Annotated in this window: 53 protein-coding genes; 19 read left to right on the top strand and 34 right to left on the bottom strand. The window is 69.6% G+C overall.

Features of this window, described 5'->3' with window-relative positions:
* Positions 1-112: 112 nt before the first annotated feature.
* Both AAHM41_RS10505 and AAHM41_RS10510 read left to right on the top strand, forming a co-directional pair.
* Positions 113-985, top strand: coding sequence for a diacylglycerol/lipid kinase family protein (locus AAHM41_RS10505; protein ID WP_342236482.1), 873 nt, complete (start codon positions 113-115; stop codon positions 983-985).
* Entirely contained in the window at positions 982-1,821 is an 840-nt protein-coding gene (locus AAHM41_RS10510; RefSeq protein ID WP_342236483.1) for an inositol monophosphatase family protein, read from the top strand. Before AAHM41_RS10505 ends, AAHM41_RS10510 begins: the two co-directional genes overlap by 4 nt.
* 181 nt (positions 1,822-2,002) lie before the next feature.
* Here AAHM41_RS10510 and AAHM41_RS10515 read toward each other — a convergent pair whose 3' ends face one another.
* The 4 genes from AAHM41_RS10515 to AAHM41_RS10530 all read right to left on the bottom strand — a co-directional run bounded on the left by AAHM41_RS10515 (position 2,003) and on the right by AAHM41_RS10530 (position 5,943).
* Positions 2,003-3,130: a hypothetical protein gene (locus tag AAHM41_RS10515; protein ID WP_342236484.1), complete on the bottom strand. Its 1,128-nt coding sequence runs from the start codon at positions 3,128-3,130 to the stop codon at positions 2,003-2,005.
* Between the two features lie 11 nt (positions 3,131-3,141).
* Positions 3,142-5,043, bottom strand: a complete 1,902-nt coding sequence (locus AAHM41_RS10520; RefSeq protein ID WP_342236485.1) for a S8 family serine peptidase — start codon at positions 5,041-5,043, stop codon at positions 3,142-3,144.
* A gap of 29 nt (positions 5,044-5,072) precedes the next feature.
* Positions 5,073-5,561 carry a hypothetical protein gene (locus tag AAHM41_RS10525; RefSeq protein ID WP_342236486.1) on the bottom strand — a complete coding sequence of 163 codons (489 nt, stop codon included), beginning with the start codon at positions 5,559-5,561 and terminating at the stop codon, positions 5,073-5,075.
* 70 nt (positions 5,562-5,631) lie between these two features.
* A complete protein-coding gene (locus AAHM41_RS10530; RefSeq protein ID WP_342236487.1) occupies positions 5,632-5,943 on the bottom strand; it encodes a hypothetical protein in 312 nt (103 codons plus the stop codon).
* 141 nt (positions 5,944-6,084) lie between these two features.
* Here AAHM41_RS10530 and AAHM41_RS10535 point away from each other — a divergent pair, with 141 nt between their 5' ends.
* A complete protein-coding gene (locus tag AAHM41_RS10535) occupies positions 6,085-6,795 on the top strand; it encodes a hypothetical protein (RefSeq protein WP_342236488.1) in 711 nt (236 codons plus the stop codon).
* A gap of 2 nt (positions 6,796-6,797) precedes the next feature.
* On the opposite strand, the gene AAHM41_RS10540 is transcribed toward AAHM41_RS10535, so the two are convergent.
* The 14 genes from AAHM41_RS10540 to AAHM41_RS10605 are packed head-to-tail and all read right to left on the bottom strand — an operon-like array spanning position 6,798 to position 20,482.
* Entirely contained in the window at positions 6,798-7,367 is a 570-nt protein-coding gene (locus AAHM41_RS10540; RefSeq protein WP_342236489.1) for a hypothetical protein, read from the bottom strand.
* A gap of 1 nt (position 7,368) precedes the next feature.
* Positions 7,369-8,328, bottom strand: coding sequence for a hypothetical protein (locus AAHM41_RS10545; RefSeq protein WP_342236490.1), 960 nt, complete (start codon positions 8,326-8,328; stop codon positions 7,369-7,371).
* A gap of 25 nt (positions 8,329-8,353) precedes the next feature.
* A complete protein-coding gene (locus tag AAHM41_RS10550) occupies positions 8,354-9,490 on the bottom strand; it encodes a PASTA domain-containing protein (protein WP_342236491.1) in 1,137 nt (378 codons plus the stop codon).
* Between the two features lie 51 nt (positions 9,491-9,541).
* Positions 9,542-10,693, bottom strand: coding sequence for a PASTA domain-containing protein (locus tag AAHM41_RS10555; RefSeq protein WP_342236492.1), 1,152 nt, complete (start codon positions 10,691-10,693; stop codon positions 9,542-9,544).
* 14 nt (positions 10,694-10,707) lie between these two features.
* Positions 10,708-11,268, bottom strand: coding sequence for a phage tail protein (locus AAHM41_RS10560; RefSeq protein ID WP_342236493.1), 561 nt, complete (start codon positions 11,266-11,268; stop codon positions 10,708-10,710).
* Complete coding sequence (locus tag AAHM41_RS10565) at positions 11,265-13,817, bottom strand: baseplate J/gp47 family protein (protein WP_342236494.1); 2,553 nt, start codon at positions 13,815-13,817, stop codon at positions 11,265-11,267. Before AAHM41_RS10565 ends, AAHM41_RS10560 begins: the two co-directional genes overlap by 4 nt.
* Positions 13,817-14,263, bottom strand: a complete 447-nt coding sequence (locus AAHM41_RS10570; RefSeq protein ID WP_342236495.1) for a GPW/gp25 family protein — start codon at positions 14,261-14,263, stop codon at positions 13,817-13,819. Before AAHM41_RS10570 ends, AAHM41_RS10565 begins: the two co-directional genes overlap by 1 nt.
* A gap of 8 nt (positions 14,264-14,271) precedes the next feature.
* Positions 14,272-14,616 (bottom strand): hypothetical protein, encoded by a 345-nt coding sequence (locus AAHM41_RS10575; protein ID WP_342236496.1) that lies wholly within the window; start codon positions 14,614-14,616, stop codon positions 14,272-14,274.
* Between the two features lie 3 nt (positions 14,617-14,619).
* Positions 14,620-16,122 (bottom strand): phage baseplate assembly protein V, encoded by a 1,503-nt coding sequence (locus AAHM41_RS10580; RefSeq protein WP_342236497.1) that lies wholly within the window; start codon positions 16,120-16,122, stop codon positions 14,620-14,622.
* Positions 16,119-16,895, bottom strand: coding sequence for a hypothetical protein (locus AAHM41_RS10585; RefSeq protein ID WP_342236498.1), 777 nt, complete (start codon positions 16,893-16,895; stop codon positions 16,119-16,121). The genes AAHM41_RS10580 and AAHM41_RS10585 overlap by 4 nt, the downstream gene beginning before the upstream one ends.
* Positions 16,883-18,079 (bottom strand): hypothetical protein, encoded by a 1,197-nt coding sequence (locus tag AAHM41_RS10590; protein ID WP_342236499.1) that lies wholly within the window; start codon positions 18,077-18,079, stop codon positions 16,883-16,885. The genes AAHM41_RS10585 and AAHM41_RS10590 overlap by 13 nt, the downstream gene beginning before the upstream one ends.
* Before the next feature lie 4 nt (positions 18,080-18,083).
* Entirely contained in the window at positions 18,084-18,548 is a 465-nt protein-coding gene (locus tag AAHM41_RS10595; RefSeq protein WP_342236500.1) for a phage tail protein, read from the bottom strand.
* Positions 18,549-18,573: 25 nt separating this feature from the next.
* Positions 18,574-19,806 carry a phage tail sheath family protein gene (locus AAHM41_RS10600; RefSeq protein WP_342236501.1) on the bottom strand — a complete coding sequence of 411 codons (1,233 nt, stop codon included), beginning with the start codon at positions 19,804-19,806 and terminating at the stop codon, positions 18,574-18,576.
* A gap of 1 nt (position 19,807) precedes the next feature.
* Positions 19,808-20,482: a carboxypeptidase-like regulatory domain-containing protein gene (locus AAHM41_RS10605; RefSeq protein ID WP_342236502.1), complete on the bottom strand. Its 675-nt coding sequence runs from the start codon at positions 20,480-20,482 to the stop codon at positions 19,808-19,810.
* A 464-nt stretch (positions 20,483-20,946) separates the two neighbouring features.
* Here AAHM41_RS10605 and AAHM41_RS10610 point away from each other — a divergent pair, with 464 nt between their 5' ends.
* The 7 genes from AAHM41_RS10610 (at position 20,947) to AAHM41_RS10640 (ending at position 30,000) form a co-directional block, all read left to right on the top strand.
* Positions 20,947-21,966 carry a DUF4231 domain-containing protein gene (locus AAHM41_RS10610; protein WP_342236503.1) on the top strand — a complete coding sequence of 340 codons (1,020 nt, stop codon included), beginning with the start codon at positions 20,947-20,949 and terminating at the stop codon, positions 21,964-21,966.
* A 154-nt stretch (positions 21,967-22,120) separates the two neighbouring features.
* Positions 22,121-22,630 (top strand): toll/interleukin-1 receptor domain-containing protein, encoded by a 510-nt coding sequence (locus AAHM41_RS10615; RefSeq protein WP_342236504.1) that lies wholly within the window; start codon positions 22,121-22,123, stop codon positions 22,628-22,630.
* 13 nt (positions 22,631-22,643) lie between these two features.
* Entirely contained in the window at positions 22,644-24,146 is a 1,503-nt protein-coding gene (locus AAHM41_RS10620) for a hypothetical protein (RefSeq protein WP_342236505.1), read from the top strand.
* 11 nt (positions 24,147-24,157) lie between these two features.
* Positions 24,158-27,661 (top strand): ATP-binding protein, encoded by a 3,504-nt coding sequence (locus tag AAHM41_RS10625; RefSeq protein ID WP_342236506.1) that lies wholly within the window; start codon positions 24,158-24,160, stop codon positions 27,659-27,661.
* A complete protein-coding gene (locus AAHM41_RS10630) occupies positions 27,648-27,908 on the top strand; it encodes a hypothetical protein (protein ID WP_342236507.1) in 261 nt (86 codons plus the stop codon). The genes AAHM41_RS10625 and AAHM41_RS10630 overlap by 14 nt, the downstream gene beginning before the upstream one ends.
* Positions 27,893-29,107 (top strand): cyclophane-forming radical SAM/SPASM peptide maturase GrrM/OscB, encoded by a 1,215-nt coding sequence (gene grrM, locus AAHM41_RS10635; RefSeq protein WP_342236508.1) that lies wholly within the window; start codon positions 27,893-27,895, stop codon positions 29,105-29,107. Before AAHM41_RS10630 ends, grrM begins: the two co-directional genes overlap by 16 nt.
* 95 nt (positions 29,108-29,202) lie before the next feature.
* Positions 29,203-30,000 (top strand): peptidoglycan-binding protein, encoded by a 798-nt coding sequence (locus AAHM41_RS10640; protein WP_342236509.1) that lies wholly within the window; start codon positions 29,203-29,205, stop codon positions 29,998-30,000.
* A gap of 86 nt (positions 30,001-30,086) precedes the next feature.
* Here the strand turns inward: AAHM41_RS10640 and AAHM41_RS10645 are convergent, their stop codons facing one another.
* From AAHM41_RS10645 to AAHM41_RS10660, 4 genes are all read right to left on the bottom strand, one after another.
* On the bottom strand, positions 30,087-31,259 hold the full coding sequence (locus tag AAHM41_RS10645) for a baeRF3 domain-containing protein (RefSeq protein WP_342236510.1): 1,173 nt from the start codon (positions 31,257-31,259) through the stop codon (positions 30,087-30,089).
* 33 nt (positions 31,260-31,292) lie between these two features.
* The gene (locus tag AAHM41_RS10650) at positions 31,293-31,559 is read right to left on the bottom strand and encodes a DUF2934 domain-containing protein (RefSeq protein WP_342236511.1); all 267 of its coding nucleotides are present in this window, start codon (positions 31,557-31,559) and stop codon (positions 31,293-31,295) included.
* A gap of 92 nt (positions 31,560-31,651) precedes the next feature.
* The gene (locus AAHM41_RS10655) at positions 31,652-32,068 is read right to left on the bottom strand and encodes a response regulator (RefSeq protein WP_342236512.1); all 417 of its coding nucleotides are present in this window, start codon (positions 32,066-32,068) and stop codon (positions 31,652-31,654) included.
* A 68-nt stretch (positions 32,069-32,136) separates the two neighbouring features.
* Positions 32,137-33,510 (bottom strand): PAS domain S-box protein, encoded by a 1,374-nt coding sequence (locus tag AAHM41_RS10660; protein WP_342236513.1) that lies wholly within the window; start codon positions 33,508-33,510, stop codon positions 32,137-32,139.
* A 468-nt stretch (positions 33,511-33,978) separates the two neighbouring features.
* On the opposite strand from AAHM41_RS10660, the gene AAHM41_RS10665 reads away from it, so the two are divergent.
* Positions 33,979-35,037 (top strand): helix-turn-helix domain-containing protein, encoded by a 1,059-nt coding sequence (locus AAHM41_RS10665; protein ID WP_342236514.1) that lies wholly within the window; start codon positions 33,979-33,981, stop codon positions 35,035-35,037.
* A 31-nt stretch (positions 35,038-35,068) separates the two neighbouring features.
* Here AAHM41_RS10665 and AAHM41_RS10670 read toward each other — a convergent pair whose 3' ends face one another.
* Positions 35,069-35,620 carry a DUF4142 domain-containing protein gene (locus tag AAHM41_RS10670; RefSeq protein ID WP_342236515.1) on the bottom strand — a complete coding sequence of 184 codons (552 nt, stop codon included), beginning with the start codon at positions 35,618-35,620 and terminating at the stop codon, positions 35,069-35,071.
* A 145-nt stretch (positions 35,621-35,765) separates the two neighbouring features.
* Here AAHM41_RS10670 and AAHM41_RS10675 point away from each other — a divergent pair, with 145 nt between their 5' ends.
* On the top strand, positions 35,766-35,954 hold the full coding sequence (locus AAHM41_RS10675) for a DUF3008 family protein (protein WP_342236516.1): 189 nt from the start codon (positions 35,766-35,768) through the stop codon (positions 35,952-35,954).
* 150 nt (positions 35,955-36,104) lie between these two features.
* On the opposite strand, the gene AAHM41_RS10680 is transcribed toward AAHM41_RS10675, so the two are convergent.
* Positions 36,105-36,401 carry a hypothetical protein gene (locus AAHM41_RS10680; RefSeq protein ID WP_342236517.1) on the bottom strand — a complete coding sequence of 99 codons (297 nt, stop codon included), beginning with the start codon at positions 36,399-36,401 and terminating at the stop codon, positions 36,105-36,107.
* Positions 36,402-36,710: 309 nt separating this feature from the next.
* On the bottom strand, positions 36,711-38,480 hold the full coding sequence (locus tag AAHM41_RS10685; protein WP_342236518.1) for an MFS transporter: 1,770 nt from the start codon (positions 38,478-38,480) through the stop codon (positions 36,711-36,713).
* Positions 38,481-38,744: 264 nt separating this feature from the next.
* On the opposite strand from AAHM41_RS10685, the gene AAHM41_RS10690 reads away from it, so the two are divergent.
* The 3 genes from AAHM41_RS10690 (at position 38,745) to AAHM41_RS10700 (ending at position 41,448) form a co-directional block, all read left to right on the top strand.
* Positions 38,745-39,587, top strand: a complete 843-nt coding sequence (locus tag AAHM41_RS10690) for an alpha/beta hydrolase (protein ID WP_342236519.1) — start codon at positions 38,745-38,747, stop codon at positions 39,585-39,587.
* Positions 39,584-41,122 (top strand): ABC transporter substrate-binding protein, encoded by a 1,539-nt coding sequence (locus AAHM41_RS10695; RefSeq protein WP_342236520.1) that lies wholly within the window; start codon positions 39,584-39,586, stop codon positions 41,120-41,122. Before AAHM41_RS10690 ends, AAHM41_RS10695 begins: the two co-directional genes overlap by 4 nt.
* Before the next feature lie 62 nt (positions 41,123-41,184).
* Positions 41,185-41,448 (top strand): hypothetical protein, encoded by a 264-nt coding sequence (locus tag AAHM41_RS10700; RefSeq protein ID WP_342236521.1) that lies wholly within the window; start codon positions 41,185-41,187, stop codon positions 41,446-41,448.
* Here AAHM41_RS10700 and AAHM41_RS10705 read toward each other — a convergent pair.
* The gene (locus AAHM41_RS10705; protein WP_342236522.1) at positions 41,413-41,760 is read right to left on the bottom strand and encodes a DUF3088 domain-containing protein; all 348 of its coding nucleotides are present in this window, start codon (positions 41,758-41,760) and stop codon (positions 41,413-41,415) included. The two genes, AAHM41_RS10700 and AAHM41_RS10705, sit on opposite strands and share 36 nt — an antisense overlap.
* 14 nt (positions 41,761-41,774) lie before the next feature.
* Entirely contained in the window at positions 41,775-42,227 is a 453-nt protein-coding gene (locus AAHM41_RS10710; protein WP_342236523.1) for an Lrp/AsnC family transcriptional regulator, read from the bottom strand.
* Between the two features lie 139 nt (positions 42,228-42,366).
* Between AAHM41_RS10710 and alr the strand changes: the two genes are divergently transcribed.
* Together alr and AAHM41_RS10720 are read left to right on the top strand one after the other, a co-directional pair.
* Positions 42,367-43,512 carry an alanine racemase gene (gene alr / locus AAHM41_RS10715; protein WP_342236524.1) on the top strand — a complete coding sequence of 382 codons (1,146 nt, stop codon included), beginning with the start codon at positions 42,367-42,369 and terminating at the stop codon, positions 43,510-43,512.
* Complete coding sequence (locus AAHM41_RS10720) at positions 43,509-44,837, top strand: D-amino acid dehydrogenase (protein WP_342236525.1); 1,329 nt, start codon at positions 43,509-43,511, stop codon at positions 44,835-44,837. Before alr ends, AAHM41_RS10720 begins: the two co-directional genes overlap by 4 nt.
* 13 nt (positions 44,838-44,850) lie before the next feature.
* On the opposite strand, the gene AAHM41_RS10725 is transcribed toward AAHM41_RS10720, so the two are convergent.
* From AAHM41_RS10725 to AAHM41_RS10750, 6 genes are all read right to left on the bottom strand, one after another.
* On the bottom strand, positions 44,851-46,359 hold the full coding sequence (locus tag AAHM41_RS10725) for a calcium-binding protein (RefSeq protein WP_342236526.1): 1,509 nt from the start codon (positions 46,357-46,359) through the stop codon (positions 44,851-44,853).
* Positions 46,360-46,496: 137 nt separating this feature from the next.
* Positions 46,497-46,829 carry a protealysin inhibitor emfourin gene (locus AAHM41_RS10730; protein WP_342236527.1) on the bottom strand — a complete coding sequence of 111 codons (333 nt, stop codon included), beginning with the start codon at positions 46,827-46,829 and terminating at the stop codon, positions 46,497-46,499.
* Positions 46,830-46,859: 30 nt separating this feature from the next.
* Positions 46,860-47,933, bottom strand: coding sequence for a M4 family metallopeptidase (locus AAHM41_RS10735; RefSeq protein ID WP_342236528.1), 1,074 nt, complete (start codon positions 47,931-47,933; stop codon positions 46,860-46,862).
* 328 nt (positions 47,934-48,261) lie between these two features.
* A complete protein-coding gene (locus AAHM41_RS10740) occupies positions 48,262-49,497 on the bottom strand; it encodes a hypothetical protein (protein ID WP_342236529.1) in 1,236 nt (411 codons plus the stop codon).
* Between the two features lie 116 nt (positions 49,498-49,613).
* Positions 49,614-49,766: a hypothetical protein gene (locus AAHM41_RS10745; RefSeq protein ID WP_342236530.1), complete on the bottom strand. Its 153-nt coding sequence runs from the start codon at positions 49,764-49,766 to the stop codon at positions 49,614-49,616.
* A 286-nt stretch (positions 49,767-50,052) separates the two neighbouring features.
* Positions 50,053-50,847 carry an AraC family transcriptional regulator gene (locus tag AAHM41_RS10750; RefSeq protein WP_342236531.1) on the bottom strand — a complete coding sequence of 265 codons (795 nt, stop codon included), beginning with the start codon at positions 50,845-50,847 and terminating at the stop codon, positions 50,053-50,055.
* A 71-nt stretch (positions 50,848-50,918) separates the two neighbouring features.
* Between AAHM41_RS10750 and AAHM41_RS10755 the strand changes: the two genes are divergently transcribed.
* Entirely contained in the window at positions 50,919-51,839 is a 921-nt protein-coding gene (locus AAHM41_RS10755; protein ID WP_342236532.1) for a DMT family transporter, read from the top strand.
* Positions 51,840-51,844: 5 nt separating this feature from the next.
* Here the strand turns inward: AAHM41_RS10755 and AAHM41_RS10760 are convergent, their stop codons facing one another.
* Positions 51,845-54,319: a hypothetical protein gene (locus AAHM41_RS10760; RefSeq protein WP_342236533.1), complete on the bottom strand. Its 2,475-nt coding sequence runs from the start codon at positions 54,317-54,319 to the stop codon at positions 51,845-51,847.
* A 99-nt stretch (positions 54,320-54,418) separates the two neighbouring features.
* Here AAHM41_RS10760 and AAHM41_RS10765 point away from each other — a divergent pair, with 99 nt between their 5' ends.
* A complete protein-coding gene (locus tag AAHM41_RS10765) occupies positions 54,419-54,655 on the top strand; it encodes an ester cyclase (RefSeq protein ID WP_342236534.1) in 237 nt (78 codons plus the stop codon).
* Positions 54,656-54,694: the final 39 nt, after the last annotated feature.

Raw genomic sequence — 54,694 nt, forward strand, 5'->3', positions numbered from 1 at the left:
CCCCCCCCCCCGCGGCGCCCTCTCCGCCCCCCCCCCCCGGTCCACGTCAGCGCGGCCGCACGCCGGGCCGAAGCGGACGGAACCGAAACGGCCGCGGCCGGATTGTTCGACCATGGAAGTCTCGCTGTTTCATAACCCCAAAGCCGGCGACGGCGACTGGCCGGCGGACAAGCTGGTCCGTCTGCTGGAGATGTCCGGCTTCGCCCCGACGCATGTCTCGACCCGCAGCAAGGAGCTGGAGCAGGCGCTGGAGAATCCGCACGACCTGGTGGTGATCGCCGGCGGCGACGGCGCCGTGGCCGAGATCGTGCGCGCGCTGCACGGCCGCGGCCACACCGTGGTGATCCTGCCGACCGGCAGCTCCAACAACATCGCGCGGGCGCTTGGCATCGTCGAGGAGCCGCGCCACGTCGTCGCCGGCCTGGCCAAGGCGAAGCGCACGCCGCTCCGGATCGGCGTGGTCGATGGGCCGGAATGGTCCCGCAACTTCGTCGAGGCGGTCGGCATGGGTCCTCTGGTCGCCGCGATCGAGCAAGGCGCAGCCGGCGGCAAGGAGCACGGCTCCGACCTGGTCGGAGAACGGCGGGAGGAGCTGCGCCGCATCGTCGCCGACTGCGAGCCGCTCGAGGTCAGCCTGACCGTCGACGGCAAGCAGCTGGACGAGAAGATGCTGATGCTCGAGGTCATGAACCTGCCGATGATCGGGCCGAACCTGCTGCTGGCGCCGGAAGCCGACCCCGGGGACGCGCATCTCGACGTGGCCTGGCTGCCGGCGGCGAAGCGCCGCTCGATGCTCGCTTGGCTGAGGGACCCGGAGGCCAGAGGGTCGCCGCTGTTGCGGAGGAAGGCCGAGCGGGTCGAGCTCCACCCGCAGGGCGGCAGCCTCCATGTCGACGACGAGATGGTCGAAGGCGGCGAGGCCACGCTGACCGTCCGGATCGAGCCCAAGCCGGTGATCGTCCTCACCTCGGGAGACGACGAATGAGCAGCGCGACCGACGACCTGCCCGCGGCCCAGTTGCAGCAATGGGAGGAGACGGCGATCGAGTTCGCCAGGCTCGCCGGGGCTGAGATCGTCGCCTCGCTCGGCCGGACCTTCAGCGTCCGGTACAAGACCGGGGCCGGGCAGGGGGACGATCTCTTGTTCCGCGATCCGGTCTCGGAGGTCGATCAGCGAGTGGAATCCCTGATCCGGCTGCGGCTGGCGGAGCTCTATCCCGACCACGGCATCATCGGCGAGGAGATGGAGGACCATCCGGCAAGGCCCGACAGCCCAGTCTGGGCGATCGATCCGGTCGACGGAACTACCAATTTTGTCAATGGCTTGCCGCTGTTTGCTGCGTCGATCGGCCTGCTGTATCGTGGCCGGCCGGTGATCGGCGCCGTGTGGTGCTCGACCAGCCACGCCCTGCGCTCCGGCGTCTACCACGCCTGCGGCCGCGGCCCGCTGAGCTTCGACGGGGCGAAGCTGGAGGTCGGCCCGAACCCGGCGGTACGCCGACGCCTGGCGGGAGAGCCGCGTCTCGACCCTGGCACGGTGCTGCCCTGGGAAACCCGCAAGACCGGATCGGCCGCGATCGAATGTGCCTTTGTCGCCGCGGGCCTGCTGGAGGTGGCGCGGTTCGAGCGGCCGAATGTCTGGGACGTCGCCGGCGGGCTGTGCCTGGTCACGGCCGCCGGTGGCACCGCCTTCACGCTATCGGACCAGGAGCGGGGCTGGGAGCGCTTCACCGGCTTCGGCGACGATCCCCGCAGCTGGCACGGCCAGCTCGTGATCGGACCCGAGTCCGCCGCCATCCGCCGCAAGGACGCCGCCGCATGATCCGGCCTGGATCTCTTTGTTGAAGTTTGCGCTCTAACGCGTTGATACAGCGTAGATACAATGAAATCTCGTGCGAGGTGAGCTGAGGCAAGGTCTGAGGTCATATCATATTTTCCATAATATATATTATCCGACTTACATATGACCTCGGATCCATGCCCACAAGCCGCGTCACTGTCCCCTACGGCAGTGTGATGGCCACCGACAGGTCCTGCGCCCCTCGGACCGCGAATTTGAACGCATGGCCCTCCGAGATCTCCGGCAGCAGCTGCTGCAGCCGGCCGATCGCATTGGTCAGGTGGATCGTGTAGTCCTCGCCGGGTCCGCGCGACGCGACGATGGCGCGCAGCGTGTTGTCCTCCGGGTTGCCGAAGGTGCCGTCGGCCGAGATCACGTAGTGATCCGCCGGGAAGCTCTGCAGGAACGTCTCGGTCATGTTCCGGTCGCTGCCGTGATGCGGCATCTTCAAGATGTCGACCTTCATCGGCAGCTCGACGTCGGGCATGGCGTCCTTGAGGCCCGCCACGATGTCGTCGCCGCGGGCGTCGCCCGTCAGCAGGATCTTCCGTTTGCCGATCTCGACCAGAAGCACGAGGCTCGACAGGTTCGGAACGGAATCGTCGAGGTCGTCGCGGAACAGGCCGGCCACGGCCGCCGGGCTGCCGGCCGCGTTCCGCCACGCCTTGCGCAAGGCGGCCAGGCGCGGCGCGCGCGGGCCGAGGACCGTGACCTTGGCGCCGTCGATGTCCCGGTGCCCGCTGGTCGAGGACAACACATCGTCAAAGGGCGAGTTGCCCTCGAGCTTGAGCTGCACCAGATAGTCCCGCAGCTCGCGGCCCTGGCCGATGCTGGCGAGGACGGCCAGCTCCCGATGCGACCGCAGCTTGCCCCCGGCGACGGCGAGGGTCCCTGCCCCCGCCATCGCCGCCCGGGCGCCCTGTTCCAGCCCGGCGAGGCTCGCCTGCCCCGCTTTGACCGCGTCCTCCGAGCCGACCAGATCGGCGAAGCTGTTGTGCCAGAAGCGGCGGATGTCGAGCCAGGTCGCGGCGCCGGGCCTGTTCTCCGCGATGCCGCCGATCATCTGCAGCACGCCGTTGACGTGGTCGTCATCGACATGGCTGAGCATGGCCAGGTCGACGGTGAGCGTCTCGGCGCCGCCGCGGAGTTGTCCGAGCCGTGGCTTCAGGAAATTCTTCCAGATGCCGGCCGGGCCGCCGTCGATGATCCACAGCCGCTGCTGCCTGCCCTGCTCGTAGCGCAGCAGCAGGGCGTCCCCGAACTTCGCATGCACGGCCTCAAAGACGATCATCGCCCCCTCCCCTATACCGATTGCAGCGCGCGCAGGATGTCGAGCATGCCCGCGCCCTGGAAATTGGCCTCGCGGCCGAGATCGGTGGCCGACCGGCACAGCACTTCCTTGATCCGTTCTGGATGCCCGACCAGCTCGCGGTGCCGCGCCATCAAGAGCGCCGCCGCGCCGCTGACATGGGGGGCGGCCATGCTGGTGCCGTCCATGCGCTTCGTGCCGCAATTGGGGATCGGCGCCGTCACCTTCTCCCCCGGCGCGACCAGGTCCGGCTTGCGCCGGCCGTCCCCGGTCGGCCCCCGGCTCGAGAAGTAGCTGACGCCGTAGGAATGCGGATGGCTGCGGTGGGTCGAACCGACGGTGATGACGGCGTCGGCATTGCCGGGATCGGTGATGCTGATGCCGCGATAGATGCCGAAGGGCCCGCCGCCGGAAAGCGGATCGTCGAAGCCCTGGTTGCCGGCGGCGGCGACCACGACCACCCCGTCGCCGACCAGGCGGCTGCACTCCTCGCAGATCGGGGTGCGGCCGCAGGCGTAGCTGATCACCTCGTGCTTCAGCGACAGGCTGAGATTGACGCCGTGGATCACCGGATTGTCCCGGTTCCGATTGAGATAGGCGACCACCTGCAGGGCCGACATGATGGTGAATTCGTCGCCGTTCCCGTCCTTGTCGAACACCCGGAAGTCGTAGAGGCGCAGGTCGGGGCACAGCCCGACGAGATCGAGCCCCTCGTTGTTCTCGGCCCCCGGCCAGTGCCCGGCCAGGATCCCGGCGACATGCGTGCCGTGCTCATGCGCCGGCTTCTCGTACTTCCTGGCCTGATGCGGCACGGTGATGATCGGCAGGAGCAGGTCCCAGTCGATCTCGCGGCCGCGGCAGACGCGGCGATTGAGGTCGAGCAGCTCCTCCTGTTGCGCCTTGCTGAGCTTTTTGCTGCGGCCGACGGCCGTGGTCACCTTGGCCGACTGGCGGGACGACAGCAGGTCGCGCAGGAAGGTGAAGTCGTAGGTGGCGACGATGCGCGACTGCTCGATCGGGATGTCCTGCGGCCCGGCCGGAGGCGGGTACCGCCCGCGGTCCAGGAATGCGGGGTGCTTGGCGTCGATGCCGCAGTCGATGACGGCCCAGGCCAGGCCCTGGCTGCGGATCTGGAACACGTTCTGGGCCGCGTCGCCCTTGACCGCGGCGCGGGATTCGAACAGGGCGGTGGCGGTGGTCCGGTTCAGGCTGATGTTCCAGATCTCGCCGGGCTCACCGCTCCCGGGCGCCCGGACGATGCGATCGACCAGATCGAGGAAACCCTCCAGGATCGGGCGGATGCGGTCGATGCCGTTCGCATCGGCCTGCAGCGCGTCCGCCAGTGCCGCGCGGTTCGGGTCGGTCCGCGGGATCGCGATGAAACCGGCCAGGACCACGAAGCGCAGATACTCCCAGCTCTTGGTGGTGCTCAGCAGCCGCTTCAGACTGATCCCGTCGGGGCGGTCGAGCCATTGGCGGATCGGCGCGAAGCTGGCCAGCTCGGTCGGCAGCCCGAGCCACCAGCTGGTCATCGGCACCACCACGCAGATCAGCTCGGCGAAGGTGAGCCGCACCACCACCGAGGAGCGGCTGTAGGCCAGCCGCGTCTCGTCGCGGCGGCGACGGCGGTCCGCTGCCGGCTCGTCGACGTGGTAGCTGTCGAGCCCCTGCTCCAGCATCACGGCCACGTTGCCGGCGGTGTGGCCAGCGCGGGGCGTGAGGATCAGGTCATGCCGGTCCGACGCATCGGACCGGGCATAGGCCAGCCAGACATCCGGCAGGATCGGGCTGTCCTGGGTGAAGCGCTGGTGGCCGAAGGTCCGGAAGATCAGCCGGCGCAGCGTGTCCTCGCTGATGGCCGGCGCCGGTGGGACGGGTCTGGACGGTCGCGCCATCGGTCACACCTCCGCCTGCGGGCCCGGTGTCACGCCGCGAAGGGGGCGTGGAAGGGCGGGAACAGCGGGAAGGACGTCCCCTGCTGCACCAGCATCACGACCAGGATCACCGCCGCCCACAGGGTGAGCGCGATGCCGACATCGACGACGCGGTTGATGATGACCTCCTCGTCGCCGATACCGGTGGTCACGGCCTCGAAGACCTCCCAGAGCACGGTGAGCGCCACGATCAGCCAGATCGGCACGAACCAGATGCCGAAGACGATTCCGGCGAAGCCGTGGGCGATGGTCCAGATGTCGACGGGCCGGGAATCCGTGGTCGGATCGAGCTTGGCGTCGACCAGGACCACCACGCCGGTCAGCACGGCCCAGACCAGCACGGCCGCCCAGCGCAGCCAGGGTGGTAGCGCGGTCCCGTAGGTCGAGGAGATCAGCAGAGCGCCGACCAGGACGAAGAGGGCCGCGGCCACCAACGACCACAGGGTGGGCCGGGTGCCGGCGGCAGCAGCGTCAGCCATGACAAAGCTCCTTGGAATTGGCCGTCCGCCGATGCGCCGGAGCCGTGCCCCGGCGCATCGGGCGGAACGATCAGACCACCGCGCCGATGATGATGCCGCCGACGATCGGGACGATCAGCACCACCCATTCGAGCCACGACGACGGGCTGAACTGCGCGCCGCCGATGACGGTGACCCCGCCGCTGCTGGAGCCGCTGGCCTGGACAAAGGGCTTTCCCACCACCGGCACGAAGATCAGGCCGGCGGCGGACACCAGGCAGCCGATGCCCATGCCCATGGCAGTGTTCGCCATCTTAGGCGCCCAATCGAGGACTTGCGGCAGCGGCAGAACGATTGCGAGCACGCCGATCACGGCCACGATCGCGATGAGAATCCATCTCATGATTATCTCCTTTAAAATATAGAAATCGCTATATAGTGCTATATTGAATTCTTGAATTTATATTTATTATATGATATCTGTTGATCTTGGTCAAATTATGGCGTCAACCCATTTCGATTTCAGGGATTTGAAGAGATGTCGATGCAGGCCATTGGGCTGGACCGGCTGCGCATACCATTCTTCGTCGCCGCCGCCGTCCTGCTGTTTCTGGTGATCCTGGTGGAACTGGCCTCGATCGCCGTCCTGGGGACGGCGGCTCCGGCCGGCTTCGATCCGCCGACGCCGGGGTTCGGGATCCGCTATCTCGCCATCCTCGACCTGCTGCTGGCCTATACCGTCGCGACCATGGCGCTCGGCCTGATCCTGCCGCGCGGAATCCAGGGCCGCGTCCAGGGCATCGTCGGCCTGATCCTGTCGCTGCTGGGGCTGCTGGCGGCGATCGTGCTGATCTTCCTGGCGTTGGCCGCGCTGATCCTGATGGTCACCCTGCTGCTCGCGGTCCCCTTCGGCACCATCGCCTATCTCGTCGTCTGGGGGGATTTTCCGGAGACCGCGGCGCGGATCACCCTGTCGCTGGTCATGCTGTTCAAGCTCGCCTTCTGCGTCTGCCTGGTGCTGGCGCATCAGCGCTTCCTGCAGAACAAGGGCCTCGTCATCCTCACCGCCGTCTCGCTGGGCGCCACCTGGGTGGTAGCGTTCCTGCACAGCTTCCCGCCGGGCTTCCTGGTCAGCATCGCCGACGTCATCGGCGCGCTGGTGATCGCCATCGTCGGCGCGATCTGGCTGATCCTGCTGCTGATCGGCTCGATCGTGGCGGTGGTCGCCAGCCTGCGCAGCGTGCGGGTGGGCTGACATCAGCGGAACTCCGCCGTCGCGGCGCCCGCCCCCAGCGGCCGGAAGCTCAGCTCTCCGCCTTCGGGATAGATGACGATCGACGCCTCGGCGTCGTCGGCGCCGCATCGGACTCCGCCGCCGGACCGCCGGCCCTTCTTCCAGCCGCCGGTGCAGAGGTCGCCGATCTCGGCATCGGTGAAGGTCGCGCCGGACGCGCAGAGACAGGCCTTCTGCGGACAGCTCCTCCCCTCCTCCTCCCTGCAGTCATACTCCACGGCGATGCCGCGCCCGGACGTCAGCGCCAGGCGGGCGACGCGCAGGTCCTCGTCGGCGGCGGGGGCACGGCGCTCGACCTCCGCTCCGGCATTGACCGAGACCCGCGGCGGATTCATTTCCAGCCCGGGCGCGAAGGGCGACATGACCGCGTTCATCGCCGCCGCCCAGTCCGGCGGGTCCCAGCCCTTCTCCTCCAGCGTCTCCTGATCGGAGGGCGGAGGGTTTCCGCCCTCCGGCGAGCGCAGGCTGCCGAAGGCGACCACCGCGGCGAAAGCGATGCCGACCAGGACGAGGATGACGATCAGGAGGCGCATCCTAGAAGCCCACGCTGACGATCCAGGCGAAGAAGGCGGCCAGGCCGGCGGTCACCAGCACGTTCAGGGGAATGGCCACAGGCAGCGGCCAGCACTGCCAGTCCGGGCCGGTCCGGGAGCTCTTGTTGGCGATGGTGTAGGCCATCACCTCCCAGGGGTCGTCGTAGTAGCACCAGTAGAGGATCGTATTGCCAACCGACTTGGCGATCGCTCCGACGATCAGGGCCGGCAGGAACAGCACCGCCATCCAGCCCATGTAGGAGAACCAGAAGAACGGCCCGAGGATCCGGTTCTGCCAGACATGGATGAATTCGTGGTTGTGCAGGTCCGAGCCGGGCCGGTGGTCGCCGGAGCTTGTGTGCAGCATCCGGCTCATCACCGCCCCTTGGGTGAAGGCGAAGTCCTTCTTCAGGCAGAAGCCGCTCTTGTAGCGATGCGCCGATTGGCGGCTTTCCGGTTCTCCATCGGCATGGTCGCCCCAGACGATGTTGATCAGGTGCAGGAGCACACCGTTGGTCGATCCGGCGAGCCCCCAGGTGACGTCGAGCAGGAAGGTCAGGACGCCGAATCCGAGCCAGCGCTGGATCGCCCACAGCCCGTCGTTCAACCCGACCAGGCCGCCGATCACGAGCGCGATCCAGAGCAGCCCGTCGACGCCGATGATCGGGTCGCCGAAGGCCCAGCTCACCAGGTTGATGACGCCGGGCCAGATGGTGAACAGCAGGCTGGTGACCACGACTGTGCCGTCGGTGTTGCCGCCGAGATCGAGCACCAGGCTGATGAAGGTACGGGCCAGGAACGCGCCCAGCGCCGCGGTCAGGAAGGTCTCGAGGGCGCGCAGTGCCACCGACCCGGCGCCGTCGCCTTTGACCGCCCGAATGATCGCGGCGAGGATCGCCCCGACCAGCCCGATGCCCAGAGCCACCAGAAGGGGCTCGAGGGCGAAGATCCGTGCCACCATGGAATAGGCCTCCGTATCGCAGCGACTATGGGGTGAACGGCTTGAGCACGACGCGCTCATCCGGCCGGATCGGGCCGCGCAGCCGGCAGCCGATGGCGCTGGGCGAGACGCGGATCGTCAGGTCGACCGCCGATCCCTTGGCGACCAGGGTTCCCGATGCCGGGACGACGGCGACGACCTGATCGGCCGTTCCCGCCTCGCACCGGCCGCTGATCCGGGGGGCGAGGCCGGCGGATTGCAGGCTGCTCGTGGCGGTCTGCTGCGTCGTCGGCACCGCGATGGCGGGAACGCCGATTCCGGGATCGATCGTCAGCTTCACCGTCCCGCCGCGCGCCACCTGCGCGGGCGGCATTGGATCCTGGCCGACCACGGTCTCGGGGGCCTTGCCGCCGGCCGGACCCGCGATCCGCTCGACCCTGAAGCCGTGGCTCACCCGAAGCGTGCTCTCCGCCGCCGGGAAGAGCTGGCCGACGACGTTTGGCAGCTCGGCGCCCGCGGCCACGCGCAGCGTGACCTGGCCGCCCTCCTCCAGCTTGGTGTCGGCGGCCGGGTCCTGGCCGGTGACGATGCCCGGCGCCTTGTCGCTGTCGGGGTCGTCCGTCGTCGTGCCGACGGTGAGCTTGGCTTCGGTGAGCCGCTGCTGGGCTTCGGCGAGCGGCAGATCGACCACGTTCGGGACCTTCGTTCCGCCGCCTGTGAACAGGATGATCGCCACCACCACGCCAGCGACCACGGCGACGCCGCCGCCGATGGCGGCGAAGATCCACCAGGGCAGCCCCTTCTTCGGGGCGGCGACCGGCGGGGCGGCGATGTCGAAGACGACGACCGGGCTCTCCGCGAAGTCGTTGTCCGGGTCGTTGATCGCCACCGCCCGGACCTTGAGGGAGTAGGTTCCCGCCTTGGCCGTCGGCGGCGCCTTGATCCGGACGGTGAAGGTGTGCGTGCCGCCGGCGGCGAACTGGCGCTCACTCTCGCCGTCGACGCTGAACCATTCCGCCTTGGCCTCGCCCTGCGGCTCGACCGTGACCCGGCCGGAGAGACCCTGGCCGGTCTTGTTGGTGACGGTGAAGGTGACCGCGCCGGTGCTGACGGTCTGGTTGCTCTCGGTCTCGTGCTTCAGCTGGGCCTTGGCCGGAATATCCGGGATCTCGAAACTCGGCATGACTATCCCTCTTTGCCAGTTCTGCGGTCGCCGGCCCTGGTGCCGTCGCGGCTACTGGTCGGATGGTTGGAAAATGAAGCGATCGGTGGGCGCGATGAGGACGTCAAATCTTCTGCACGGCAGGAGTGGGCTGCGAGGCAGAGCCCGGATCGTCACGGTGACCGTCGAACCCTTGGCGACGAAGATTCCCTGTTTCGGGCTGAGGTCGATGACCTGATCGCGCACTCCCGTCTGCTCGCAACGGCCGACGATGTTGACGTTGAGCCCGGCGGCTTGCAGGGCGTTGACCGCATTCTGCTGCGTCGTCGGGATGGCGATGCTGGTGGGGACGGCGACGCCGGGGTCGACGGTGAGCTTCACCGTACCTCCCAGCGCGGCACGCGCGGGCGGCAGCGGGTCCTGGCCGATCACGGTCTCGGGCGCCTTGCCGCCGGCCGGGCCGGCGATCCGCTCGGCCTTGAGGCCTCCGTTCACGCGAAGCACGCCCTCCGCCACCGTCAAGGTCTCGCCGCGCACATCCTTCACCTCCACGCCCTGCGCCACGCGCAGGGTGACCTTGTCCCCCTCGTTCACCTCGGTGTCGGCCACCGGGTCCTGGGCAGTGACGGTGCCCGGCGCCTTGTCGCTGTCGGGGTCATTCTCCTGGACGACAGTAAATTTGGCCGCGGTGAGCTGCTGCTCGGCCTCGGTGAACGGAAGGTCGACGACGTTCGGGACCTTGGTCCCGCCGCCGCCCGTGAACAGGATGACCGCCACCACCACGCCGGCGACCACGGCGACGCCGCCGCCGATCGCGGCGAAGATCCACCAGGGCAGCTTCTTCTTCGGGGCGGCGACCGGCGGGGCGGCGATGTCGAAGACGACGACCGGGCTCTCCGCGAAGTCGTTGTCCGGATCGTTGACCGCCACCGCCCGGACCTTGAGCGAATAGGTTCCCGCCGTCGCCGCCGGCGGGGTCTTGATCCGGACGGTGAAGGTGTGGGTGCCGCCTGCGGCGAACTGGCGTTCGCTCTCGCCGTCGACGCTGAACCACTCCGCCTTGGCTTCGCCCTGCGGCTCGACCGTGACCCGGCCGGACAGGCCCTGACCGGTCTTGTTGGTGACTGTGAAGGTGACCGCGCCGGTGCTGACGGTCTGGTTGTTCTCTGTTTCCTGCTTCAGCTGGGCCTTGGGCGGAATATCCGGAATCTCGAAACTCGGCATTTGACTATCCCTTTCTACTCAATATCTCCAGCCGCCGGGCGGCCCCCCTCGAATTCGACCTCGCTGGTGACGTGGGCCGGCTTCTCCGCCTCGACCACGCGGTACACGAGATCCCTCACCTCCAGCGCCGCCGGCGGGGCGCGGACCCGGAGATGGAACGGACGCGGTGCGCCCTGCTCATCCGGCGGGTTCTCCTCGATGGCGAAGCCGGGGATGCCGGTCGCCACCTCGAGGAAGCGCAGCAGCCCGTCGGAGGTGCCGCGCCAGCGGCCGAGCTCGGCCGCCTGGGCGGTCAGCTCGCGCAGCCGCCCCAGGCCGGCGGCGTAGCGCGGCGGCGCCTGAGGCCCTCCCGGCCAGTCCAGATAGCGGTCGAGGTCGAGCCAGCTCGCGAGATAGGGCACGAACCGGTCCGGGGTCCGCCGCGCATCGAAATGGCTGTCGAGACCGTCGAGCACGGCATCGGCCGGGGCGTGCATCGTCTCCATGACCACGAGCAGGGTTTCCAGCAGGCGGCCGGAACCGAGCGCTGCCCGGTAGGTCTCCGGCAGGAAGCGGGCGATCTGGTCGGCATTCACGACCCACCTCCCCCCGGATCGCCCGAGACGACGGTGATGGCGTGGCGCCCGGCGCAGTACAGCCAGTTGCGCGGCAGCGGCGCGCGGTCGTTGAACAGGGTGGCCGACACCGACACGAAGGTCCGGCCGCCATCGGCGCTGCGGCACAGCCCCACCGGCCCGCCCGCCAGCACGATCACGCCGCCATCCGCGGCGGGCGGCGTCGCGGCGACCGCCAGCACCGGATGCCACAGCCGGTCCTTGTCCCGGATCGGCAGGCCGGAGCCGAGCTTGCTGGCTTCCCAGGTCGGCGCGGCCGCGCTGTTGTCGAGGATCAGCACCCCTGCCCGGTTCGACCCCGCCAGGACCATGTTGCCGGCGAAGGCCAAGCCTTCGCAGGAACCGCCCTGCCAGCCGAGATTGACCCGCTTCCAGCCTTCCGCGTCGTCCTCGCCGGTGACCCGCAGCTCGATGCGCGCGGCGCCTTCGCCCTGCTGCCCGGCCTCGGCCGAGAGCCCGGCCCAGAGATAGTCGCGCGCGTTGTAGCGCTGGACCACCAGGACCCGGACGTCCTTGTCCTTCAGGCCGATGGAGTGAAAGGTCTCCGACAGCCCGGCGGCAGCGGACAGGAAGACGCCCCCCTTCATCCGCGCCGCGGCCGCCACCATGATCACGCCCGAGGGCGAGGTCACGGTGGTCACGGCATAGAAGCCGCGGTCGTCGACGGCGGCATCGCCGACCTTGATCGCCACGGGCCCGCTGTCGCGGCCGGGCTGGATCCGGAACAGGCCGCGCTCCGCCGCGATCAGCAGCTCGGACAGGCCGGCCCGGGTGAGCCAGACGGCGTCGGTCACGGGGAACTCGAAGGCGGCCGCGTTGCGGGTCCAGGTCTCGCCGCAGTCCCGGGAGATGTGGATGGCGCCCTGGTCCCCGCGCTGGACGCCGACCGCCAGCAGCCCCGGATGGTCGGGGTCGCGGCGGACGAAGCGCACGGTCTCGCCCGGATCGGCAAAGATGCGGGCCCAGCTGTCGCCGTCATCCAGGGTCCGGTGCAGCCCGTCCGCCGCGGCGGCGAACCAGGTCCGCGGCTGATGCGGGTCCCGCACCACGTCGATCACGTCGCGGTTCGGGGCGTCGTCGACGGCGAGGGAGATCTGGTCGGCATATTGCACGCCCGGCTCCGACAGCAGCGCCTCGTAGACGTCCGACACCCGGATCACCCGGCCGAAGGGCCGGTCGCGCAGCGGCGAGAACAGCAGGTTCAGGCGGCGGTGCAGCCGGGTCTCGACCGAGGCGGCATCCTCCTGCCGCCCGACCACGACCCGGGCGGTGACCGACACGGCACGGCCGCGGGCCCAGCCGACGACCGTCCGCACCCCCAGCGGCCGCCGTGAATCGACGATCTTCTCGACCCGTGTCCGCAGCGCCTCGACCTGATGCTGGGTCAGCACCTCCGGCGTCACCGCGTCCTGGGGCGCCGCATCGGCCTCGATCGACGGCACCAGCAGGATCTCGACCACGCCCGGATCGGCATGCCGCCACGCTTGGGCCTGGGCATAGGCCCTGGCTTGTGCGACGCCGCCGACGCTGGCGGCCAGGCGCTCGAAGTCCCGTGCAGTGACCGCGCAGCGGCTGTAGCCGAGGATCTCCGGGCCGCGCCGCATGGCGTCCTGCACCGCCTCCCCATCGGCGCCGCCGACGGCGCGCTCGGCGTTGCTGGCCGTCACGCCGTCGGGCACGTCCTTGAGCACCGTCAGGGTGCCGGCGGCGACATTGCCCGAGCGCCCTCCCCCACGGCGGTACCAGACCCGGATCTCGCGGTTGGCCGGCGGCGTCGCGGCCAGCGTCGCGGCGCCGTCCGTGCCGCCGGCGCGGGCCGGGGCGAAGACGATCCGGCCCTCGGCCCGGTCGACGACATAGGCGCAGTCCCCGGGGGCGCAATCGGCGAAGCTGTCGACCTCGGTCCAGATGCGATAGGCCTTGCCGTCGAAGGCCCGCGACGGAATGCCTTCGGCCAGCTCCTGCGGGGGCGTCTCGATGCCGACGACGAGGTCGAGATCGTCCCCCGACGGCGCGATCACCGGCGGCCGCTTCAGCCGGACGCTCTGGCCCGGCGCGCCAGACCCGAGGCCGGCCAGCTCTCCCGCCACCGGCTCGCAATGCAAAGCGGGCAGATCCAGGCTGGCCTGGCCTTCCGCCAGGGTGCCGCCGCGCGTCACCACGAATTCGACCGAACCGTCGGTGGTGGCGACCCGGGTGCCCTGCGGGATGGCGATCGCCCCCGTCGCCTTGCCGCCGCGCGCGAAGGTCAGGGTGACCGAGGCGGCGGCCGGGGCCCGCAGCTTGATGCCCATCAGGTTGAGCAGGCTGACATAGACCTTCTCGGGCACCCGGTTGAGGCGGTAGAGCAGGTTGTCGGTGAGGAAGGCGAAGGCCTCGATCAGGGTCACGCCGGGATCGCTCGGCGACCTGTCGGTCCAGGCCGGACAGGTGCGGTCGACCACCGTGAGGGCTTCGGCCACCAGCTGGCGGAAGGTGCGATCGTCGAGCTTCGGGCTGGGCAAAGGCATCAGACGACGCCTCCGTTGAGATCGACCGAGAAGGCCACCCGGCCGAGACCGTTGGTGGAGCGGACCCGGTAGTCGAGCTCGACGGTCAGCCGGGACCCGCTGTCCTCGCCCGGCTCGCCGGCGATCGAAGCGCCGGCGTCGAGGCGCAGGATGTCGATGCGGGGCTCCCAGCGCTCCAGCGCCTGGCGGATGTAGTGGATCGCCAGGCCGGCGGTGGTGGCATCGTTGGGCGCGAACATCAGGCGGTGCAGCGGGCAGCCGTAATCGGGCCGCATCACCCGCTCGCCGGGGATCGTCGTCAGCAGCAGGATGATCGACTGCCGCACCATCGCGTCGTCCGCGATCATGGCCACGCCCCCGGCCGGGGTCAGCAACGGCCCGCCGGGCGCAGGCCCGTCGCCGAGGCCGCCGCCGAGGGCCACGCCGTCGAACCGCCATCCGCGCATCGCCGGGCTCATGAATCCGCCGTCACGAAAGGCTGGCCGGGCTCGACGACCTTGTAGTTGACGATCCCGGGGGGAGAGCCGTCGGTGAGCCCGCGGACGGAGTCGAGGCAGACCGGGTCGCCTTCGACCGTCAGCAGCGTGGAATAGCCCTCGCGGACGCCGAGCGTGTTCAGGCACGGGCGCAGGCCGACGACCGGGTTGGTGTTCGGGCAATGCCGGATGTTGCGGTGCTCCGGGTCGTCGTCCACCAGCACCTGGCGATCCTCGATGCGGACCAGGGTCTGGGTCGGCTTGATACCCACCTGCCCGCCATGGTCGCAGATCAGAACGGCGTCCTCGGTCAGCCACAGCATGTTTCAGCCTTTCCTGAAGTCGATGGCGTCGGCGCGGATGGTGATCCTGCGGCCGGGCGCCTCGATGGTGAGGTCGGTGGTCGACCGCAGGACGGTGCCGTCCGGGCCGAGCTCGAGCATGTCGCCGGCGGAGGTCTCGATCCGCGCCAGCGCGCGCTCGCCGTCGAGCGTGAAGACCTGGCCGCTCGGCGAGCGGAAGGTGAAGGACCGCCGGCCCTCGCCGGCGGTGCCGGGCCATTCGCGCTCGCCGAACAGGCCGCCCATCACGATGCCGCGGGCAGGATCCCCGTCGGGGAACAGGATCAGCACGCTGTCGTCGAGCTCGGGCAGGACGGACAGGCCCTTGCCGGTCCCCGCGCCCGCGGCCAGTACCGGCAGCCAGTCGGTCTCGATGCCGGCATAGGCCGGCAGCGCCGCGCGCACCCGCGACAGCCGCTGCGGGTCGTCGACGGCGCAGATCCGGCCCAGGGTGATGGCCGGTGCGCGGGCCGGCCGGGACCGGGCCGGCGGCTCGGTCGAGAACTCGGTGACGTAGCCGCCGGCGTCATCGAAGCGGTGCGTCGCGCAGGTCACGATGCAGCGCCCGTCGACGCTGCCGCCGACCCCGTCGAGCCGCAGCGGCCGGCCGGGCCGGATGCGGGGGTCGCCCTCGGCCTCGCCCTCGACCACGACCTCGCGCGCGACCGCCCGGTCGATGTCGGCCTGGGCCAGCGCCCGCGCCTCGTCCGCATCGCCCGTCAGGCGGTTGACCAGGATGCGTTCGCCAAAGCCCTCGAAGGCGGTGAGGCCGACGCCGCGCAGCTCCATCTCGTCCTGGCGAGCCAGCGTCGCCGCCGCCGCCACACCGGCCATCCGCGACAGGTCCCAGCCTTCCGTCCGGGCACTGCGGCGCAGCGCTTCGGCGCTGGTCGTGGCGCGCACCGACAGCAGGTCGCGCCCGAGCCGGAGGTCGATCTCCTCGCCCTCCCCGGCCAGGGTGATCAGCCGCAGCGTGCCGTCGTCGAGGGTGAGGTACAGCCCGGCGTCCAGCGCCAGGTCGGCGAGAAAGTCGAAATCGCTCTGGTCGTGCTGGATCAGCCGGCTGCGGCGGGGCCCGTCGGCGGCTTCGCCCGAGGACAGGCCGAGATCGCTTGCCGCCTCGCGCAGCAGATCGGCCACCGAGGCGTCGGCCCAGCCGCGCACCCGCTGGCGCTTGCGCAGCCGGTGCAGCCGGTCATAGGCGCGGAGGCGCAGCACGCGGCCATGGCCGGCGTCGCGCTGCAGCTCGATGACGGTGATCTCGCCGTCGAACAGCGGCCGCGTGCCCGCCGACAACGCCAGCGTCATGCCGATGGCGCAGCCGTCGATCAGCTCGCCCGGCGGGTCGGCGAAGGCGAGGTCCGCCAGGCTCGGCGCGCTCAGCACCTGCCGGACGAGAACGGTGACGACGCAGCGCGCCGACTCCTCCGGCAGCGTGGTGCCGTCCAGGGTGACGCGCAGCGCGGGCGGGGCGAGCGAGATGGTCATGGCCGCCCCGTCAGGCTGCTGATCGGCGGCAGCGACAGCCGCAGCATGTCGTAGGAGCGGAGCAGGTCGTCGAGGCCGTTATATTCGGCCAGCGGACGGGCCAGGTCCGGGCTGCCGTAGCGGTCGGCGGCGATCTGGTCGAGCCGCAGCATCAGCAGGCCGTCCTGGTCGGCCGGGATCTCAAGCACGGCGTCATGCTCCCGCTCGTGCTGGTCCTCGGGCCCCTGGGTCTCGAATTGCGGCGTAACCGGCTGCCGCGGCACCGGGCGGGACTCGCTCTCCGCCACCCGCCGCAGCCGCAGGCTCAGCCAGGACCGCCCGGGGGCGCCGGCCGTGTCGAAGCGTTCCAGCCGTTCGGCCACCGCCAGCACCACGCCCAGGATGTTCCAGGACTTGCCCCAGATGAACCGGACGACCGGGGGCGCGCCGTAGCCGTCCGCCCCCTCCCCGTTCTCGGCCAGGTCCCACAGCGGCCGGGTCAGCTCGCGAACGTCCGTCGGGCCCATCGGCAGCGGCGCTGTCTGCGCAGGACCCATGCCCTGCCGGCCCTCCTGGGCGATCTCGATGTCGAACAGCAGCCGCAGGTCGATCTCGGTGGCGCCGCCGCCGGTGGCGATCAGCGGATCGTCCGACCGGGCATGGCCGGTGACGATGCCGCCGGCGCCCCGCCGCGCGCGCAGCCCGGCGACCCGGCGCAGCTCGAGATCCTCCGGGTTCAGGAGGCACGAGATGCGGTCGCCGGACGGCTCGATCAGGAAGGCTACACGCTCCACAGCCCAACCTCCTGTTCCTGCCGCAGCCGGTCGAGGCGCGGCGGGTCGACCGGGGCGTCGCCGATCCGCGCCGGCTCAGTCCAGGGCAGTGCCGGCCAGCCGGACCGCGCCGGCCGGTCGGGCCGCGCCGGATCGGCCGCCTCGACGCGGCGAAGCCGGGTCGGCTCGACCGGATGCTCGGGCCGCCGACCGGCCGGCGTCAGCGCCGCCCAGCCTTCCGGTTCCTCGGCCCGGTGATCGAAGGGCGGCCGGGCGATGACGCCATCGGTCGTCCGTTTCCCCGACGGGGCTGCGGAGACGAGGGAGAGATCCCGGTCGCCGGATCGATCGGAGACCTGCCGCGCCGGCCCCGCCCGCTTCCGGACGGGGCGGTCGGTGGCCGATGCGATGTCGGGATCGCGCCCGGACCGCTCATCGGCGATCACGAAGAGATGTGTCGGGCCGCACCGCTCGCCCTGCGGGTCGGCATTCGGTCCGGACTGACCGGGCCGCGAGCGCTGCAGGATAGTCGTCATGGCGCGAACGCTGCCGGCGATCCGCCGCGCCAGTCGTCGGAAGCCGCTGAAAGGGCGGCCCCGTTCCGGCCGCGGCAATGCCGCCCGTTCCTGCGCGCCGCTTGCCTCGATGGCGTGCGCGGTCGGCGGGGGCAACGATGGTTCGGCGGTGCCAGTCGATGGCGACGGCACCGGCTCGGGACGATTGGTCCCGATCACGGGACGAGGCCGGCGGCCGGCCGGATCCAGGACGCGGATCAGCCCCTGCGCCTTGGGGCGGATCGGCAGCGCCTCGGTCCGGTCCTGCCGTGTCGTCGGCTCCAGCCGCAGAAGTGGAGCTCGTTGCCGCTGCCTCGGGGCCGGCGCCGTCGGGTCGACGGGAGCCCGATCCGGAACCGCGCGCGGCCCAACCGGGGACGGCAGCCGGCGCGGCTCCGGCGCCGCGGCGATGTCGCGCATCCGCGGCGCCCCGGTCTCATCCGCACTGGCCAGGGCCGGCGCGCGCTCGGCGATGAAGCGGAGCCAATGCTCCGGCGCGTCCGGGAACCTCTCGGCCAAGGCCGCCAGCACCCGATCCTCGGCGGCACGGCGCCGCCGGGCCGCGCCGATCCGGCCCAGGATCAGCGCGGCGATCCGCAGCGCCCGTCGGGCGGCGTCGGCCAGGACCGTGAAGGGGCGCAGGACCGGCATCACCTCACCGCCGCTCCAGCGTGTCGTAGGCGAGCTCCATCTCCTCGATCGCCACGGTGCGGCCCATCGCGTCGAGCGGCGCGCCGCGCCAGGCGCAGGGCCAGGCATTGGTCAGGTCCCAGCGCATGCCCTCGGCGGTGCCGCTGCTGTCGAGCATGACCACCGAGGCCTGCAGCCGCGAGACGGTTCCGCGTGCCGAGGCCATCATCCAGTTCCACAGGTCGAGCGAGGATGTCAGCCCGTAGCACAGGGTCAGGTTGGCGTAGGTGAGCTGCCCGGTCATGGCGCGCACCACCTGGCCGGCGCCGGATTCGCGATAGCGGATCGGCTCGACATGGATCGCCAACCCACGGCATTCGGTGAAGCGGGCCTCCGCGATCCCCTGGATCCGGAGCAGGAAGTTGTAGTTGCGGTAGGGGTCGGTCAGCGCCCCGATGCGGGGCTGCCCCTTGGTCTGGTCGTCAGGCATGCGTCAGCTCCGAAAAGAGTTGCGGTCAGGCCGCTTCCACCGTGGTCCCGGCCTGGCTCTGGCCGATGCGGAAGACGACGAACTCGGCCGGCTTCGAGGGCGCCACGCCGATCAGCGTCACCACCTGCCCGGCGTCGACGACCTCGGGCGGGTTGGTCTCTTCGTCGCATTTGACGAAGAACGCCTCCTCGGGCGACGCACCGGTCAGCGCGCCCTGGCGGTACAGCAGCATCAGGAAGCGGCTGACATCGCGCTCGATGTCCTTCCACAGCGGGCGGTCGTTCGGCTCGAACACCACCCAGCGGGTGGCTTCGGCGATCGACTCCTCGATCATGCAGAACAGCCGCCGGACATTGACGTAGCACCAGTTGCTGGAACTCTCGGCCACCGTCCGGGCGCCCCAGACCCGCACCCCTTCGCGGGTGAAGAAGCGGATGCAGTTGACGCCGGCGGGGTTGAGCACGTCCTGCTCGGCCCGCGACAGGGTCTGGGTGACCCCGACGGCGCCGCGAACGGCGAGGTTGGCCGGAGCCTTGTGCACGCCGCGTTCGGCATCGGTGCGGGCCCACAGGCCGGCCATGTAGCCGGACGGGGCCGCCGGCACGATCTTCGCCGGGTCGAGGGCGTCGCGGACGCGCAGCCAGGGGAAATAGAAGGCGCCGTAGCCGCCATCCGACAGGCGCGGCCGCTGGCCGGCCCGCTTGTCGCGCGGGGCCGCCGGCTTCTTGCCGCCACCGCCACCCTCACCCGTGTCCGAGGCGGCGGCGGGAGGCGGCGGCGCCCCGACCTCGGCGACGCGGGTCAGGACCTCGACATCATCCACCTCGGCCGGGCCGTCGAGGATCGCCACCCGGTCCTTGGCCAGCTCGGCGGCGTCGAGCAGCGCCCCCTGCGACACCGGGTCGGTGCGGCCGGGGGCGGCGATGATCGCGATCTCGTCGATCGGCGCCAGCAGGTCCAGCCCCTGCCCTTTTCCGGCGATGGGGTCGTCTTTCTTGACGTTCACGACGTAGCAGCGCGAGCCGCCGTTGAGGAAGAAGCCGAACACGGCGTTGGCGAGATCGGTGCTGGCGTCGCCGTCGCGGCAGAATTCGCGCTGGAACTGGGACCAGTTGTTGATCGCGACCGCCTCGTTCAGGCGGGCTCCCGGATTGGGCGCGGTGCCCACGAAGCCGGCGGTCGAGGTGCCGACCGCCAGGATCGGGCGTGCGCCGGAGTCGATCTCCTCGACATAGACACCGGGACTGAGATACGGCATGTCAGACCTCCAAAGGCAGTCGGATGATGACGGGACGGCCCGGCCGCGCCTCGGCTCGCGCCGTCACGCCCCGGGCCTCGATTTCAAGCTCGATCGCATCGTCGCCCGCAGGCATCCCGGGCAGGCGGAACCGGCCCCGGGAGTCGGTGCGCGTGGTCCGGCGGAAACCCGGGGCCGAGACCTTGGCCGCGGCGAGCGGCACGTCCTCCGGCCCCCGGACCTCGCCCTCGACGGCATCGATGCCGGTCGCCCGGACGACGACGGGAAAACGCACCGGCGGGGCGCGCTCGACGGTGCGCTGCCGCGACAGGGGCAGTTGCAGGATGAAGCCGGGGGCGGCGGGAAGGCCGAGCGTCCGCAGCAGGCCGAAGGCGGACAGGTCCGTCCGGACCGTGCAGTCCGGCAGGTCGAGCGCGGCGAACAGCAACTCGGCGGCGGCGCGCTGCTCGGCGAAGGCGTCGGCGGCGCGGACCGAGACGAGATAGTCCAGCGCCACGACCGCAGGGGGATTGGCGACGCGCTGCGACGGGCGCGGCTCGAGGCCGAGCAACCGCACATCGATGCCCTCGCCGACCGTCGTGTCGGACAGGGTGCGGGAGGCGATCGCCGTGTCGGGGAGAACCGACCCGATCCACGCGACAAATCCGCGGGTCACATCATCGGCAGAATCCGGCATTCAAATCTCGAATAAAATCAGATGTGGGCAACGGTTTTTAAAAACAGGATCTTCAAAGACTCAAATTCAATGGATGTATAATGGTGCTATCGGTTGGAATAGACAACCGCCCTCACCGTATAGTGTCGGGAAGATCATCCGCAATTCACGAAATCTGTCGCGATCTTTTCGAGGTCGAAACCGCTTTGGGATGTGTCAACAATCTCGCGATACACACCCGTTGCAATTCGCTTCCTTTAAATATACACTCCAATGGTTGCATTAAATGCGATCTATGTGGCAAAATTGCGGCGAAAAACTCAATATCAAAATCACCAGTCTTCTTAGAAATTACCATAGACGACATGCAGCATCAAGGCCCAAGCCGAACGCCCTCTTTTTGATCATTGAAATCATGGCGTGCGGGTTTGGCAGTCGAAATAATTTCGGGCAATTTTGCATAATTTGTCTTTGGATATAAAACAATGGATGCATTGGCAAATGTCGCCAGTCGGGCGGCGGAATGGTCGGCCAGCGCGGACCGGCTGAAATCGGCTCTGGTGACGGCGCGGTGGAGCGTGTTCGCTCTGCTCGTCATCGGGGTCGTGACCACCTCGACCGCCGGCCAGCTGGCCGATGTCGACACCGAGCGCTCGGCCGCGGTGATCGGCGCCGTGGCGCTGGCGCTCTCGGCATTCCTGGCCGCCCGTCTGCAGTCCACCCAGCGGATGACCGCCTGGACCCGCGCCCGCGCCGCGTCCGAGGCGCTGAAGCGCCAGGCTTTCGTCTTTGCGGCCGGAGCCGCCCCCTATGACGACCCCGCCACCGCCGAGGCGTTGCTGAACCAGGAGCGGGACCGGATCGAACGGGATGCCGACGATCTCCTGATGTATCTCAAGCCCACCCGGCGTCCGGGCTCGGCCCCGCGGACCAGGCTTTCGCAGGCCGAATACCGGCAGCAGCGGATCCACGGCCAGGCCAAGGGGTTCTATCGGCCGAGGGCGGAGCGCTACGGCAGGACCGCCGATCGGCTGCGCCTGGTCGAATTCGTGCTCGCCCTCGCCGCGGCGCTGGTCGCCGCGGTGTGCGGCGCGATGCAGGTCGGCATCGAGATCGGCAGCTTCCGCTATGAGCCGATCATGCTGACGCCGCTCCTGACCACGGTCACCTCGGCCATCCTGGCCCATATCGAGGCGTCCCGTTACCAGTTCCTGACCGTCACCTACCGGGCGGCGGCGCGGCGGCTGGAGAGCGAGGACGCGCTGACGCCGCCGCAGCGCGTGGCCTCGCCCGCCGAGTGGTCCGCCTTCGTCACCCGCTGCGAGGACATCATCGCCTGCGAGAACATGTCCTGGACGGCGAAATGGACCGACACCTGGGACTGGCAGCAGCCCTCGTATAGCCAGCCCTCGTACAACCCGAGCTGGCAGCCCTCGCCCTCCCCTTCGTCGGCGATCCCGGCCGCCGCGGATTCGGACGCGATCGCCGCCAGAAAGCTCGAATAGACGCCCTGTAATCAGACGTTTCCGCATCGTGGCAGAAGTCGATCTCTTGACAACAGGGCCGGATGTGTAGTCTAATACCCTGTTTTCTATACATAAGATTTAATGATTCGTATCTTATTGGCAATTTTAAGGCAGGTTCATTGAGGGGACGCTGATGAGTGGCCCGAAGACCGTATTTTTGAGCTATGTCGCCGACACCAGGGCTTTTGTCGATGCCTTCTGCGAGCAGCTTTTCGATGTCAGCGGCCGCCTGCGCCGCGTCGACTGGCTGATCGACAACGTCACGCCGGGCAAGGACATCAACGCCGACATCGCGGAGCGGATCGCCGCCGCCGATGTGGTCATCTCGTTCATCTGCGAGAAGTATTGCCGCCGCATGGGGGCGGACGAGTTGCGGATGGCGGTCCGGCAGCGAAGCCAAAGCACCGGCCGGCCGATCATCGTGCCGATCACCCTCGGCATCGACGGCCGCGACTGGTGGCGGGCGTTCAAGAACGATGCTCCGGAAGAAACCGCGCTGCGCAATATCGCCGACAAGCCGTTCTTCAGGCCCGGCACCAACAGCTGGGTCCTGCCGGATGTCGACGGCATCCATGCGATCCACGATCTGCGGGACTGGCTGAGCCAGGCAGAGTCACCGGCGGCACAGAACACGGCCAGGTGAGAGGGGCGCGCCGATGAGCGAGCCGAAGAAAGTCTTGCTGAGCTACGTCGCGGACACGGAGACGTTCGTCGACGCGTTCTGTGCGCCGTTGTTCGACGATGGCGGGCGCCTGCGCCGCATCGAAGCCCGGATCGACGACATCCCGCCGGGCATGGACATCATCGCCGAGGTTTCGGAACGGGTTGCGTCCGCCGATGTGATCGTCTCGTTCATCTGCGAGAACTATGGCCGCCACCCGGCGGCGCATGATCTGCGGATCGCGGCCCAGCGGCGCAGCCGCAATTGCGGCGGCTGGCCGATCGTGGTGCCGATCATCCTCGGCCTCGACGGCCGCAACTGGTGGGAGAAGTTCCAGCAGGAGGTGCCGGAAGCAGCGGCGCTGCGCAACATCGCCGACAAGCAATTCTTCAAGCCCGGCACCAACAGCTGGGTCCTGCCCGATCCCGACGACATCCATGTGATCCATGACCTGCGGGACTGGCTCTGCGACCTGCTTGCGCCGCCACCGCCGTCGTCACCATCCCTGTCGCCGCCGTCTCCGGCCGTCCCGCCGCCGGATGCGGTGGCGCGGATCGTCCTCCTCGGTCATCCGATGCGCAGCCTGCCGGAGGGCGTCGGCAAGGCCGCGGCACAGGTCGCCGAGGCGCTGGCCGCAGCGGGGGTGCCGGTGCAGCCCTGGCCGGATGGCTGGGAGAGCACGGGCGCCCCGGCCGGGGACGCGGCGGCGGAGGAGAAGCGGACGGTGTTCCTGCAGCCGTTGGCGGCCGCCGACGCCGCGGCCAGCGCCAGGACCCCGTCGCGCACCGAGAACTATCTGGTCAATGCCCTTGGCGAAGCCGCCCGGCCGCGCATCGAGGCCTCGCCCGTCGTCCTCTGGCTGCCCGATGGCGAGCCGCAGGAGGAGTTCGCGCGCAGCGCCGGGCAGCAGGGTGAGGCCAATCCGATCTTCCGCATCGACACCGCGCCGGCCCTGACGGAATGGCTGTGCCATCGCTTCGGCTTCGGACGGCGCGGCCCGATCATGGCCTGCGAGGAGATCGAGATCCGGCCGGTCGATGCGCGCCGCCAGATCGTCGAGGAGCTCGACGAGATGATCTATGGGGTGCCGCCGCCGGAGGACCGGCTGTCGGTGTGGTTCACCGCGAGCCAGTTCGAGCACTACTTCCGCAGCGTCGCCGACAAGCGGCCGATCCTGATGGCCCACGACCTGAAGATGCCGATCCCGGCGATGCAGGGAAACGCCAATCCGGTGCATCAGCTGATCGGCAAGTTCCGCACCTTGCAGGCCAAGGCCGACCAGATCCTGCAGGAGATGAAGCTGACCCCCGACGACGTGTTCTGGATCGCCTGCATCACGGCGGAACAGACTGTGATTCCGCCTTCGGTCCGGCTGCCCAACCCGTCGGTCGACCGCTGGCACATGCTGCGGGTCGAGCGGCGCGACGCCGATTTCGCCGTCGAGCAGAACAGCCGGAAATCGGTCAGCGAGGGGCTGCAATCCTGGATGAGCCATTGAGGCCGACAGCCATGGATGACGCTCTTCCGCCCTCACGGTTCCTCGGGCCGGCCCGGCTGCTGCAGCGGTGGCGGGAACTGCGCGACGGCATCGGGCTCGATGTCCGGGATCCGGAGCGGGCCCGGGAGATCGGCCTGACGCCGCCCCGGCCCTATCCGGGGCTGCGCAGCTTCGCCCCCGACGACACCGGCCTGTTCTTCGCCCGCGAGCGGCAGATCGACGGCCTGATCGAGCGCCTGTCCCGGGCCAACATCATGGTGGTGCTGGGCGGCTCCGGCTGCGGCAAGTCCTCGCTGGTCCGCGCCGGGCTGATCCCCAGGCTGTTCGCCGGCGACGCGGTGCCGGGACGCCCGGGGCGCTGGTACGTGCTGGAGCTGCGCCCGGGGGAAGATCCCAACGCGGCGCTGCTGGCCGCGATCGCCGATCAGCTGGTGGCGCCGATCCTCCGGATCACCGATGCTGCCGACCCGCCGGACGGGCCGACCTTCGGGCAGCGCGCCCTGGCGCAGGCCTTCGGCCTCGAGCCGACCGGCGGCAGCGACGCCTGGCGCGAGACGCTGCTGCGCAAGATCGCCGAGGATCTGTTTCCCGCCCGCGGCAGCCGGGACCTGCGGTCGCTCTGGCTCAATGTCTCGGCCCTGTTCACGCTGGCCGGCGAGGTGCTGGACCGGCTGGACCAGACGCTGTCGCGCGGCCTGCGCGCCGGCGCCCCCAACCTGCTCATCCTGGTCGACCAGTTCGAGGAGGTGTTCCGCCCCGAGGTGACCCGGGAAGGCCGGGGCAACCTGCGCCGGCTGGTGGAGGGGACGTTCGAGGCCCGCCCGTCCTGCCTGTTCCTGGCGCTGACCCTGCGCAGCGAGGAGTTGCACCGCTGCGCCGAGGGCGGCCTCGCCGGCATCATCACCGACACCGCCTATCTGCTCGGCCCGATCGACGACGATGTCGAGCGGCGGGAGATGATCGTCTCGCCCGCCCATGCGGTCATCCAGGACTGGCTCGGGGTCACGGACGGCGCGCGGGAAGGCCGGGACACGACGCCCTTCGAGCCGGCGGTGGTCGACCTCCTGCTGCAGGAGGTCCGGCACCTGCTGGAGAGCCTCACCCACGCCTCGGACCACCTGCCGCTGCTGCAGCATGGGCTGCTGCAGATCTGGGACAGCGCCGCAGAGCGCTGGCAGCGCGGGCCGGCCGAGGACGGCACGCCCGGCTTTCGCATTCTGCGCCGCGATGTCGAGGCCGCCATGCGCAGCGATCTCTCGACGCCCGGCTGGCTGGTCCGCTGCCTGAACCAGCACGCCGACGCCGTCCATGCGGCGGCCGCAGCGGCGGCGGCGCAGCAGCTGCCGGCGGCCGAGACGCCGGAGTCCCGGGAGGCCCGTGCCGAGCTGGTGCTGCGGACGATCTTCTGCGCCATGGCGCGCAAGGACGACCGCGGCAACTGGGCCCGGCGCTTCGTCACCGCCCGGCGCGCGGCCGCCCTGCTCGACGGATCCGAGGCCGGCAACGCAACGGCCGCCATGGAAGCGGTGCTGAAGACCTTTCAGGCCGCGGGCTACCTGAATGTCGGCAGGACGGGAGGCGAGCCGATCTACGACGTGTCCCACGAGGCCTTGATCCGAAACTGGGTGCGCTATTCCGACTGGCTGCGCGAAGCCGATCAGATCGGAGAGGCGCTCGAGGCGGTGGTGGGTAATGTCGGGACCGCCCCGGCCCAAACCGTCCGGCCCGGCTTCCTTCGCTGGGTCCCGGGCTGGGTGATCAAGGGCCGGGACTGGGTGATGGAAACGGCCGAAAAGCAGGCGGCGGACGCAGTGCCGGACCGGTTCAAGGATAGCATCGCGAAGGTCCTCGGGCCTGCCCCGCGCATCAGCCGTCCTCTGGCGGCCGCACTTCTGGCCGATCGCGCGGAACGGACGTTGTCGCCGATCGCCGAAGGCGCGACCCGGCGGCCCGAGGGGCGCAAGGCGCTCGAGGACCGCATGCTGCAGGGCATCGCCGCCGTGGAGCCCCCCTTCGCACTCGCCACCCGCTACGCCGGGCGCCCGGTGTCGCGGCTGCTTTATTTCGTCAGCCTGCTGGGCGGCTTCACGCTGCTGGTCATGGGCGGCCTGATCGTGGTGGGGGCCGACTGGCTTGACGTCAAGCATGCCAACCGGGAGCTCGGCACCGCGGTCGATGCGCTGAGCATGCATGCGGTCACCGCCTCGGTGCGGAACGGCGAATCCGGCCTCAGCCAGGCCGCCCCGGAAGATCGCGCCTTCGAGCTGCAGAAGGCGTTCGGACGGCTGCGCACGCTGGATCTCGATGCGCTGGGCGGTGCCCACAGGGGCACGCTCAACCTCGTGGCCGGATCCTGGGAACAGGCGGCGCGCGCTCTGACCGGGACCATGGCCCTGCGGGTCGTGCCCGCCGTGCCGGCCGCGCGGCCCGCGTCCTGCAGCCTGGTGATGGCCGGCAGCGAACGCCCGGGCTCGTTTGGGATCCTGCAGGTCGGCGAGCGGCGGCTCGGCATCGGTTATCGCCACGAGCCTGCGGTGCGGAAGCTGTTCTGGAGGCCCGTCTCGGGAGAGGCCGCCGGTGCCGATCTCGATGCATCGGCTGATCGCGGCGCACCACCCGGGGCCCCCAGGAGGGACGAGGTCGAGACCAAGCCCTACGGCAGCACGATCTTCTGCCTGAGCCCGGATGCGCAGCTCCTGATGGTGTGGCCGAAGGAGCAGCTGCCCGAGTTCCATGCGATCAGCTGGTATTGCACGGGGCCCGCCGCAGGCTGCCGCTGGAGCGCGTTCCCGATCCCGCTGCCGGCACGGCTCGCCAGCGCCAAGGCGCAGGCCGGCAGCGATGTCCAGAGCCGGCTCCAGGCCACGTGGGAGGCGGTGTGGGAGCATCGGGGCGTCCGGCCCCCGCGCGCGACGATCGCCGACTACGCCGTGCCGGACGGGTCCGGCACGCTCCGGCACGGCTTCTCCTTCGGCGGTGCCGCCGGCCGTGCGGTCGCCGACGCCAGCCCGGGCATGCTGCTGCCGTTCCTGCTGGTCGGCGCCGCTCCGCAGGACCCGCACGGAGCCTGCCCCCTGACCGGGCAGGACCGCGAATGCCGCCAGGACATCGCGGCCGACGGCGTCACGCTGACGGTGGTACGCCGGGAGACGTTGGTCGCGCCCCCCCGGTCGGAGCCGGCGGTCTGCGCCGCCGATGGGCCCTGCGCCGTGGAGATCGAGCTGTACGGCCCGATCCGTCCCGACCGGCCCGCCGCGACCGCCCGGATCGCCGGGCTCCGGTTCATCGCTGGCGGCCCGATCCGCAACATCGCGTTCCGCCGGCCGATGCTGGAATTCGAGGACGCCCATGGCATGTGGCGGGCCGCGGTCGTCGACCTCGCAGCGCAGGAGGAGCGCCTGCGGATCCTGGTTCCCGAGACCCCGCCAGAGGCCCGCAACCTCTCTGACGCATGTCAGAAGGTGGCGTGCGAGACCTGGCACGAAGAGGAGGCCGAGACTCATGGCAGGCCATAGCAAGCTGCTGTCGCGCGGCGCCGCGGTGATCGCGTCGCTGCTGCTGTCGCTGCCGGCCGATGCGGCGCGTCCGCCGGCCGGCCGGGCCATCGACCGCCTGCCGGAGATTCGGGCGGCCGTCGCCTCCAGCCGGCCCGCGGCCGATCCCGCGATCTCCTCCGGCGACCGCCGGGACAGCGCCCGTACGCGGCTGGCGCAATGGGGCAACTGGTGGAACCAGTGGAGCAACATGTGGCGGAATTTCTGATCGGCGCCCCCCAGCCGGACGATCTGCGCGGCCGGACGCGGCTGCTCGTCCTGCAGGGCACGCCGTTCTGCAACATCGCCTGCAACTATTGCTACCTGCCGGATCGCGGCAACCGCGCCCGGATGGCGCCGGAGACGGTCCATGCCGCCCTGCGCTGGCTGGAGACCAGCGGCCTCGCCGCGCCGGAGCTGGCGGTGGTCTGGCATGCCGGCGAGCCGCTGACGCTGCCGGTCGACTGGTATCGCGACGCCTTCGCCACTGCCGCGTCGGCACGGCCGGCCGGCGCCATCCTCCGGCATTGCATCCAGACCAACGGAACGCTGGTCGACGACCGCTGGTGCGCCCTGTTCCGCGAGCATGGGGTGCAGGTCGGCATCAGCCTCGACGGCCCGGCCCGGCTGCATGACGGGCAGCGCCGGACCCGGGCGGGGCGCGGCACGCATGGCGCGGCGATGCGCGGCGTCGCGGCGCTGCAGCGGCACGGCATCCCCTTCCATGCGATCTGCGTCATCGGCGACGCGGCGCTCGACGCGCCCGAGGAGCTGGTGGAGTTCTTCGCCGCCCACGACATGCTGGAGATCGGCTTCAATGTCGAGGAGGTCGAGGGCGTCCACACCCGCTCCTCCCTGTCCCGCGACCGCGCCGCACGCTTCCGCGGCTTCTTCGAGCGGGCCTGGCGCCGCGCAGTGGCGCTCGGCGTCGACATCCGCGAGGTCCGCACCATCCTCGCCGGGCTGCAGGAGCCGCCGGCCGGCGCCTGGCCGGGCAACGACCAGAACATGCCGTTCGACATCGTCACCGTCACTCATGAGGGCCGCATCCACACCTTCTCGCCGGAGCTGGCCGGCCTTGTGCATCCGCGGATCGGCTCCCTCGCCCTCGGCAACGTGCTGACCTCGACGCTGCAGCAGGTGCTGGATGGGCCGGTGTTCCGGCAGGCCTGGGCGGAGATCGCCGCCGGCGTGGCCGCCTGTGCCCGGGACTGCTCGTATTTCCCGCTGTGCCGCGGCGGCGCGCCGTCGAACAAGCTCGGCGAGCTCGGCAGCTTCGCCGGCACCGAAACCATGGCCTGCCGCCTGGGGCATCAGGAGATCGCCGAGACCGTCCTGCAACAGATCCTGCAGGACATCGACCAAGATTGGGCACTCCCGCCTGTCGCCGCGCCCCATAATATGGACAAGATTTCCGGTTATTTCTGATCGAGGACAAGATTTCCGGTTATTTCTGATCGAGGACTAGATTTCGCTCATTTTCACAGTCGATTTGATTTTGCATTTGAGATGGAGATTTGATCATGATTCCGGTCGATCGCGACGTCTTGGTTGCCATCGCGCCGCGGGTGTCGGGGCGGAAGGCGGAGTCCCAGGCCAACATCATCAATTCGATCGGCGACAGCCTGGCCAGTGTCCTCAACACCTATGAGATCAACACGAGATTGCGGGTCGCCCATTTCCTCGCCCAGGTGGCGCATGAATCCGACGGCTTCTGCACCACCGAGGAATATGCCTCGGGCGCCGCCTATGAGGGGCGGCGGGATCTCGGCAACACCCAGCCCGGCGACGGGCGCCGCTTCAAGGGCCGCGGGCTGATCCAGCTCACCGGCCGGGCCAACTACCACACCCTCGGCGGCAAGCTCGGGGTCGACCTGGAGAACAATCCCGAGATGGCGGCGGAGCCCAAGCTGTCGCTGCGCATCGCCTGCGAGTACTGGAAGGGCCGCAAGCTCAACCAGGCCGCCGATAGCGACGACCTGCTCGATGCCACGCGCCGGGTGAATGGCGGCCAGAACGGGCTCGACGCCCGGCGCGCCTATCTGGTCAAGGCCAAGGCCGCCCTCGCCCGGCTGGAGGCGGGGGGTGTTGCCCGCGGCGATCCCTCAACCGACCACCCGGTGCTCCGCCGCGGCTCACGCGGGCCGGAGGTGGCGGAGCTGCAGACCCGGCTGCGCGCGGCCGGGTTGCCGGTCGGGGTCGACGGCGATTTCGGCCCGGCGACGGAGCTGGCTGTCATGCGCTTCCAGGCCGACAAGCGCCTGACGCCGGACGGCATCGTCGGCCCGGCCACCTGGGCCGCGCTGCTCAAGGGGAAGTGACGCTTCCCGTGTTCACCGCCGTATGGTCTGCTTCGCTTCCCCCGGCGGTGACGACGGCCTTTCCGATCCCACTCACCGCCCGCTCCTCAGTAGCGCAGCGCGGCCGCGGCCAGGGCCGCTCGCGGCAACCGGGCACGCGGCAGGCTGAAGGCGGTGCCGCCGGTCGCGAGCGTCATCACCGCCGCAAGATTGAGCAGATCCTCCTCGCCGCTGGTCGCTGTGCCGCGAGCGCTCACTCCGCCGCCGTCCTCGTCGAAGCGGCCCCAGATCGTCTCATCCGCGGCGATCAGCAGGGAATCGATCCGGCCGTCGCGCGCGGCGACCAGGATCTCCTCCAGCTTGATGGCGACGCTCGGCTCCGCGGTGCCGAGCCGGCCCTGGATGCGGTCGAGCACCGGCGCCGCCCTCTCCTCCTCCGACGGCAGCAGCGACAGGGCGGCCGCGTGCAGTTCCTCGTCGCGCATCCGCGCCGGGTGGTGATGAACAAACTCCGGCAGCAGCTCCGGCCAGTCGCCCGCGCTGCGCACCTGGCCGGCCAGCTCCGGCTCGGCCACGAGCACGACCGGCGCCGGGTCGCCGGCCAGCTGCCGGCGCACGGCCTTCACGGCGCGGTGGATGTAGTCGACGAGCTGGGTCTTGTGCAGCTCCGCCGGGCTCTCATAGCTGTGCCGCGTCGCCGAAGTCGCCTCGCTGGCGTTGCCGCGCCCAGGCATGCCGGCCTGCTTCGTGACCTCGGCGTCGGTCTCCGCCGCGACCTCGTCCAGCGACTGCGGAAGGTCCGGCAGCGTGAGGTCGCGCCAGGTCTCACGCGTCGCCTCGACCAGCCGCGTGCCTCCAGCGCTCATCGCCAGGATGTGGAAGCGCTCGCCCGGGCCCAGCCGGTCGAGGATCGGGCGCAGCAGGAAGCTGTGGCCGACCGCGCTCACATCCTGCGGCGGCGCCTCACCCAACAACAGGGTCTCGACCCGGTCCTCCGCCAGGAACAGCGCGAAGCCCGGGCCGCGGGCGGCGAAATCGGTAGCGGACAGGGCCTGCTCGCCCGCGGCCAGTAGCGCCTGCCGACGTTCCGGCGTCAGGTCGCAGCTCTGCAGTCGCTGCTTCAGCGCCTGCCGCAGATGCCGGAGCTTCGCCGTGCTGCCGCCGACGGCGCGCTGCACCGGTTCGGTCGCGATATAAAGGGTGACGGCGGGATCATGGGCGGCCAGGAGCCAGTCGCGATCCCGGGGAGCGATCACGGATTCAGCTGTCGTCTGCGCCATGGGGTCAGCCCTCTGTGTCAGCAGGCGGCACCGTCAGCGGGCGCGCTTGCCTTTCCGTTGTGGGTAGTCCGGACGTTCGGCCTGGTCGGTGCGCCCCGGCAGGTCGCCCAGGCTCTCCGCCGCCCCGATCGGCTCGACCGGTTCGGAATGGATGGCTTCCTCCCCTCGGTCGCGACCGGGTTGGGGCCTGGTCGCGTCGCGCTGGGCGTCCTCGATCGCGACCAGCTCGCGCACCATGTCCCAATGCGCCTCCTCCCGCCCCGAGGGGCAACCCTCCTCGAGCCAGATGCGGTCGTCCATCGCCGGTCTCCTGCGCGGCCTTCGGGTGAAGACCCTCGTCAGGCGAACAGGCGCGGCGAAAAGGAGGTTCCAGTCTCCGGTTCAGCGTCCGCTCAGGACGGCCCGGCAGTCTCGTCGCCAGCTATGTCGGCAATGGCCGCGGCGAGCTCGCGCTGGGTGTAGGGCTTGGGCAGCAGCCGGGACTCCGGGACGCCGAGCCGGGCACAATCCTCCGGCCCGGCCTGGCCGCTGGTGTAGATCACCCGGATACCGGGATGGATCTCGCGCACCGCCCGGGCGACAGTCCACCCATCCGGGCCGGGCGGCATGTGGATGTCGGTGAACAGGATCTGCAACTCCGGCGCGGTCCTGGCCGCGGCAATCGCCGCCTCGCCGTCGGTCGCGGACAGCGGCTCCAGCCCAAGGCTCTGGGCCGCGTCCTCTGCCATCATCCGCACGAAGGGCTCGTCTTCCACGATCAGGATCGCGGCCATACTGTCGCTCTCGACCGGCGCCGACTGGTATGACACCAGTTGCGCGTCCAACGGACGCCATCGCGATCGGGTTCCGCCGATACGACCAAACTTGTCCGCCATGATCACCCGGCCAAGCGCTCCAGCGGTATGGTCATCAGGATGGTCAGGCCCGCGGCATCCCAGCGGCGGGCGATCTGGCCCTGCAGCTGGCCCTTGACGGTGCTGTCGACCAACCACGTGCCGAAGCCGTCGCCATTGGCGGTCCCGTCGGCCGGGGGCCCGTCCCGTTCCGCCCAGCTCAGCGACAGCATCTCTTCCTGGATCGTCCAGACGACGGTGACCCGGCCCGACGCCGCGGACAGGGCGCCGTATTTGGCCGCATTGGTTGCCAGCTCGTGCAGCAGCAGCGCCAGGCTGGTCACCGCATGGCCGCCGACGACCACCTCCGGCCCGGCGATGGTGACGCGTCCGTCCCTCCGTTCCTCGAAGGGCGAGACGATGGTGCGTGCGAGCGCCTCGATCGTGGTCGGCGTCACCGCCTGGTCGCGCCGCAGATCCGGCAGGGTCAGCTCATGTGCGCGGGCCAGGGTGCCGAGCCGGTTCCGCACCTGCTCCGCCAGATCCTCCGGGGTCCGCGCGGTGCGGGCGCTCAGGGTGATGACGGCGCCGGCCAGAGCGAACAGGTTCTTGATCCGGTGGCTCATCTCCCGCAGCAGCAGGATCTGGCGCTCCTGGGCCCGCTTCCGCTCGGTGATGTCGCGGGCGATCTTGGAGGCGCCGACGATCTCGCCCATCCGGTTCCGGACCGGAGAGATCATCAGCGAGATCTCGACCAGGCTGCCATCCTTGCGGCGGCGGATCGTCTCGAAATGCTCGACCCGCTCGCCCCGGCGGATGCGGGCCAGGATCTCCGGCTCCTCGTCCAGCCGGTCCGGCGGAATCACGATCGTGATCGGCTGGCCGATCGCCTCCTCGGCGGTGTAGCCGAACAGGCGTTCGGCCCCATGGTTCCAGTTCGTGATGACGCCGTTGAGATCCTTGGCCACGATCGCGTCCTCGGAGGATTCCACGATCGCGGCCAGCCGCTGCGCCGCCTGCTCGCCGACGATGCGCTCCGCGGCCTCGGCCAGCGTCGACTGCTCGGCGCGGTGCCGGTCCGAGATGTCGACCAGCATGTTCACGGCGCCGGTCAGCCGCCCCTCCGCGTCGAACAGCGGCGTCGGATAGGCGATGAAGGGAACCCGCGTGCCGTCGGGCCGCTCGGCCACCGCTTCCATGCCCCGGATCGGCTTTCCCTGCTTCAGCGCCAGGGCCATCGGGCACTGGTCGTGCGGCAGCGGCGTGCCGTCCGGCCAGTACAGCTTCCAGGAGCCGCAGAACTCGGTCTTGCCCAGCTCCGGCCGACAGCCCCACAGCGCGGCCGCGGCCTCATTGTAGAAGGTGATGCGCCCGGCGGCGTCGGTGGTGTAGATCGCGGCGGGCAGCGCCTGCAGCATCTCCTGCGCCGTGCGCTCCCCAGCCGGAATGGCCGGCGACGTCGCTTCAGGAGTCGCAGGCGAAACAGCCTGGGAATTACCGTTCATTCGTGCCCTCTGAAACCGGTCTGCCCCACGCCGAAGCCGTTGGGAGTGAGGGCCGCCCCAACCGGCCAGCCACGCTTGCAAAAAGCTAGCGTAGCGCGACGCAAGCCTCAATGTGGGAACGAAGCAAAGGCACTGATTACGGCGATCAAACATTGGTAGAATTAACTTATGATATTTTGCAGGTCTGTATTCCTGCGCGCGAAATCCGATTGATCGCGGAACGGGAACACGGACGCCGGAACCCTTGACCGGCCTGTGTGTTGATCAATTCGTCGACACTTCAACTCACAAGGCTGACCCATGCCTGTCCGGGTGGCCGCTCCCCTCGCATCTCCCGGATCTCCTTCACCGGCGGACATCGGCCGGCCGAGCTGTCGCGACGTGCATGCCACGGCGCGTCCGCAGCTCGATCTTCTCGCCCCGGTGGTCCGGTCGCGGCTGGTCGGCGCGGATCAGCGTCACCTGGCGAAGGGACAGCGGACCGATTGGGGCGGCCGCGACTGCCTCCATCTCCTCCGCTCCGGCTGGATGGCCCAGTTCCGCACCCTGACCGATGGCCGGCGGCACGTCCTGCGCTTTCTCATGCCCGGCGACCTGGTCGGGGTGACCTCGCAATTCTCCGGCTCGGCGCCCGCGCCCGCCATCGCCCTGACCGATGCCCGGGTGGCGACGGTCCCGGCCACGGAGCTGATCGACCCCGCCTCGGCCGCGGCCCTGCGCCAGTTCTGCGTCGTGCTGGCGATGGAGACCATGCAGGCGCATGAGACCCTGCTGTCGCTGGGGTGCCTCAACGCCGAGGAGCGCGTGGCCGCCCTTCTCCTCGGGCTGTTCGAGCGGGCCTGGACCCGGGATCTCGTCAGCGACCGCGGCCTGCGGCTGCCGCTGACCCAGCAGGACATCGCCGACGCGCTCGGGATCTCGCCGGTCCACACCAACCGGATGGTGATGAAACTGCAGCGCACCGGGTTGATCCGGCTCAAGGCCGAATGGCTGCAGATCCTCGACGGGCCGGGTCTCGAGGCGCTGGCGCAATGGACGCGGCCGATGGCCTGGACCAGAGGCTCCGATCGCGGCCCGAAGCCGCCGCTGGGGCGCACCGTCCGACGCATCCTGGTGGTGGAGGACGATCAGATCCTGGCGCTGCAGATGCAGGCCATCCTCCGCTCACTCGGCTTCGAGGTTCTGGGCCCGGCCGGCTCGCTCGAGACCGGCCTGCGCCTGGCCGAAGACGGCGACGTCGACGCCGCCGTCCTCGACGTCCGGCTCGACCAGGGCCAGCGGGTCTTCCCGGTGGCGCAGACGCTGCAGCGCCGCAGCATCCCCTTCTCCTTCATGACCGGCTACAGCGATCCAGAGCTCGATCGCTTCCAGGCGCCGGTCCTCCGCAAGCCGGTCGAGACCGGCAGCGTCGCCGCCGTGATCAAGCAGCTCATCCACTGACCGCCGCACGGCGGGAGAGACCGCCCACCATTCAGCGCAGATTGGACAGGATGGTCTGCGCCTCGTCGAGATGGTGTCGGACGATCGGCGTCAGCTCCGACGCCACCGCCTTCAGCGTCGGGTCGCCGCCGCTTTCGCCGTAGCTCTGCTGCAGCTCCAGCGCCTCGCGATGGCCCTCGACCTGGCCTTCCATGTACTGACGGTCGAATTCGGTGCGCGGGACCGATCGCAGCGCGGCCAGCGTCTCCTGGTGCTGCGGATCGAGCGCGGTCGGGAACGGGATCGGCGGATTCGACGCCGCGGCGGCAGCGCGGATCCTGGCGTTGGCGTCGGTGTGGTCCCGGACCATCATCCGGCCGAAGCGCCGGGTCTCGGCGCTGCGGGCCCGCTTCTCCGCGACCTTGCCGGCCTCGACCTCGAACAGCCCGCTCTGGCCGGCGGTCTGCACATAGTTGGCCGGATCGATCTGCGACGTCGGTGCCAGCGACGCCAGCATCTGCGCCGGCTCGCTGTCCCGGCGGCAGCCTGCGAGCGCGACGGCGCCCATGATCGCCGCTGCGGACAGCACCAGGACGGCCTTCATGGCAGATTTCCTGTTGGGATGGACGGATACGATCGCAACGGGACGGGCGCGGCCGGCGTTCCGGATCGAACCCGGGGCGGCATCGGAACCGGCCGGCGGCCCCCGCCGTTCCCGATTCAGGCAGTCCCATCACGGAGGCACGATCATGCCGGCGAAATCGAAGTCCCAGCAGAAGGCCGCCGGCGCGGCCCTGGCCGCCAAGCGCGGCGAGCAGAAGGTCGGCGAGCTGAAGGGCGCGTCGAAGTCGATGTACAAGTCGATGAGCGAGAAGCAGCTCGACGAGCTGGCTTCGACCAAGCGCAAGGGCAAGCCCGAGCACGCGTCGAAGTCATAGGTCCGCGTCGGCGGCAGGGGCGGCCGGCGGCCTATTGATAGCGCATGGCCACGGCGACCGCGCCGGCCGCCACGCTCAACGCGGCGGCGCTTCGGTGCTGCTGAGGCTGGCTTCCGTCCGATCAACCGCGGCTCCAGGCGCCGAAGTTCCTTACACCAGCCGCCCGATCGCGCCGGCTTGCTCTGAATTGTCCAGCAGCTCCATCAGCTCCGATGGGGTGAGGTCCAGCCCCTCCTCCTCCAGCAGCGCCACCGCCAGCGTGCAGGCCATGGCGCTCTTCTCGTTGTCGGACAGCGGCTCGTGCTTGTGCATCATCAGCTGCCGCAGCCAGATCGCGAATTCGACCGGCGTCATCCGGCCGTCCCGCACCTGGCCCAGCAGGGTCAATGTCAGGTGGGCGGCACTTTCGAATTCGAGCGCGGCGAAAGGATCGGTCGGAGGTTTCATACTGGCGTACTGCGTCGTTGGCGGTCCTGCCATCGGCCGAAGGTCACTGGTGGCTTCCAATGCATCATTCGACTCCGCCAGAATATCCCTGCCGACTGCCGATTGTCACCCGGCATCAATGAAATTCTGAGGCTGAAAACAGGACTCGAAATCCCACGTCTGGCTGCGTTTCCTTTACCTCCAACATCCGGCATTGCAGATTTTGAGATCAGGCCGAGAGGAATACGGAACGAAGCGAAAAGGAACTTTTCTGTGGAAGACGAGATCCGAACGAAGCGAGGCCGATATTGCACGCCAGCCGGGTCGACTCTAATCCGGGTTGGCGGGCTGCAGCCCCGGCGGCTGGGCAGCCCCTTGCCCGCCCGCCGGCCGGGTCGCGTCGGGCGCCGGCTTGGCCACGCCGCCGAGGGGCTTGGCGGCCAGCATCCGCCGGCCGCGCCGGCGCCAGCTGATGGCGTGCCGCACTGCGGGCGGCGGCGGCCCCTGATGCAGCCGCCCGACCCGGTCGATCAGCTCGCGCTCGGCGGCGGTCAGCCGGGCCAGCAGCCGCAGATGCTCGTACCAGCCGTCGACGAAATAGACCTCGCTCCATTTCAGCCGGTCGGCGGCATCGCGGAACAGCGACCAGCGGCTGGCACCGTTGCGCAGCCGCACCTCGCGCAGCCGGACGGTGGCGCGGACGAAGTCGCGCTCCTGCTCCGGCCCGATGCGGTATTCGACCACCACCATCACCGCGTCGCGGCGCGGGTCGATCTGCAGGGCCGGCAATTCCAGCTTGCGCGCCGGCGCGGCGCGCAGGTCGACCAGGGCGATGTCCGGGATCTTCAACCGCAGCGCCCACAGCGCGCCGACCAGCAGCGCCACGCCGCTGGCCGCCAGCGTGGCGGCGACGCCCGCGCTCTCCGCCATGGCGCCCCAGGCGACCGAGCCGAGCGCCAGCCCGCCATACAACGCCATCTGGTAGATCGCCATGGCCCGGGCCTTGACCCAGTCCGGCACCAGCAGCTGCACCGCGGTGTTGTAGGTCGACACCACGGCGATCCAGGCCATGCCGCCGACGAACAGCACCGGCACCAGCACGGCGGTGATGTGGACGGTGCCCAGCGCCAGCAGCACCGCCGCGAAGACGAAGGCCGAGCTCGAGATCAGCCAGCTCGTGCCCAGCCATTCCCGGGCCGGGTGCACCAGGAAGCCGCCGCAGACGGCGCCGATGCCGAGCGCGCCGAGCAGCACGCCGTAGCCGACCGCGTCCTGGCCGAGCTGGTCGAGCGCCAGCAGTGGCAGCAAGGCCCAGACCGAGCTGGCGCAGAAGCCGAAGATGAAGGACCGCGTCGCCACCCGCCGGGTCACCAGCGAATGCCGGGCGAAGCGCAGCCCAGCGGTGACGGCCCCGCGCAGCGTCTCCGGCGGCAGGGCCGAGCGCGCCGGCCGCCAGCCCCAGGACCAGATCGCCGCCAGCAGCCCGGCGAAGCTGGCGGTGGCGATCAGGAATACCCAGGGCGCGCCGAGCCAGGCCAGCAGGAAGCCGCCGATCGCCGGCCCCAGGGCGCGGGCGACGTTGTAGTTGATCGAGTTCAGCAGCACGGCGCTGGCCACCGCCGGCTTCGGCACCATGTCGCCGACCGCCGCCTGCCAGGCCGGCCCTTCCAGCGCATAGCCGATGGCGATCAGGAAGGTCAGCCCGATCAGCCCGATCGGCTCCAGCAGGTCGAGGAAGCCGAGCAGGGTGAGGCCCAGGCCGCCGGCGACGCAGCAGGCCTCCCCCGCCAGGATCATCTTGCGGCGGTCGTAGATGTCGGCCAGCGCCCCGGTCGGCAGCGACAGCAGCACCAGCGGCACCGCGGTCGCCACCTGGATCAGCGCGATCAGGAATGGGCTGGCCTCGGTGACGGTCAGCTCCCAGACGGCGGCGACCGACTGGGCCCAGTCGCCGAGATTCGCGAACAGGCCGGTGAACCAGACCAGCCGGAACACCGGATGGGCCAGCGCCTCGATGAAGGGCAGCAGCAGGCCGGACGGCGCCGGCTCGGCGGCGCGTTCAACCCGCAGATCGTCCTTGGCGCCGACGGCCTGTTGCATCCGGTCCTGCCCCGCTTGTCCGAGGTCTCCACAACTCTAGGCATGGCTGGTTCGTCCGCGCAAAGGCCCCGATGGCGACATCCGGCCCGGCATGACGACTACTTTCGGCCTTTCCGAGGACTACTTCCGGGTTTGCGGACGGCTACATTCCAGTCGAGGCATTCGAATTTTGAGGCATTAAAATACATTCGAACTTGCGACGCTCGCCGGCCGTCCTAAGATGCAAGGGCCGGCCGATGGAGCCGGCGCAGGGGAGGCCGAAGAATGCGCGATCGTCCGGGCCATGGCGTGACGCTGTCCTACTATGATTTCGGCCAGACGCCGTTCTTCGCGCTGCAGGCCGACCAGCGCGTCTCCTACTGCCTCTACGTGCCGCGGGACTATCAGGAGGACGGCGACAAGACCTACAGCCTGGCGGTGCTGATGCACGGCACCGGCCGCACCGCGACCGCCTATCGCGACGGCTTCATGGACTTCGCCGACGCCCATGACTGCATCCTGCTGGCGCCGCTGTTCCCGGCCGGGCTGATCAAGCCGGGCGAGCTCTCGAACTACAAGCGCCTGGCCTTCCACGACATGCGCTTCGACCTGCTGCTGCTGGCCATGGTCGACGAGGTGAAGGCGAAGTACCGGGTCCGCGCCGACCGCTTCCTGATGTTCGGCTTCTCCGGCGGCGGCCATTTCGTGCATCGCTTCCTCTACGTCCATCCGGAACGGCTGCTGGGCGTCTCGATCGGCGCGCCCGGCTCGGTCACGCTGCTCAATTGGGATTACGACTGGTGGGTCGGCCTGCGCGACTTCGAGGCCCGCTTCGGCCGGGCGGTCGACCTCGCGGCGATGCGCCTTGTGGCGGTGCAGATGGTGATCGGCGGCGACGACACCGAGACCTGGGAGATCGTCACCAAGCCGACCGACCCGGGCTGGATGGACGGCGCCGACCTGGCCGGCGGCAACCGGCAGGAGCGGATGCGGTCGCTGCGCGACAGCTTCGAGCGCCACGGCATCGCCGTGCGCCACGACATCGTCCCGGGCGTCGGCCATGAGGGCACGCGCGTGCTGCAGCCGGTGAAGGACTTCTTCGCCGACACGCTGGCAGCGGCGTCATGAGAGCCCTCGCCCTCGCCGCCCTGCTCTTCGCCATCCCCGCGGCCGCGGCGGAGCCGACGCCGCTGCTGTCGATCGCGCTCAACGCCGACATCCGCAGCAGCAATCCAGGCGTGCAGCGCGACTTCAACTCCGACGTCGTGCTGCAGCATGTGACCGAGGGGCTGGTCGGCCTGCGCGAGGACCAGACCCCGGTGCCGATGCTGGCCGACGGCGTCGAGGTCTCGGCCGACGGCACCGCCTACACCTTCCGGCTGCGCGACGGCATCACCTTCCACGATGGCCGCCCCCTCACCTCGGCCGAGGTGGCGTGGAGCTGGAAGCGCTATCTCGACCCGGCGACGCAGTGGCAGTGCCTCGACCGCTTCGACGGCCGCAGCGGCCCGAAGGTGCTGGCGGTGGAGACGCCGGACCCGCGCACCGTGGTGTTCCGGATCGACCGGCGCAGCGCGCTGTTCCTGGTCAACATGGCGACGATCCAGTGCGGCGCTGCGGTGCTCAGCCCGTCCTCGCTCGGGCCCGACGGCGCCTGGCTCAAGCCGGTCGGCACCGGCCCCTATGTCTTCGCCGACTGGCAGAAGAACCGCTATCTCGAGCTGACTCGCTTTCCCGGCTACAAGCCCCTCCCCGGCGCCCGCGACGGCGCCGCCGGCGGCAAGCAGGCCCTGGCCGAGCGGCTGCGTTTTGTCGTCATACCCGACCGTTCGGTGATGAACGCCGCCCTCCTCTCCGGCCAGGTCGACATCGTCCCCGATGTCGGCGCCACGGAGATCGAGGCGATGAAGGCGGCCGGGGCGCAGGTGACGGTGACGCCGACCCTCTCCTGGGCGGTGCTGCTGCTGCAGACCCGCGACCCGCTGCTGTCCGACGTCCGGGTCCGCCAGGCGCTGGGCCGGGCGATCGACGGCAGGCAGGTGGCCGAGGCCGCGAGCTTCGGCCTCGCCGCCCCGAACCCCTCCGCCATCGCCGCGGCCAGCGCCTATCATGACGAGGGCGATGCGGCCTGGCCGGCCTTCGACCCGGCCGAGGCCGCGAAGCTGCTGCAGGAGGCTGGCCGCGCCGGCGCCACGATCAAGATCCAGACCAACAACCGTCCGACCGGCCAGTACGAGGCGGCACTGATGATCCAGGGGCTGCTGACCGGCGCCGGCATCGATGCCCAGCTCGAGACGCTGGACTGGGCGACGCAGTTGCAGAACTACCGCGAGGGTAAGTTCCAGGCCTCGGTCTTCACCTTCTCCGGCCGGCCCGACCCGGCGCTGACCTTCGATTCGATCATCGGCAGCAAGGACGAGGACCCGACCAGCCAATGGGAGGACCCGCAGGCGATCGCCTGGCTGGCCGAGGCCAAGACCGTTGAGGACAAGGCCGGGCGGCAGGCGATCTTCGACCGGCTGCACGCCCGGATGACCGAGCAGGTGCCGGTGATCGGCCTGTTCAACCCGGTGCAGGTGACCGCGGTCGGGCCCAAGGTCCGCGGCTATGCCGACTGGGCTCCCGGCAACGCCCGCCTCTGGGGCGTTTGGAAGGAGCCATAGCCACCGCGGCCCGGGAGGCGCCGCGGGCGTGCTAAGCTGCGGTTCCAACCCCGGAGGCTGCGATGAGCGACACCGTCGGCTCCCTGCTGCTCGACCTGCTGGAGTGGATCGGCGAGAGGGACAGGCCCTATGTCGAGGTGATGGACGCCTGGCGCACCTCCTGCCCCCGCCTGCCGGTGTGGGAGGAGGCGACCGACCGACGTTTCGTCACGCAGGAGAACAGGCCCGGCATAGGCCCGACGGTGCGGCTGAGCGCGTCCGGCCGGGCCTTCCTGCGGCAGCACCGGCGATCAGGGATGCGGGTCGGGGAAGCCGTGGCGCCGTGACAGGGCGGCGAGGATGCGGTCCTTGCCGGCGATGAAGCGGATTCCGCCATGGCTGTCGGCCTCGGCATCGGCCGGGCTTCCCTCGCCCAGCACCAGCAGCGGCAGGGACTGGTTCCGCTCCCCGACCAGCGCCACCACAGCCTCGCGCGGCCGCGGCCAGGCAATACGCTCGACATCCAGCCGCGCCGCCAGATCCGGGAAGGATGCCAGCACGCCCTCCAGCAGGGCGCAGTGCCAGCAGTAGAAGACCTGGCCGGGATAGGCCGGGTCGGTGAATCCCGGGCGCAGCAGGAACAGGCGGTCACGGATCATAGTCGTTACTCTCATCAGGTCCCGGAATTCCCCCGGATCACGCTGCGCAGGGTGAAGGCGGACTGGATGCGCGACACGCCGGGCATGCGCGACAGCTGCTCCTTGTGGATGCGCTCGTAATCGGCGGTGTCGCGGGCGACGACGCGCAGCAGATAGTCCGACATGCCGGTCATCAGGTAGCACTGGTCGACCTCCGGGCACTTCCGCACCGCCGCCTCGAAGCGGGCGAGGTACTCCTCGGTCTGCCGTTCCAGCGTGATCTGCACGATGGCAATGGTCGGGTTGGCGACGTCCGGCTCGTCGATCAGCGCGGTGTAGCCGCGGATGATGCCGGCATGCTCCAGCAACTGGCGCCGGCGCAGGCAAGCCGACGGCGACAGCGCGACCGCCTCGGCCAGGTCGGCGTTGCTGATGCGCCCGTCGGCGCGCAGGTGCTGGATGATCTTGCGGTCGATGGCGTCGAGCATGTGTGGTTTCTGCGAAAACCGATGAATTTGCTGCGGACACCAGACCATCCGGCCGCAGAAGGATCAACGGAAATCAAGGATCGGCGAGGGCCTGCGGCCGTATCCTGAGTCCGTTGGATCCCCTGCGGTTCGGCCCTCGATGACCACCTCCCTCCCCGACGCCTCCGGCGCCACCCTGATCGTCGATCTGGCCGCGATCCGCGAGAATTATCGTGCGCTGCGCCGCCGCCTTGGCCGCACCGCCTGCGCCGGCGTGCTCAAGGCCGACGCCTATGGGCTGGGCGCCGACCGGGTCGCTCCGGTGCTGGCCGCCGAGGGCTGCCGCCACTTCTTCGTCGCCCATCTCGAGGAGGGCATCGCGCTGCGGCCGCATGTGCCTGAGTCGGCGGAGGTGTTCGTGCTGCACGGGCTGATGCCCGGCTGCGAGGACATCGCCCTGGCCCACCGCCTGACCCCGGTGCTGAACAGCCTGGAGCAGGTCGAGGGCTGGACCGCCCTGGCGCGCCGCCTCGGGCGGGCGCTGCCGGCGGTGCTGCAGCTCGATACCGGCATGTCTCGCATGGGGTTGTCGCCGAGCGAGCTGGACCGGATCGTCGATGAGCCGCAGCGGCTGGCCGGCATCGAGCTGCGCCTGGTGATGAGCCACCTGGCCTGCGCCGAGCGGCAGGACCATCCGGCCAACGGCATGCAGCGCCTGCGCTTCGACGTCGCCCGCCGCCGCCTGCCGGCAGCCCCGGCATCGCTGGCCAACTCCTCCGGGATCTTCCTCGGCCCCGACTTCCACTACGACCTGGCCCGGCCCGGCGCCGCGCTGTATGGGCTGGCCCCCGTCGCCGGCGCGGCGAACCCGCTGCGCCCGGTGGTCCGGCTGCAGGCCCGGGTGGTGCAGCTGCGCAGCATCGTCGCCGGCGACGAGGTCGGCTACGGCCTGACCTGGCGTGCCGAGGGATCGACCCGCATCGCCACCGTCGCGGTCGGCTATGCCGACGGCTTCCCGCGCAGCACGGGCACGGCGCATCTCGGCGACGTCGCCCTGCCGGTCGCCGGCACCGTGTCGATGGACTCGATCACGCTCGACGCCTCGGCCCTGCCGGAGGGCGCGCTGCGCCCCGGCGCGATGGTCGACCTGATCGGCCCGCACCGCAGCGTCGACGCCGTCGCCGCCGATGCCGGCACCATCGGCTACGAGATCCTCACCCGCCTCGGCCGCCGCTTCCGCCGCGATTATCGCGACGCCCAGCCGTCCCCCTCCCCTGCTTTGGTTCTCGAAGGAGTTCCGTCGTGAAGGTCATCGTCCTCGGCGCCGGCGTCATCGGCGTGTCCACCGCCTGGTACCTCGCCCGCGCCGGCCATGAGGTGACGGTGGTCGACCGGCAGGACGGGCCGGCGAACGAGACCAGTTTCGCCAATGCCGGCCAGGTCTCGCCGGGCTATTCCGCGCCCTGGGCGGCGCCGGGCGTGCCGCTGAAGGCGATCAAGTGGATGCTGATGGAGCACAGCCCCTTCGTGCTGCGCCCGCAGCTCGACACCCGGCAGTGGCTGTGGCTGGCGCAGATGCTGCGCAACTGCACCGCCGGCCGCTACGCCGTGAACAAGGAGCGGATGGTCCGCCTGGCCGAGTACAGCCGCGACTGCCTGCGCCAGCTGCGCGCCGATACCGGCATCGCCTATGACGACAAGGCGCAGGGCACGCTGCAGCTGTTCCGCACCCAGAAGCAGGTCGACGCCGCGGCCAAGGACATCGCCGTGCTGCGGGAGGCCGGGGTGCCCTACGAGGTGCTGGACCCGGCCGGCTGCGCCGCCGCCGAGCCGGCCCTGGCCGGGGTGACGGACAAGCTGGCCGGCGGCCTGCGCCTGCCGGGCGATGAGACCGGCGACTGCTTCAAGTTCACCAACAACCTCGCCAAGCTGGCCGAGGGCCTGGGCGTCAGCTTCCGCTGGGGCGCCCGGATCGCCGGCCTCGTGGCCGATGGCAGCCGCATCGGCGGCGTGGCGCTGGAGGGCGGCGAGACCCTGCGCGCCGACGGCTATGTGCTGGCGCTCGGCAGCCACTCGCCGCTGCTGCTGAAGCCGCTGGGCATCGAGATCCCGGTCTATCCGGTCAAGGGCTACTCGATCACCGTGCCGGTCACCGCGGCCGATGGCGCCCCGGTCTCGACCGTGATGGACGAGACCTACAAGGTCGCGATCACCCGGCTGGGCGACCGCATCCGCGTCGGCGGCACCGCCGAGCTGGCGGGCTACAGCAGCCGGCTGTGGGATGCCCGGCGGCGGACGCTGGAGCATTCGGTCACCGACCTGTTCCCGCAGGGCGGCGACGTCTCCCGCGCCAGCTTCTGGACCGGCATGCGCCCGATGACGCCGGACGGCACGCCGGTGGTCGGCCGCACGCCCTACGGCAACCTGTTCCTCAACACCGGCCACGGCACGCTGGGCTGGACCATGGCCTGCGGCTCCGGCCGGGTGATGTCGGACATCGTCTCCGGCCGCCGCGCCGAGATCGACCTGGAAGGCCTGGCGATGGACCGCTACCGCTGGGCCGACCTGACCGGCATCCGCGGCCCCAAGGGCGGGCGCCCGGTCGGCGCGCCCGTGCCGCAGGCGGGGTAAATCCGGCCCTCGATCAGAGCACGAAATCGGCGGCGACGAGACCGATCGCACCGGTGAGCCGGATGTGGAAGTCGGAGGCGCCGTCGCCGTTGACGTCGCCGGCGATGGTGGTGACGCCGCCGGCGACGGCATAGCGCAACTGGCCGGCGACTCCGGTGTAGACGCCGGTGCCGATGAAGCTGAAGGCCTGGTTGCCGGCGACGCCGGTGTTGGCGTCGACCGCCGACAGGTCGATCCTGTCGCCCTGCGCGTGGCTGAAATCGGTGATCACATCGGCATTGGCGCCGACCGCGCTCTGCGCCGTGCTGCTGTAGATGAAGCGGTCGGGCCCGGCGCCGCCGGTGAGCGTGTCCTTGCCGCCCCAGCCCTGCAGCCGGTTGGCGCCGGCATCTCCGACCAGAGTGTCGCCACCCTGGCTGCCGGAGAGGTTCTCGATGCCGTTCAAGCTGTCGTTCTGGGCGTCGCCGCCGTTGCCGGTGCCCGTGGCCAAGCTGACAGAAACCCCGATCGAGCTGGTGTAGTAGCTGGCGGTGTCATTGCCGTTGCCGCCGTAAAGGCTGTCCGCGTCGGCGCCGCCGCGCAGCACATCGTCGCCGTCATCCCCGCCGAGATAGTCGCCGCCGGCGTCCCCGGAGAGGGTGTCGCTGCCGTTGTCGCCATAAAGCGAATCATTGTTCCCGCCGCCGGAAAGCACATCGTTGCCGTCATTGCCGCCGAGGGTGTTGCTGATGGCGCTTCCGGTCAGCACATCGTTGTACGCGCTGCCGTAGACGCCCTCGAAATTCGAGATGCTGTCGCCTTGCGCGTCGCCGCCGCTGGCGGTCCCCAACGTCAGATTCACCGCCACCGCGGCGGTGGAGGAGTAATGGGTCAGGATGTCGAAGCCGGCACCACCGCCGAGCGTATCGGCGCCGGCGCCGCCTTCGATGTAGTCATCTCCTTCGCCACCATAGAGCGTGTCGATGCCGGCGCCGCCGTTGAGAGTGTCGCGGCCGCTGTTGCCGTAAAGGATGTCATCTCCCTCATCACCGGACAGGTAGTCGCCGCCGGCATCCCCGGTCATGATATCATTGCCCAGGCCGCCATATCCGTTGTCGCGGCCGCTGCCGCCGTAGAATGTGTCGTTCCCGGCGTTGCCGGAGAAGGTGTCGTCGCCGTCCGCTCCGTTCACGGCGTCGTTGCCGGAGCCGAGATAGAAGGCCAGCTTCTCGAAATTGCTGAACTGCACGCCGGTCGAGGTGATCGAGGTTCCGCCCGGCGTCAGGTTGGGCGTGACGCTGAACGCCGCCGTGGCGTTCCAGTAGTAGAACTGGAGGGTGTCCTGTCCGGTGCCGCCGTTGAGGATGTCGGCGCCGGCATAGGTATAGACGAAGTCGTCGCCGTCGCCGGCATTGATGGTATCCACCGATCCCGGCAACGAATCCCCGTCGAAGATCGTGTCATCCCCGCCGCCGCCGGCGATCTGGTCGCTGGACGAGGTGCCGTTGAGATTGTCGTCGCCCGCCGTTCCGTTGATGATCATTGGCTTGCCCCTCTGGAAAACGCGTCATGGAAATTTCGATCCCAGTCGGCAAATTCGCATCAAATTGCGGCATCATTTCGGACACACCATAATATGCAGGACAGTGGTCGGGGGCTTCGCGCCGGCCCGACCTCGGACTACGGCCGCTGCTTTCGCCGCAGCGCCCGCACCTGGTCCTGCAGGAAGCGGACCAGGTCCTTCAGGGCCGGATCGGCGATCGGCTCGCGCAGCTCGAGCGTGCGGCTGCGGCCGCCCTGCTCGACCGTCAGCGTGAAGCAACGGGCGTCGGGCATCGGCCGCGACAGGCTTTCCGGCGCTGCCGGGCGGTCGAGGACATGCGCCTCGCGCACCAGCGCCTCGATCCGGGCGGCGTCCGCCGACGGCAGCGCCGCGAGGTCCAGCACCACCGGCTCGGCCAGCCCCGGCGCGTAGAACAGCCCCGGGCTCGACATCGCGAAGGTGATCCGCATCGTCCGCTCCTGCCCCCGGCCCCGGAGGCGTCAGCCGGTCGGCACGCCGACCTGCGTCCAGGCCTCGGCCACGGCCTTGACCTCGGCCTTCTTCGCACCGGGCAGCCGTCCCGCCAGATCCACCGTCACCGCGGCGAATTCGGCGAACTTCGTGGTCTCGGTCACCCGCGCGTCGCGCAGGGCATCGTACCAGATCCGGCCCGCCCGCTCCCAGGCGTTGCCGCCGATGGCGGTGGCGGCGAGGTAGAAGGCCCGGTTCGGTATGCCGGAATTGATGTGGACGCCGCCATTGTCCTGCATGGTGTCGACATAGTCGTCCATGTGGCCGGGCTGCCTGTCCTTGCCCAGCACCGGGTCGTCATAGGCGGTGCCGGGCGCCTTCATCGAGCGCAGGCCGACGCCCTGCACCTTGGCGGTGAACAGGCCCCCGCCGATGATCCAGTCGGCCTCCTCGGCGGTCTGCTTCAGCACCCATTGCCTGACCAGGGAGCCCCAGACATCGGACAGGGATTCGTTCAGCGCCCCAGGCTGCTGCATGTAGACGAGGCCGGCCTCGTCCTCGGTGACGCCGTGGCCGAGCTCGTGGCCGATGACGTCGAGCGAGGCGGTGAAGCGGTTGAACAGGTCGCCGTCGCCATCGCCGAACACCATGCGCTGGCCGTTCCAGAAGGCGTTGTTGTAGTCCTCGCCGTAGTGGACCGTGGCATCGAGCGCCATGCCGTCATCGTCGATCGAGTTGCGGCGGTAGGCGTCGAGGAAGAAGTCGAAGGTGTGGCCCAGCCCGTCATAGGCCTCGTCGGCCGCGGCGTCGCCGGATGGCCCCTGCCCTTCGGCCCGCACCAGCGTGCCCGGCAGGGTCTCGCCGTTGCCGGCGGTATAGATGCTGCGCTGGCGCGACGGCGGCAGGGCCAGCTTGCGGTGCCGCCGTTCGGCCACGGACTGCGCCACCGCCAGCCGGACGCGCATGGTGCGGAACGTCGTGTCGATGCCGAGCGCCCGGCTGGCGGCCTCCTTCTGGCCCTTGCTGCCATTGGCCAGGATGGCACGCAGCATGTAGGGCGGCAGGATGCAGAAGATCGAGTGGCGATGGTGTCGGGTGCACATGCGGATCTCCCTGGCCTGTCACCGATAGAAGCCATGATGGGTGCGTTCGTTCCCGGGAGACCTTCCTGGATCGGTTCCAGAGGCCGCTCGGACCGGCCCCTGGATGGCTTCGTCGGCTTTGCCTCTTGCAATGACGGCGAGGGATGGGCGCTTGAAAAGCTCTCGCCTGCGAGGCCTTTCAGAACACCGCCATTTGGATCGGCCTATCCCTTCTATTCTCCCCTTCCCTCGCGGGAGGGGGAGAGTGGAAAGCACGCGTCGGTTCAAGTGATCGAATTGAAAGGAGAGGCCGCGCGCATGCCTCCGGCCACGGCGATCGGTCTTCCGATCAGCCGTGCCGGTGGATGTGGGCGAGCATCTGCAGGTGGCGCCACCGGGGGCTGCGCTCGCGGCGGCGGTGCCCGGCCCGCTCGGCGGCGGTCGATTGCCACCGGTCGCGCGGCGGAGCCGGATCGGGCGCCGGCGGCGCCGTGGCGGGCTGCCTGATACCGTCGGGTGGCCCGGTGCCGTCGGGCAGCGTCAGGACGGGCTCCCGGTCGAAGATCTCGCCGGTGGTGAGGATGCGGCGCTCGCCCTCGGGCCCGCCAGCATCATCGGCCGGGATGGGGCGACAGAGTTTGGAAGCGGCGCGGTGCCGGGCCAGACTGGAGACCTGACCCTTCGGGCCGGCGGCCGGAGGCCCGGCTTTCGCCGCGGCGGCAGACCTGCCGGCTGCAGGCCCGCCGGCCGGAGGAGTCCCGGGGGGCGGCAGGCCGAGGGCCCGGCACAGGCTGGCGATCAGGGCTTCGATCGGCAAGGCGGTGTCGGCGAGGTCGACGTCGATGCGCTCGTCTTCCGTCAGCTTTTCCCGGAGCTCGGCGGTCAGTTGCTCCCGGGCCTCGGGGTCGGGAACCGCAGCGATGGCAGCGGCGACGCCCTGGGCGACGGCTTGGCGCCGGCCGTCCGTCTCGTCCTGCCGGGCCTTCCGCCGGAGTTCGGCCTCGCGCCGTGCCTGCTCCCGCTGCTGCCGCAGCTTGATCTTCAGTGCGACGGCGCGGCGGATGCCGAGGAACAGGCTGCTGAAGCGGGTCTCGGCCGTCCCGGCGCGGTCGAGATCGTCGGCCGCGAGGGCGGCGAGGGCCTGGGCGTGAAAGCCGCGGGCCAGCTCCTCCGCGAGCTCCATCAGCTCGGACAGCATCGCGGCCTGGTCCGCGGCCGGCGACGCGGCGGCCTGCTCCCGCCGCCGGCGCAGTTTGAGCGCGACGGCACGGCGGATGGCGAGGAAGAGGGTGCTGAAGCGGGTCTCGGCCATGCCGGCGCGTTCGAGATCGCCGGCCGCGAGGGCGGCGACCGCCTCGGCCTGGAAGGTCCGGGCCAGCTCCAGGGCGAGCGCCGTCAGCCCGGACAGCACCTCGGCCTCCCGCTCGTCCGTGGACGGCGAAGCGGCGGAGGGAGTCCCGGCTGGGCTGGCATCGACCATGCCTGTATCAGAACAAAACAGGAACATGCAGTCAAGCGGAATCGCGTTTGCGTCGTCGCGGTCCGGTGGCGATCCAGGCCGGAGCCGCTGGATGGCCACGCCCATTCGGGGCTCGCCATGACGGTTCTCTTCGGAGGGTCGCGTCGATTCAGGGGTCGAAGACCGCTCCCGGGACCGGAGATGCCTTGTCATAGGCCGCGGCCGTGGCGGGCACGTCACCGTCATAGGTGAAGCGCCACCCGGCCGATGTCCATGCGGCGGTAATAGCCGACATCGTGAACGCCGCCGCCCAGAATGGTTCGGCGGATCACGCGAAAGGAGAACGCGATCCGCTCGCCGTTCTGCCGCTTCTGCTCAAATAGCTCGGTGAACATGGACCAGAAACCGCTTCGGCTGAGCGCCGCGTCGGTTTCCCGCTCCCGGGACAGGTAGATGCAGTCGGCGGAATAGGCAGGTTTCCAGCAAGGTGAGATCGAGCTGGGCGAAAGCCGTCGTCATCCGCCGATAGATCGCGTTCACCGCCGCATCGATCTGCTCCTGTCCCTCTCCCATTGAGGGATTGGATCGTGGATTCATTGCAGATCCGACGGCTGAAATTGGTGATCGCGGCCAAGGTTACAGCCGCCGAGCCGAGGGCAGCAACGGGTCAAACAGCAATCGTCACGCCGCCTCCCGGTCGCGGCGCAGGCCGTCCTTGCGCATCTGGTCCGGCGTGGTGCCGGTCAGGCGGTGGAACATGGCGATGAAGGCCGAGGCGTTGCCGTAGCCGAGCCAGCGCGCCACCGCGCCGACCGACGCCCCCTCCTCCAGCCGCGACAGCGCCGCGACCAGCTTCATCCGCTGCCGCCATTCGGCGAAGGACATGCCGAGGTCGCGCTGGCAGTGGCGCGACAAGGTGCGCTCGGTGGTGCCGGTGATCCGCGCCCATTCCGCCAGGGACCGGCGGTCGCCGGGCTCCTGCTGCAGCGCCTCCAGAACCGTGCGCAGGGCCGGGTCGTCCGACAGCGGCAGGTAGGAGGAATGGCGCGGTGCCAGCCGGATCTGGTCGACCAGCACCTGGGCCAGCCGCAGGTCGGCTTCGCTCTTCGGCACCTTCACGCTGCGGGCGTCGACATCGGCCAGGATCGCCTTGATCAGCGGGCTGAGCGCCAGGGTACAGGGCTCCGCCGGCAGCTCGGCGCAGAGTTCGCGCACGACATAGACCGAGACGTAGCGCACCGCGTCGCGGTTGTGGCAGGCGTGCACCACGTCGGGTGGGGTCCAGATCGCGTAATGCGGCGGCGACAGGTAGCGCACGCCGCCGACCGTCGCCACCATCAGGCCGCGGACGGCGTAGTTCAGCTTGCCCCAGGGCAGGCACGCCTCCGGCCACACCATGCCGGCCGGATAATCCTCGGTGCGGAAGGACAGCGGGTCGGGCGGCTCGCCGCGCAGCGCGGGTAAGCGGACGGTCATGTCCTGTCCTCTCGATCACTTGTCCGATCATCGTTATATATCTCGAACCGGCCAGGCGCTAGGGTCGCGTCATGTCCGCATCGAACACCCCATTGCGCTGGTTCGCCCTGCCGGTCGTCACCGTCGCGATCTGGTCCGGCAACGTGGTCGTCACCAAGCTGGCCGCCACCGAGGTCCACCCGAGCGTCATCGCCTTCGAGCGCTGGGCCCTGGCGCTGCTGCTGCTGACGCCGTTCCTGATCCGCCCGGTGTGGCGGCTGCGGCGGCAGGTCCTGCCGCATCTGCCGAAGCTGGCGGTGCTGGGGCTGCTCGGCATGGCCGCCTATCAGGGGCTGGCCTATTTCGCGGCGGAGACCACCTCGGCCACCAAGATGGGCTTCGTGGTGTCGCTGGTGCCGCTCTTGACCATGGCGCTGTCGAGCCTGCTGCTGGCCGAGGTGCCAAGCCTGGGCATGGTGGGCGGCGGGGCGCTGTCGCTGTTCGGCATGGCGCTGCTGCTGGGCCAGGGCGATCCGCTGGCGCCGTTCAGCGGCGGGCTGGTGCCGGGCGACGGGATGATGCTGATCGCCTGCGTCGCCTATTCCGGCTACGGCGTGCTGCTGCGGCGCTGGCCGATGCCGCTGCCGGTCTGGCCGTCGCTGTACCTGCAGATCGCCTTCGCCGCGCTGTTCCTGCTGCCCGGCTGGCTGCTGGCGCCGGCGGCGCCGCACAGCATGACGGCGATCGGGATGATCCTCTATGCCGGGATCCCGACCTCGATCCTGGCGCCGTTCCTGTGGATGGAGGCGGTCCGCCTGCTCGGCCCCAGCCGCACCAGCCTGTTCATCAACCTGTCGCCGGTGATGACGGCGGCGATCGCGGTGGCGGTCTTGGGCGAGAGCCTGCACCCGTACCACCTGGCCGGCGGCGCGCTGGTGCTGCTGGGCGTCATCCTGGCCCAGCGTTTCGGCCGGCGGCGGGCCCCCGTGCCGGTCGCCGGGGCCGCCGAGTGAAGCGGCTACTCCTGCCGAGCCCGGTATTCCCCGATCCCGACGAAGGGAAAATAGGCGACAAAGGTCGCTGCGAAGAAAGCCCCCGCCTGGATCAGAGTCGAAGCCGCCACGGTCTGGTTCTTGGTCAGCTCGGAGACAACGTTTCCGAAGATGAGAAGGATATAGGTGAAGGCCTGACGGGCGTGCGCGACATCGGTCCCCTGGCGACGAATCTCGCTGAGGGTGTGTCTGAGCTTGAATTCCACCTTGGCCCGGTATCGGGTGATACCCTGCAGACCCTGACGCGCGTTCGGGTCGCCCGGCATCGCCGGCTCGAGGCCCCTCGCAATCCTGTCGAAGTACTGGTTGAAGGCACGGTACGAAATCGTTTCCAGCAGCTCGACAGCCGTATAGGCCAAGACATATTTGGCCATCTCCTTGGCGGCTTCCGCTCCGACCAGGCCGGCTGCCTGGGCACCCGCGCCGCTATGCACCAGTCCGAGACCGATCAGAACGGTCGTCAGCTGGGAGTACGTCGAATACGCTGCATCGTCGGCGAGAACCGCCGGCTTATTCAGCAGCAGGTCGCCGCGACGATTCTGCGTGACCGGGAGGAACATGTTCGCCATGTCGCGCAGGCCTATGATCAGCGCCCTGGCGGCCGCGGGCGCCTGGGCTGCAACCCCGCCCCCCTTCTCGGCAGCGGCGACGGTCGCCCCGACCATCAAGAGGGTGTTGGTGGCGAGCGAGGCATATTGTTTTGCGGTCGGCACCATTCGGTCTTCTGCCGGCCGACTGGCGCTGGTGTCATACACCAGGCCGCCAGCCTTCACCGCGATCGGCAGAAAATTCAGCGCGATCAGCAATACGGCGAGATCCTGTTTCGTCTTCTCGCTGCTTGCGCTGATGGCATAGGCAGCCGTTTCCCGGGCGGTGGCGAATGTGAGCAGCACCGGGAGGTCGCGCAGAACAATCTTCCCGACGTCCCGGATGGCGCTCAACATGCTTTCGCTCGCCACCCCATCTCCCCCATCCGCGACGTCGAGTTGTTGAGCTGCCCGCGTCATTGCCCGGACATCCTCCCGGGTTGGGGGGAGATCCCGGGTTGGCGGCGGCGCCTGATCGCTCGAGGCGACCGGGCCGATCACGTCCGGCCCGGTCTGTCCCGCGATATCCGGTTGCGTCGTTGCCGTGTCGTCCCGCAGCGTTTCGGGCAATTGTTCGATGGCGCGGAGCAGATCCTCGCTGTCCAGCCGTTCCGCAATCTGCAAAAGCCGATCGATGTTGCTGTCGAGTTCCTCTTGCCGCCGATCGAGCCCAGAAAATTCTTTCTTCAAAGCACCTTCTTTATTTATTTCCTTCTGAATCTCATTTTCAACACCTGAGATCTGCAACTGAGTTTGGCTAATTTCATTTTTTATATCCTCCATGCTTTTCTGAAATTCTTGAATTCTGTCGTCACTTGCTTTAATATTTTGTTCTAACATATTAATTTCATTATTCGTCTCTATCGATGACTGCAAAATCGATTTGTATTCATCGGCAATGGACTGAAGTCGATTTACCGTTGAATCCTCACCGTCCACAAGGCCGTCCAGAACACCGATGTCGCCGGTCACTCTCTCCCTTTGTGTTGCCAGATCTTCCAGCTCGGTCGCGATCCGATCGAGTTCTTCGCTGCTGGTTTCCATCCTCGCAACAAGTGCGGAACGCTCGTCCTCAAGGGTTCCGAGCCTTGCCGCAATTGCCGCCGCATGCTCCAGGTCCTGGGGATCTTCCGGCGGGGTTCCGAGGGTCTCGATCTCGTGCTGCAGCTCCTGAAGCCTCGCGGTCGCTTCCTCGTTCCGCTCCCTGGCTGCCTGCGCTCTCTCTTCCGCCTCCTCGGTCCGTCGCGCCAGATCGTCGAGCGTCCGGCCAAGGGCGCCACGGTGTTCAGCGATCAGCGCCTTCAAGCGGTCCAGGTCCCTCGTCTCGCCGACTTCGCCCAGCGCGATCTCCCGGGCCCCCAGCGCGGCGGTGACCTCCGTCCACCGTTCGTCGAGTGAATCGTACAACCTGCCGAGTTCGTCGTCATAGCCGAGCATGGCGTCCCGACGCTCGGAAAGCTGGTCCATGAGCGCAGACGAGTCCTCTCGCTCGCGGTCCATATCCTCATAGGCCCGCTGCTCAGCGTCCAGAATGCGGTCGAATTGGGCGAACTGGTCATCCTGCCTTTGCCGGAGCCCGTCCAGCGTCTCGATCAGCGCCAGCTCCTCTTCCGTGCGCGTCAGCCGATCGTCATTCAGGGCGTCCCGATCGTCCCGGCGGGCGGCGAGATCTTCGTCCGTCCGGCGCCGGGCCAGCGCGAGATGGCCCTGCGCGTCGCCGACGGTCTGCATCCGGTCAGGGGAGATCCCCACCACCTGGGCCAACCATCGGCGGAGAGCCTCCGGGCTTTCCGCCAATTGCCCCTGGCGTGAGCTTTCGCCGCCACCTCCCTGCTGCGTCGACCTGTCTGCCATCCTTCTCTCCCAACGCTGCTCGCAAACCAAGCATGAAACCGCCGACAGCGCTGTCAGACAGCCCTCACGACCCCGTCAGGATTTGCCTGAAGGATCCCAATGGGAAATCCGGCTTTGGTATGGGCCGATGCGCGGTTCGGATGCCCGTGCCGGCCGGCCCGGAGGCGCAGCCGTCCGGCCTTCGACTGCAGGCCGAAGGGGTGGTTCCTCGGCCTCCGGGTCGACGGGAAGAGGATCTCGTTCAGCGAGACGGTGTTCTGTGCGTTCCGGGACGGGAAGATCGGGCAGGTCTGGTCGATCATCGACAAAGCGATCATCGAGGCCGCCGCCGCGTGAAGCGGGGGGGGCCCCCCCCGCGGGGGGGGGGGGGGGGGG

It is taken from the genome of Inquilinus sp. OTU3971 (assembly GCF_038440215.1).

Coding starts and splice junctions, on each gene's coding strand:
- AAHM41_RS10640 (WP_342236509.1), top strand. CDS start 29,203: ATGATTCCGGTCGATCGCGACGTCTTGGTTGCCATCGCGCCGCGGGTG.
- AAHM41_RS10750 (WP_342236531.1), bottom strand. CDS start 50,847: ATGACCGTCCGCTTACCCGCGCTGCGCGGCGAGCCGCCCGACCCGCTG.
- AAHM41_RS10725 (WP_342236526.1), bottom strand. CDS start 46,359: ATGATCATCAACGGAACGGCGGGCGACGACAATCTCAACGGCACCTCG.
- AAHM41_RS10555 (WP_342236492.1), bottom strand. CDS start 10,693: ATGCCGAGTTTCGAGATTCCGGATATTCCGCCCAAGGCCCAGCTGAAG.
- AAHM41_RS10765 (WP_342236534.1), top strand. CDS start 54,419: ATGGGAAATCCGGCTTTGGTATGGGCCGATGCGCGGTTCGGATGCCCG.
- AAHM41_RS10580 (WP_342236497.1), bottom strand. CDS start 16,122: ATGACCATCTCGCTCGCCCCGCCCGCGCTGCGCGTCACCCTGGACGGC.
- AAHM41_RS10515 (WP_342236484.1), bottom strand. CDS start 3,130: ATGATCGTCTTTGAGGCCGTGCATGCGAAGTTCGGGGACGCCCTGCTG.
- AAHM41_RS10600 (WP_342236501.1), bottom strand. CDS start 19,806: ATGCCGTATCTCAGTCCCGGTGTCTATGTCGAGGAGATCGACTCCGGC.
- AAHM41_RS10670 (WP_342236515.1), bottom strand. CDS start 35,620: ATGAAGGCCGTCCTGGTGCTGTCCGCAGCGGCGATCATGGGCGCCGTC.
- AAHM41_RS10630 (WP_342236507.1), top strand. CDS start 27,648: ATGGCAGGCCATAGCAAGCTGCTGTCGCGCGGCGCCGCGGTGATCGCG.
- AAHM41_RS10565 (WP_342236494.1), bottom strand. CDS start 13,817: ATGCCTTTGCCCAGCCCGAAGCTCGACGATCGCACCTTCCGCCAGCTG.
- AAHM41_RS10570 (WP_342236495.1), bottom strand. CDS start 14,263: ATGCGCGGATGGCGGTTCGACGGCGTGGCCCTCGGCGGCGGCCTCGGC.
- AAHM41_RS10590 (WP_342236499.1), bottom strand. CDS start 18,079: ATGCCGGTCCTGCGCCCCTTCACGGTCCTGGCCGACGCCGCCCGACGG.
- AAHM41_RS10690 (WP_342236519.1), top strand. CDS start 38,745: ATGCGCGATCGTCCGGGCCATGGCGTGACGCTGTCCTACTATGATTTC.
- AAHM41_RS10620 (WP_342236505.1), top strand. CDS start 22,644: ATGAGCGAGCCGAAGAAAGTCTTGCTGAGCTACGTCGCGGACACGGAG.
- AAHM41_RS10730 (WP_342236527.1), bottom strand. CDS start 46,829: ATGCGGATCACCTTCGCGATGTCGAGCCCGGGGCTGTTCTACGCGCCG.
- AAHM41_RS10710 (WP_342236523.1), bottom strand. CDS start 42,227: ATGCTCGACGCCATCGACCGCAAGATCATCCAGCACCTGCGCGCCGAC.
- AAHM41_RS10745 (WP_342236530.1), bottom strand. CDS start 49,766: ATGTTCACCGAGCTATTTGAGCAGAAGCGGCAGAACGGCGAGCGGATC.
- AAHM41_RS10615 (WP_342236504.1), top strand. CDS start 22,121: ATGAGTGGCCCGAAGACCGTATTTTTGAGCTATGTCGCCGACACCAGG.
- AAHM41_RS10685 (WP_342236518.1), bottom strand. CDS start 38,480: ATGCAACAGGCCGTCGGCGCCAAGGACGATCTGCGGGTTGAACGCGCC.
- AAHM41_RS10695 (WP_342236520.1), top strand. CDS start 39,584: ATGAGAGCCCTCGCCCTCGCCGCCCTGCTCTTCGCCATCCCCGCGGCC.
- AAHM41_RS10525 (WP_342236486.1), bottom strand. CDS start 5,561: ATGGCTGACGCTGCTGCCGCCGGCACCCGGCCCACCCTGTGGTCGTTG.
- AAHM41_RS10575 (WP_342236496.1), bottom strand. CDS start 14,616: ATGCTGTGGCTGACCGAGGACGCCGTTCTGATCTGCGACCATGGCGGG.
- AAHM41_RS10545 (WP_342236490.1), bottom strand. CDS start 8,328: ATGGTGGCACGGATCTTCGCCCTCGAGCCCCTTCTGGTGGCTCTGGGC.
- AAHM41_RS10510 (WP_342236483.1), top strand. CDS start 982: ATGAGCAGCGCGACCGACGACCTGCCCGCGGCCCAGTTGCAGCAATGG.
- AAHM41_RS10610 (WP_342236503.1), top strand. CDS start 20,947: ATGGATGCATTGGCAAATGTCGCCAGTCGGGCGGCGGAATGGTCGGCC.
- AAHM41_RS10740 (WP_342236529.1), bottom strand. CDS start 49,497: ATGGGCGTGGCCATCCAGCGGCTCCGGCCTGGATCGCCACCGGACCGC.
- AAHM41_RS10755 (WP_342236532.1), top strand. CDS start 50,919: ATGTCCGCATCGAACACCCCATTGCGCTGGTTCGCCCTGCCGGTCGTC.
- AAHM41_RS10535 (WP_342236488.1), top strand. CDS start 6,085: ATGCAGGCCATTGGGCTGGACCGGCTGCGCATACCATTCTTCGTCGCC.
- AAHM41_RS10550 (WP_342236491.1), bottom strand. CDS start 9,490: ATGCCGAGTTTCGAGATCCCGGATATTCCGGCCAAGGCCCAGCTGAAG.
- AAHM41_RS10675 (WP_342236516.1), top strand. CDS start 35,766: ATGCCGGCGAAATCGAAGTCCCAGCAGAAGGCCGCCGGCGCGGCCCTG.
- AAHM41_RS10700 (WP_342236521.1), top strand. CDS start 41,185: ATGAGCGACACCGTCGGCTCCCTGCTGCTCGACCTGCTGGAGTGGATC.
- AAHM41_RS10625 (WP_342236506.1), top strand. CDS start 24,158: ATGGATGACGCTCTTCCGCCCTCACGGTTCCTCGGGCCGGCCCGGCTG.
- AAHM41_RS10520 (WP_342236485.1), bottom strand. CDS start 5,043: ATGGCGCGACCGTCCAGACCCGTCCCACCGGCGCCGGCCATCAGCGAG.
- AAHM41_RS10505 (WP_342236482.1), top strand. CDS start 113: ATGGAAGTCTCGCTGTTTCATAACCCCAAAGCCGGCGACGGCGACTGG.
- AAHM41_RS10650 (WP_342236511.1), bottom strand. CDS start 31,559: ATGGACGACCGCATCTGGCTCGAGGAGGGTTGCCCCTCGGGGCGGGAG.
- AAHM41_RS10540 (WP_342236489.1), bottom strand. CDS start 7,367: ATGCGCCTCCTGATCGTCATCCTCGTCCTGGTCGGCATCGCTTTCGCC.
- AAHM41_RS10680 (WP_342236517.1), bottom strand. CDS start 36,401: ATGAAACCTCCGACCGATCCTTTCGCCGCGCTCGAATTCGAAAGTGCC.
- AAHM41_RS10645 (WP_342236510.1), bottom strand. CDS start 31,259: ATGGCGCAGACGACAGCTGAATCCGTGATCGCTCCCCGGGATCGCGAC.
- AAHM41_RS10735 (WP_342236528.1), bottom strand. CDS start 47,933: ATGTGCACCCGACACCATCGCCACTCGATCTTCTGCATCCTGCCGCCC.
- AAHM41_RS10705 (WP_342236522.1), bottom strand. CDS start 41,760: ATGATCCGTGACCGCCTGTTCCTGCTGCGCCCGGGATTCACCGACCCG.
- AAHM41_RS10760 (WP_342236533.1), bottom strand. CDS start 54,319: ATGGCAGACAGGTCGACGCAGCAGGGAGGTGGCGGCGAAAGCTCACGC.
- alr (WP_342236524.1), top strand. CDS start 42,367: ATGACCACCTCCCTCCCCGACGCCTCCGGCGCCACCCTGATCGTCGAT.
- AAHM41_RS10530 (WP_342236487.1), bottom strand. CDS start 5,943: ATGAGATGGATTCTCATCGCGATCGTGGCCGTGATCGGCGTGCTCGCA.
- AAHM41_RS10595 (WP_342236500.1), bottom strand. CDS start 18,548: ATGCCTGACGACCAGACCAAGGGGCAGCCCCGCATCGGGGCGCTGACC.
- AAHM41_RS10660 (WP_342236513.1), bottom strand. CDS start 33,510: ATGCTGCAGGCGCTGCCCGCCGCGATCTACACCACCGACGCCGCCGGG.
- AAHM41_RS10605 (WP_342236502.1), bottom strand. CDS start 20,482: ATGCCGGATTCTGCCGATGATGTGACCCGCGGATTTGTCGCGTGGATC.